The organism is Nocardioides kongjuensis (genome assembly GCF_013409625.1).
GTDB lineage: Bacteria > Actinomycetota > Actinomycetes > Propionibacteriales > Nocardioidaceae > Nocardioides > Nocardioides kongjuensis.
Window position 1 is genome coordinate 3591779 of record NZ_JACCBF010000001.1, and the last position, 56640, is coordinate 3648418.

General features: G+C 72.5%; 51 protein-coding genes (2 of these 51 only partly in view). 20 read left to right on the forward strand and 31 right to left on the reverse strand.

From position 1 onward, the window contains the following. Positions 1–116: the 3' portion of an ATP-binding protein gene (locus BJ958_RS17280; protein WP_179728151.1), read on the forward strand. Its footprint begins 2068 nt before the window's first position; only the last 116 of its 2184 coding nucleotides appear in the window; its start codon lies beyond the left edge, outside the window; its stop codon occupies positions 114–116. A gap of 33 nt (positions 117–149) precedes the next feature. Here the strand turns inward: BJ958_RS17280 and BJ958_RS17285 are convergent, their stop codons facing one another. Both BJ958_RS17285 and BJ958_RS17290 read right to left on the reverse strand, forming a co-directional pair. Next, positions 150–797: a response regulator gene (locus BJ958_RS17285; RefSeq protein ID WP_179728152.1), complete on the reverse strand. Its 648-nt coding sequence runs from the start codon at positions 795–797 to the stop codon at positions 150–152. Between the two features lie 107 nt (positions 798–904). Next, positions 905–3064 (reverse strand): MMPL family transporter, encoded by a 2160-nt coding sequence (locus BJ958_RS17290; protein ID WP_179728153.1) that lies wholly within the window; start codon positions 3062–3064, stop codon positions 905–907. 126 nt (positions 3065–3190) lie between these two features. Between BJ958_RS17290 and BJ958_RS17295 the strand changes: the two genes are divergently transcribed. Beyond that, a complete protein-coding gene (locus tag BJ958_RS17295) occupies positions 3191–3952 on the forward strand; it encodes a WHG domain-containing protein (protein WP_179728154.1) in 762 nt (253 codons plus the stop codon). A 117-nt stretch (positions 3953–4069) separates the two neighbouring features. Here the strand turns inward: BJ958_RS17295 and BJ958_RS17300 are convergent, their stop codons facing one another. Both BJ958_RS17300 and BJ958_RS17305 read right to left on the reverse strand, forming a co-directional pair. Then, positions 4070–4762 carry a Sir2 family NAD-dependent protein deacetylase gene (locus BJ958_RS17300; protein WP_179728155.1) on the reverse strand — a complete coding sequence of 231 codons (693 nt, stop codon included), beginning with the start codon at positions 4760–4762 and terminating at the stop codon, positions 4070–4072. Between the two features lie 34 nt (positions 4763–4796). After that, positions 4797–5459, reverse strand: a complete 663-nt coding sequence (locus BJ958_RS17305; protein ID WP_179728156.1) for a TetR/AcrR family transcriptional regulator — start codon at positions 5457–5459, stop codon at positions 4797–4799. A 59-nt stretch (positions 5460–5518) separates the two neighbouring features. Between BJ958_RS17305 and BJ958_RS17310 the strand changes: the two genes are divergently transcribed. Further along, positions 5519–6823, forward strand: coding sequence for an FAD-dependent oxidoreductase (locus BJ958_RS17310; protein ID WP_179728157.1), 1305 nt, complete (start codon positions 5519–5521; stop codon positions 6821–6823). A gap of 14 nt (positions 6824–6837) precedes the next feature. Here the strand turns inward: BJ958_RS17310 and BJ958_RS17315 are convergent, their stop codons facing one another. From BJ958_RS17315 to BJ958_RS17340, 6 genes are all read right to left on the reverse strand, one after another. After that, entirely contained in the window at positions 6838–7152 is a 315-nt protein-coding gene (locus BJ958_RS17315; RefSeq protein WP_343052717.1) for a cupin domain-containing protein, read from the reverse strand. An 11-nt stretch (positions 7153–7163) separates the two neighbouring features. Next, positions 7164–8018, reverse strand: coding sequence for an ABC transporter permease (locus BJ958_RS17320; RefSeq protein ID WP_179728159.1), 855 nt, complete (start codon positions 8016–8018; stop codon positions 7164–7166). Continuing rightward, complete coding sequence (locus BJ958_RS28660; protein WP_218865826.1) at positions 8018–8845, reverse strand: ABC transporter permease subunit; 828 nt, start codon at positions 8843–8845, stop codon at positions 8018–8020. The genes BJ958_RS17320 and BJ958_RS28660 overlap by 1 nt, the downstream gene beginning before the upstream one ends. A 125-nt stretch (positions 8846–8970) precedes the next feature. Beyond that, positions 8971–10107, reverse strand: coding sequence for an extracellular solute-binding protein (locus BJ958_RS17330; RefSeq protein WP_179728161.1), 1137 nt, complete (start codon positions 10105–10107; stop codon positions 8971–8973). Continuing rightward, complete coding sequence (locus tag BJ958_RS17335) at positions 10104–11225, reverse strand: ABC transporter ATP-binding protein (protein ID WP_343052718.1); 1122 nt, start codon at positions 11223–11225, stop codon at positions 10104–10106. Before BJ958_RS17335 ends, BJ958_RS17330 begins: the two co-directional genes overlap by 4 nt. Continuing rightward, on the reverse strand, positions 11222–12649 hold the full coding sequence (locus tag BJ958_RS17340) for an NAD(P)/FAD-dependent oxidoreductase (protein WP_179728162.1): 1428 nt from the start codon (positions 12647–12649) through the stop codon (positions 11222–11224). Before BJ958_RS17340 ends, BJ958_RS17335 begins: the two co-directional genes overlap by 4 nt. Positions 12650–12698: 49 nt before the next feature. Here BJ958_RS17340 and BJ958_RS17345 point away from each other — a divergent pair, with 49 nt between their 5' ends. Next, positions 12699–13703: a LacI family DNA-binding transcriptional regulator gene (locus BJ958_RS17345; RefSeq protein WP_179728163.1), complete on the forward strand. Its 1005-nt coding sequence runs from the start codon at positions 12699–12701 to the stop codon at positions 13701–13703. Here the strand turns inward: BJ958_RS17345 and BJ958_RS17350 are convergent. Then, entirely contained in the window at positions 13633–14034 is a 402-nt protein-coding gene (locus BJ958_RS17350; RefSeq protein ID WP_179728164.1) for a DUF5994 family protein, read from the reverse strand. The genes BJ958_RS17345 and BJ958_RS17350 overlap by 71 nt on opposite strands. Positions 14035–14136: 102 nt before the next feature. Between BJ958_RS17350 and BJ958_RS17355 the strand changes: the two genes are divergently transcribed. The 5 genes from BJ958_RS17355 to BJ958_RS17375 all read left to right on the forward strand — a co-directional run bounded on the left by BJ958_RS17355 (position 14137) and on the right by BJ958_RS17375 (position 23162). After that, on the forward strand, positions 14137–14841 hold the full coding sequence (locus BJ958_RS17355) for a lipoate--protein ligase family protein (protein WP_179728165.1): 705 nt from the start codon (positions 14137–14139) through the stop codon (positions 14839–14841). Positions 14842–14853: 12 nt separating this feature from the next. Further along, positions 14854–15750 carry a LysR family transcriptional regulator gene (locus BJ958_RS17360; RefSeq protein ID WP_179728166.1) on the forward strand — a complete coding sequence of 299 codons (897 nt, stop codon included), beginning with the start codon at positions 14854–14856 and terminating at the stop codon, positions 15748–15750. Positions 15751–15835: 85 nt separating this feature from the next. Next, positions 15836–18481: a pyruvate dehydrogenase (acetyl-transferring), homodimeric type gene (gene aceE / locus BJ958_RS17365; protein WP_246319063.1), complete on the forward strand. Its 2646-nt coding sequence runs from the start codon at positions 15836–15838 to the stop codon at positions 18479–18481. Positions 18482–18492: 11 nt separating this feature from the next. Further along, on the forward strand, positions 18493–19752 hold the full coding sequence (locus BJ958_RS29120) for a 2-oxo acid dehydrogenase subunit E2 (RefSeq protein WP_179728167.1): 1260 nt from the start codon (positions 18493–18495) through the stop codon (positions 19750–19752). A gap of 20 nt (positions 19753–19772) precedes the next feature. Beyond that, the gene (locus BJ958_RS17375; RefSeq protein ID WP_179728168.1) at positions 19773–23162 is read left to right on the forward strand and encodes a pyruvate carboxylase; all 3390 of its coding nucleotides are present in this window, start codon (positions 19773–19775) and stop codon (positions 23160–23162) included. 14 nt (positions 23163–23176) lie between these two features. Here BJ958_RS17375 and BJ958_RS17380 read toward each other — a convergent pair whose 3' ends face one another. Beyond that, the gene (locus BJ958_RS17380; protein ID WP_179728169.1) at positions 23177–23416 is read right to left on the reverse strand and encodes a hypothetical protein; all 240 of its coding nucleotides are present in this window, start codon (positions 23414–23416) and stop codon (positions 23177–23179) included. 37 nt (positions 23417–23453) lie between these two features. On the opposite strand from BJ958_RS17380, the gene BJ958_RS17385 reads away from it, so the two are divergent. Beyond that, complete coding sequence (locus tag BJ958_RS17385; RefSeq protein WP_179728170.1) at positions 23454–24803, forward strand: flavin monoamine oxidase family protein; 1350 nt, start codon at positions 23454–23456, stop codon at positions 24801–24803. A gap of 62 nt (positions 24804–24865) precedes the next feature. Here BJ958_RS17385 and BJ958_RS17390 read toward each other — a convergent pair whose 3' ends face one another. The 4 genes from BJ958_RS17390 to BJ958_RS17405 all read right to left on the reverse strand — a co-directional run bounded on the left by BJ958_RS17390 (position 24866) and on the right by BJ958_RS17405 (position 29431). Beyond that, positions 24866–26374 (reverse strand): aldehyde dehydrogenase family protein, encoded by a 1509-nt coding sequence (locus BJ958_RS17390; protein WP_179728171.1) that lies wholly within the window; start codon positions 26372–26374, stop codon positions 24866–24868. 91 nt (positions 26375–26465) lie between these two features. Next, positions 26466–27230 (reverse strand): VWA domain-containing protein, encoded by a 765-nt coding sequence (locus BJ958_RS17395; RefSeq protein ID WP_218865828.1) that lies wholly within the window; start codon positions 27228–27230, stop codon positions 26466–26468. A 185-nt stretch (positions 27231–27415) separates the two neighbouring features. Continuing rightward, positions 27416–28312: an AAA family ATPase gene (locus BJ958_RS17400; protein WP_179728172.1), complete on the reverse strand. Its 897-nt coding sequence runs from the start codon at positions 28310–28312 to the stop codon at positions 27416–27418. Between the two features lie 6 nt (positions 28313–28318). Continuing rightward, on the reverse strand, positions 28319–29431 hold the full coding sequence (locus BJ958_RS17405; protein ID WP_179728173.1) for an NDMA-dependent alcohol dehydrogenase: 1113 nt from the start codon (positions 29429–29431) through the stop codon (positions 28319–28321). Between the two features lie 176 nt (positions 29432–29607). Between BJ958_RS17405 and BJ958_RS29125 the strand changes: the two genes are divergently transcribed. Then, positions 29608–31218, forward strand: coding sequence for a helix-turn-helix domain-containing protein (locus BJ958_RS29125; protein ID WP_218865829.1), 1611 nt, complete (start codon positions 29608–29610; stop codon positions 31216–31218). Between the two features lie 54 nt (positions 31219–31272). Here BJ958_RS29125 and BJ958_RS17415 read toward each other — a convergent pair whose 3' ends face one another. From BJ958_RS17415 to BJ958_RS17425, 3 genes are all read right to left on the reverse strand, one after another. After that, a complete protein-coding gene (locus BJ958_RS17415; protein WP_179728174.1) occupies positions 31273–31719 on the reverse strand; it encodes a hypothetical protein in 447 nt (148 codons plus the stop codon). Then, a complete protein-coding gene (locus BJ958_RS17420; RefSeq protein ID WP_179728175.1) occupies positions 31716–33668 on the reverse strand; it encodes a primary-amine oxidase in 1953 nt (650 codons plus the stop codon). Before BJ958_RS17420 ends, BJ958_RS17415 begins: the two co-directional genes overlap by 4 nt. Positions 33669–33780: 112 nt before the next feature. Then, positions 33781–35226: an APC family permease gene (locus BJ958_RS17425; protein WP_179728176.1), complete on the reverse strand. Its 1446-nt coding sequence runs from the start codon at positions 35224–35226 to the stop codon at positions 33781–33783. 358 nt (positions 35227–35584) lie between these two features. Here BJ958_RS17425 and BJ958_RS17430 point away from each other — a divergent pair, with 358 nt between their 5' ends. Continuing rightward, positions 35585–37084: an APC family permease gene (locus tag BJ958_RS17430; protein ID WP_179728177.1), complete on the forward strand. Its 1500-nt coding sequence runs from the start codon at positions 35585–35587 to the stop codon at positions 37082–37084. Beyond that, positions 37077–37727 (forward strand): helix-turn-helix domain-containing protein, encoded by a 651-nt coding sequence (locus BJ958_RS17435; RefSeq protein WP_179728178.1) that lies wholly within the window; start codon positions 37077–37079, stop codon positions 37725–37727. The genes BJ958_RS17430 and BJ958_RS17435 overlap by 8 nt, the downstream gene beginning before the upstream one ends. Here BJ958_RS17435 and mftF read toward each other — a convergent pair. The 7 genes from mftF to mftA are packed head-to-tail and all read right to left on the reverse strand — an operon-like array spanning position 37678 to position 43517. Next, positions 37678–39183 carry a mycofactocin biosynthesis glycosyltransferase MftF gene (gene mftF, locus BJ958_RS17440; protein WP_179728179.1) on the reverse strand — a complete coding sequence of 502 codons (1506 nt, stop codon included), beginning with the start codon at positions 39181–39183 and terminating at the stop codon, positions 37678–37680. The genes BJ958_RS17435 and mftF overlap by 50 nt on opposite strands. Continuing rightward, positions 39180–39908, reverse strand: a complete 729-nt coding sequence (locus tag BJ958_RS17445) for a mycofactocin-coupled SDR family oxidoreductase (RefSeq protein WP_179728180.1) — start codon at positions 39906–39908, stop codon at positions 39180–39182. The genes mftF and BJ958_RS17445 overlap by 4 nt, the downstream gene beginning before the upstream one ends. Next, positions 39905–40597, reverse strand: coding sequence for a mycofactocin biosynthesis peptidyl-dipeptidase MftE (gene mftE, locus BJ958_RS17450; protein ID WP_179728181.1), 693 nt, complete (start codon positions 40595–40597; stop codon positions 39905–39907). The genes BJ958_RS17445 and mftE overlap by 4 nt, the downstream gene beginning before the upstream one ends. 2 nt (positions 40598–40599) lie before the next feature. Beyond that, positions 40600–41859, reverse strand: a complete 1260-nt coding sequence (gene mftD / locus BJ958_RS17455; RefSeq protein ID WP_179728182.1) for a pre-mycofactocin synthase MftD — start codon at positions 41857–41859, stop codon at positions 40600–40602. Next, positions 41859–43124 (reverse strand): mycofactocin radical SAM maturase, encoded by a 1266-nt coding sequence (gene mftC, locus BJ958_RS17460; protein WP_179728183.1) that lies wholly within the window; start codon positions 43122–43124, stop codon positions 41859–41861. The genes mftD and mftC overlap by 1 nt, the downstream gene beginning before the upstream one ends. Then, positions 43121–43420 (reverse strand): mycofactocin biosynthesis chaperone MftB, encoded by a 300-nt coding sequence (gene mftB, locus BJ958_RS17465; RefSeq protein ID WP_179728184.1) that lies wholly within the window; start codon positions 43418–43420, stop codon positions 43121–43123. Before mftB ends, mftC begins: the two co-directional genes overlap by 4 nt. 1 nt (position 43421) lies before the next feature. Continuing rightward, entirely contained in the window at positions 43422–43517 is a 96-nt protein-coding gene (gene mftA / locus BJ958_RS17470) for a mycofactocin precursor MftA (protein ID WP_179728185.1), read from the reverse strand. 120 nt (positions 43518–43637) lie between these two features. Here mftA and mftR point away from each other — a divergent pair, with 120 nt between their 5' ends. Further along, a complete protein-coding gene (gene mftR / locus BJ958_RS17475) occupies positions 43638–44258 on the forward strand; it encodes a mycofactocin system transcriptional regulator (RefSeq protein WP_179728186.1) in 621 nt (206 codons plus the stop codon). On the opposite strand, the gene BJ958_RS17480 is transcribed toward mftR, so the two are convergent. After that, complete coding sequence (locus BJ958_RS17480) at positions 44255–44830, reverse strand: adenylate kinase (RefSeq protein WP_179728187.1); 576 nt, start codon at positions 44828–44830, stop codon at positions 44255–44257. The genes mftR and BJ958_RS17480 overlap by 4 nt on opposite strands. A 230-nt stretch (positions 44831–45060) precedes the next feature. Between BJ958_RS17480 and BJ958_RS17485 the strand changes: the two genes are divergently transcribed. The 5 genes from BJ958_RS17485 (at position 45061) to mftM (ending at position 50975) form a co-directional block, all read left to right on the forward strand. Further along, a complete protein-coding gene (locus BJ958_RS17485; protein ID WP_218865831.1) occupies positions 45061–45654 on the forward strand; it encodes a GPR1/FUN34/YaaH family transporter in 594 nt (197 codons plus the stop codon). 242 nt (positions 45655–45896) lie between these two features. Next, positions 45897–47189, forward strand: coding sequence for an NDMA-dependent methanol dehydrogenase (mdo, locus tag BJ958_RS17490; protein WP_179728189.1), 1293 nt, complete (start codon positions 45897–45899; stop codon positions 47187–47189). A 127-nt stretch (positions 47190–47316) separates the two neighbouring features. Beyond that, the gene (locus BJ958_RS28670) at positions 47317–48516 is read left to right on the forward strand and encodes an AAA family ATPase (RefSeq protein ID WP_179728190.1); all 1200 of its coding nucleotides are present in this window, start codon (positions 47317–47319) and stop codon (positions 48514–48516) included. 18 nt (positions 48517–48534) lie between these two features. After that, complete coding sequence (locus tag BJ958_RS17500) at positions 48535–50070, forward strand: VWA domain-containing protein (protein WP_179728191.1); 1536 nt, start codon at positions 48535–48537, stop codon at positions 50068–50070. Further along, entirely contained in the window at positions 50067–50975 is a 909-nt protein-coding gene (gene mftM, locus BJ958_RS28675; RefSeq protein WP_179728192.1) for a mycofactocin oligosaccharide methyltransferase MftM, read from the forward strand. The genes BJ958_RS17500 and mftM overlap by 4 nt, the downstream gene beginning before the upstream one ends. Before the next feature lie 91 nt (positions 50976–51066). Here mftM and BJ958_RS17510 read toward each other — a convergent pair whose 3' ends face one another. The 4 genes from BJ958_RS17510 to nicT form a co-directional block, all read right to left on the reverse strand. After that, positions 51067–51750: a MadR family response regulator transcription factor gene (locus BJ958_RS17510; RefSeq protein ID WP_179728193.1), complete on the reverse strand. Its 684-nt coding sequence runs from the start codon at positions 51748–51750 to the stop codon at positions 51067–51069. Then, a complete protein-coding gene (locus BJ958_RS17515; RefSeq protein ID WP_343052720.1) occupies positions 51747–53156 on the reverse strand; it encodes a sensor histidine kinase in 1410 nt (469 codons plus the stop codon). Before BJ958_RS17515 ends, BJ958_RS17510 begins: the two co-directional genes overlap by 4 nt. A 17-nt stretch (positions 53157–53173) precedes the next feature. After that, positions 53174–54367, reverse strand: a complete 1194-nt coding sequence (locus BJ958_RS17520; RefSeq protein ID WP_273518839.1) for an iron-containing alcohol dehydrogenase — start codon at positions 54365–54367, stop codon at positions 53174–53176. A 66-nt stretch (positions 54368–54433) separates the two neighbouring features. Then, entirely contained in the window at positions 54434–55567 is a 1134-nt protein-coding gene (gene nicT, locus BJ958_RS17525) for a Nickel transporter NicT (RefSeq protein ID WP_179728194.1), read from the reverse strand. A 152-nt stretch (positions 55568–55719) separates the two neighbouring features. On the opposite strand from nicT, the gene BJ958_RS17530 reads away from it, so the two are divergent. After that, positions 55720–56640 carry the 5' portion of a GAF domain-containing protein gene (locus BJ958_RS17530; protein WP_179728195.1) on the forward strand. 276 nt of this gene lie beyond the right edge of the window, so the window shows 921 of its 1197 coding nt (coding positions 1–921); it begins with the start codon at positions 55720–55722; its stop codon lies beyond the right edge, outside the window.

Consider the following 56640-nt stretch of genomic DNA (forward strand, 5'->3'; position numbering starts at 1 on the left):
CGACCTTGGACCCCGACGCGACGCTGCTGACCGGGCCGCCCGGGGAGCTCGAGGTCGAGGCGCTCAGCCTGGACCCGCCGGGGGGCGGCACGGCGGGTGTCACCCCCGTGGCGTGACCGCGACGCAGGCAGCCCCCGGTGGATCCCGCTTCAGCCGTCCAGGTGCCCGTCGGCCCGTGCCCGGCTGATCAGGCCGTGCACGTTGCCCGTCTCGACCCCACCCTCGCGGTAGGCCTTGGCGGCGCGGGCGAGGTGCTCGCGCACGGTGACCTCGCCGATCCCGAGCTGGCGGGCGACCAGGCGGTAGGGCAGGCCGGCGCTGACCGCACGCAGGATCTCGATCTGCCGCGGCGAGAGTCGGGCGCCGACGTCCTCGTCGGACAGCAGCATCGTCGCCAGCTGGCTCGAGCAGGCCAGGTCGCCCGCCACCGCGTCGCGGATGGACTGGGCGATCGACTCGACCGGGTCCACCTTGAGGATCAGTCCCGCTGCACCCGCGTCGATCGCACGGCGTACCGGCACCGGCCGCTCCTCGGCGGTGAACAGCACCACCACCAGCCCGTGGGCCACCAAGGTCGCCACCGTCTCGTCGGCTGCCGGCTGCCCGGGGATCCGCATGTCGAGCAGGACGACGTCGAGCCCGTCGGGGGCTCGCGCCAGGAGCTCCTCGGCCGATCCCGCGATCGCCACCAGCCGCATGTCGGGTGCGGTCTCGGCGAAGGCTGCGCCGAGCCCCAGCAGCACCACGGGGTGGTTGTCGATCGCACCCACCCTGATCACCCGGCCCCCCGACGTCATGGGCGCGATTATTCGCGGCGGCCCGACCCGGCGTGCCCGAAATCCGCCGTTGTCCGCGTACGAGCCTGTCCGGACTTCCCCGTACAGGCCCGTACGCACGCTCAGGTCTAGACCAGCACCTCGTCGTGCTGGGCAGCCGCACGGGTGGGTGCCTGGCCACCCTCGCGGAAGCCGTGCCGCTCCCACCACCGGGCGAGCGGGCCCGGGGCCCACCAGTTCCAGCGCCCGAGGAGCTTCATCGTCGCCGGCACGAGGAGCGCCCGGACGACCGTCGCGTCGACCAGGATCGCGACCAGCATGCCGAGGCCGAGCATCTTCATGAACACGACGCCGCTGAGGCTGAAGGCGCCGATCACGACGGCGAGCAGGAGCGCGGCGCTGGTGATGATCCGGCCCGTCTTCTGCACGCCGGTCTGCACGGCGAGGTCGTTGTCACCGGTCGCGTCCCACTGCTCGCGCACCCGCGAGAGGAGGAACACCTCGTAGTCCATCGACAGGCCGAACAGGACCGCCAGCATCACGATCGGGTTGGTCAGGTCGAGGAATCCCTGGGGCGTGAAGCCGAGCAGGTCGGCGAGGTGACCGTCGCTGAAGATCCAGGTCACGACGCCGAACGACGCGGTGATCGAGAAGCCGTTCATCAGCACGGCCTTCAGCGGCAGCACGACCGAGCCGAACGCCAGGAACAGCAGCACCAGCATCACGCCGACGACGATCAGGCCCATCAACGGCAGGTGGTCGCCGACCGAGCCCGCCAGGTCGACGGTGTCGGCGGTCAGGCCACCCACGAGGGCCTCGGAGCCGTCGGGCGCGGCCACCGCGCGCAGGTCGCGGACCACCTGCTGGGAGTGGTCCGTCTGGCTGTTGCCCTCCCAGGCGGCCCGCAGGAGCGTGGTGTCGCCCTCGGTGGCCACCGGTCGGACGTCGACGACCCCGTCGACCTCGCCCAGGGCCTTCTCGTAGGCCGCAACGCCGGCCTGGTCGGCACCGCGCACGAGGATGTTGGCGGTCGAGCGCTCGGGGCCGAAGTCGCTGTTGAGCCGCTCGGAGGCCCGGTGGGACGGGGTGTCCGACGGCAGCACGCGATAGTCGACGCTGCCCCACTTCACACCGAGGAAGGGCGAGGCGACCGCGAGCAGGACCACCACGACGGCCGTGGCGACCACGACCGGGCGCCGCATCACGGCGCGGGCCAGCCGGGCCCAGGCACCGTGACCGGTCTCGACGGGGGTGGATCGCTGCAGGAAGGGGATCCGGATCGCGTCGATCCGGGTGCCGAGCAGCGCCAGCACGGCCGGCAGCACGGTGAGCGCGGCGACCATCGCGATGAGAACGGCCGCGATGCCGCCGTAGCCGATCGACTTGAGGAAGGTCTGCGGGAAGACCAGCAGCGAGCTCATCGCTGCCGCGACGGTCAGCGCCGAGAACGCGACCGTGCGACCGGCGGTGGCCATGGTGCGGACGACGGCGCCCCGCGTGTCGTCGGGGTCGCGGGCGATCTCCTCGCGGAACCGCGAGACCACGAAGAGGGCGTAGTCGATCGCCAGGCCGAGCCCCAGCAGGGTGATGATGTTGGGCGCGAAGATCGACACGTCGACCAGGTGGTTGAGCCCGGCGATGGTGGCGCGGGCGCCGAGCACCGCCACCAGGCCGACCAGCAGCGGCATCAGCGCCGCGACGACGCTGCGGAAGATGATCAGCGACAAGACGAGCACGATCGGCATCGACACCAGCTCGGCGCGGAGCAGGTCGGACTTCGTCTCCTCGTTGACGTCGGTGTACACGGCGTAGGGCCCGGCGAGCTCGGTGTGCAGCGAGCTCTTCTCGACGGCGGGACGCATCTCGTCGAAGGAGTCGATGAAGTCGTTCTGGCTCTCACCGGCGAGGGAGACGTAGACCGCGGTGGCGTGTCCGTCCTTGCTGACCATCGCCGGGTCCTGGACGTCATACCAGGTGAGCACGGAGACCACGCTGTCCTGCGGGATCGTGGCGACGGTGCGCTCGACCTCGGCCCGGAACTCCGGGGCGGAGGCCTCCTCGTCGTCGCTGGAGAAGATCACGATGGCGTCGATCGACCGGTTGCCGAAGGTCGAGCGCTCGAGCGCCAGCTCGCGGGCCGACTCGGTGCCGGGGTCGTCGAAGCCGCCCGCCGAGAGCTTGTCCTCCAGCCCGACACCGGCGATCGCGGCGAGGGCGGTCACCCCGAGCCCGACCAGCAGCACCGCGACCGCCCGGCGCACGACCAGGGCACCCCATCGCTCGATCATGTCGACTCCTCCCCGACGGCCCGAGTGAACCTCTGTCAGTTTCGTGAACGCCGTTAACCGTAAACGGTGTAAACTCTGGTCGTCAAGTGTTCACCCCGGCCGACCCGGGCCATCTCGAGGAGTCCTGTGCCGCACCTCCGCGCACCAGCCACCCGCAGGGAACGTCAGCGCGAGGCGACGTACGACGAGATCGTCGAGGTCGCCGCTCGCCTGCTCGACGAGGGCGCGGACCTGTCGCTGCGCGCGGTCGCCGCGAGGATGGGGATGACGGCACCGGCGCTGTACCGCTACGTCGCCAGCTACCAGCAGCTCGTCGACCTGGTGGCCTTCGAGCTCGACAAGGCGGCGACCGCCGAGTGGGCCGAGGCGGCCGACCGGTTCCCGGAGGACGACCCCGCTGCCCGCCTGGCGGTGGCGTGCGCCCGGTTCCGGCAGTGGGCACTGGCGAAGCCGCGGGAGTTCGCCCTCGTGTTCGCCAACCCGGTCGCCGAGGCCGACACCGAGCGTCGCGACCTGCTCACCCTGTCGACGTCGGGCCACTACTTCACCGACCTGCTCTGGCAGATCTGGGAGATCTACCAGTACCCCTACCCGGCCCTCGACGACCTCGACCCGGTCATCCGCGCTTCGGTCCTCGACCCGCTGATCCCGGCCAAGGCCGACCACATCCCACCCGAGCAGCGGGGGCTGCTGTGGGTCTACATGCGCGCCTGGTCGGCGCTCTACGGCGTGGTCACCCTCGAGTCCACCGGCCACTGCGACCCGCGGGTCATCGAGTCCGGGCAGCTCTTCCGTGCGACCGTGCTCGACTGGCTCGGCCCCCTCGGCCTGCACCACGAGCGGGAGCGGATCACGAAGATCCTGGACGAGGAGCTGGCCCGCCCCTGACCGCCGACCCGGCTCAAAGTGGCTGCCGATTTCAGCCGACCCGTCGCAAAGTAACCTCGTGCGAGGCCGCTTCGCGACGGGTCAGCGGGTTTGGGGAGCCACTTTGCGACGGGTCGATCAGGTCCAGAGCACCTCGCGCGCCCACAGCGGCACGAGGTCACCGGCCCGGCCCTGCCGGGACTCGTGGAAGAAGTGGCTGCCCTCGCTGGGCTCGAGGTTGAGCTCGAGGGTGCGGGCACCGTGACGGCGGGCGTGCTGGACGAAGCCGGCAGCCGGGTAGACCGCGCCCGAGGTGCCGATGGACACGAAGATGCTGGCCTCGGAGAGGGCGTCGGCGATCCGGTCCATCTCGTAGGGGACCTCGCCGAACCACACGACGTCGGGGCGCAGCTCGTGGGCGCCGCAGCCGGGGCAGGCCGGCTCGTCGAGCAGGGTGCCGGTCCACGGGGAGGCGACACCGCAGGAGCGGCACAGTGCCTTGAGCAGCTCGCCGTGCATGTGGATCACGTTGCGCGAGCCGGCGCGCTCGTGCAGGTCGTCGATGTTCTGGGTGACGACGAGGAGGCCGGTGCCGAGGGTCTCCTCGAGCTCGGCCAGGGCGCGGTGCGCGGCGTTCGGCTCGACGCTCGCCAGTGCGGCACGTCGCTCGTCGTAGAAGCGCTGCACGGTGGCGCGGTCACGCTCGAAGCCCTCCGGCGTCGCGACGTCCTCGACCCGGTGGCCCTCCCAGAGCCCGTCGGCGTCACGGAAGGTCGGCACCCCGCTCTCGGCGGAGATGCCGGCACCGGTCAGGACGACGATCTGGGGCACGACCGGAGGCTACCTGCCGATCGGGTGACGACCGTCACCCGTCCACGAGTTCCGGGCGAAGGACACTGGCCCCGATCGCCCGGGCGAGCCAGTCGGCGTACCTCCTCGGGGTCCAGCCGCGCTGTCGCACCAGCAGGTCGTACGGCGCCGGGTCGGTCATCGCCCACAGCAGGTCCGCCGCGGCAGGTACGCCGAGCCCACGGCGCAGGCCCCGCAGGTCGTGCAGCTGCCGGGCCATCATCGTCATGCCGAAGAGCCGCTGCTGCCGCACCTGCGCGAGCAGCGCGACGGCGTCCGCGTCGCCCGAGGCGGCGGCGGCCTCGATGGCCAGGGCGATCGGCGCGACCCGTGGCATCGTCTCGGCGAGGTGGACGGCGTAACCGTCGACGACCTCGACCGGGTCGGTCGAGGCACGCAGCCGCTGGATCACCGGCCGCTCTGCCATCGGCACGTCCTCGTCGTCGCCGGCGACGGCCCAGTCGAAGGCGAGCTTGACCAGGACGACCTTGCCGCCGACCGAGGTGAAGACGGTCTTGCGGCTGACCCCGGCAGCCCGAGCGACGTCGTCGATCGTGGTCGCGGCGTACCCGCGAGCGGCGAACAGCTCGGCGGCGGCCGCGACGATCCGCCGCCGGGTGGCGCGCGCCTGCTCGGCGCGCAGGTCGGACGTGTAGGACCTCTTGCCGGTCTCAGTCATTGAAGTTACTCTCGATGTAACGAATACGTCTCGGGTCACCACAATACAGGGGGCAGGCCATGAGGACGACGATCGTGGGCGCCGGCCCGTCGGGCACGACGGCGGCACTCCTGCTGGCCCGAGCCGGTCACGACGTGACGCTGGTCGACCGCGACGCGGGGCCGGGCACGGACGGGACCTGGGACCGGGTCGGCGTGATGCAATTCCTCCTGCCGCAGGGACTGCGCGGTCCGGGGCGGCTGTTCCTCGAGTCCCGCCTGCCCGACGTCCACCAGGCGCTGCTCGACGCCGGGGCGGCCTACGGCGCCGTACCGCGCGGAGCGCCCCCGTTCACGGCCGGCCTGCACCTGCGCCGGTGCACGATGGAGCGGGTGCTGTGGGCGTGCGCCGACCGCGAGCCCGGGATCACGCGCCGCACCGGCCACGCCGACGGCCTGGTCCGTGACGGCGACCGGGTCACCGGTGTCGTCGTCGACGGGGAGCCGGTGAGCGCCGACCTCGTCGTCGACGCCTCCGGCAAGGCCGGTCGCCTCGGCCACGAGCTGCGTCCGGAGGCGCAGGAGACGGCAGCGCCGTTCGCCTACGTCGCCCGGGAGTACCGGCTGCTGCCCGGCGCCGAGCCCGGACCGATCGAGCCCGGCCCCGGTCTCGCGATCCCCCACGACGGCTTCATGGAGATGGTCTTCGTCCAGGACGGCGGCACGTTCCAGACCCTCGTCGTCCGCAGCACCGACGACCACGAGCTCGCGCTGCTGCGCGAGGAGGCAGCCCACACCGCCGCCTCGGCGCTGCTCCCCGGCATCGCCACCTGGACCGCTGCCGAGCGCGCCGAGCCGATCGGGCCGGTGCGTGCCGGCGCCGGTCTCGTCAACCGCTTCCACCGCCAGCCCACCGACGTGACCGGCCTGCTCGCCATCGGCGACGCGCTCCTCGTCACCAACCCGATGGCGGCGCGCGGCCTCAGCCTCGGCATGGCGGCCGCCGGCAAGCTCGCCGACACCGTCGCCACCCTCCCCGCCGAGGAGTGGGCGGGAGCACTGGACGCGTGGGCACGGGCCGAGCTGCTCCCCTGGTACGACGACCACTGCGCCGTCGACGCGACCATGCACGCCCGCTGGCGGCACGAGCCGCTCACCGCGGACGGCCCGATCGGCTGGGACGTCATCGCCGACGCGGCGCACGACCACCCGGACTGGATGCCGGTGATCGGGCCGTACTTCGGGATGTTCGCGCAGCCGAGCGTCCTCGAGCCGGTGCGTGAGCAGATCCGCGCGCAGCTGCGCGACGGGTGGCAGCCGCGGGTGCCCGGCGGCCTGACGCGCGACGAGCTGGCGGGCGTCGTACGCGCCGCGGTGGCGGGCTGAGGGCCCTCCGGCGGCTACGCCAGGTACACCTTGCGCAGGCGGGTGCGGATCGTCCACTCGGTGCGCTCGCCCTCGTGCAGCCGCACGATCGATCCCGGTGCCAGCTCGACCTCGCTCCCGTTCTCGAACCTCACCGTGCCCTCGCCCTCGAGCACCACGAAGACCTCGTCGGCCTCGACGTCGCGGACCACGCCGGGCGTGATCTCCCAGACGCCGAGCTCGACGCCCTTGAAGGTGCCGAGCTCGACCACGCCGACGGTCGGGGTGCCGGACACGACGTCCCCGGCCGGCTCGTGCGGGACCTCCAGCGCGCCGGTGGTCGCCGCCACGACCCGGCTCCTCACGACGCCGCCAGGGTGCTCGCGAGGTCGCCCTCGCCACCGCGCCGGAGCACGATCGCGACCAGGACCAGGGACCCGAGGGTGAGCAGCAGCATCGCCGTCGACACGGCGGCGACCTCGGGCCGCAGCCCGGTGCGCAGCGAGCCGAACAGGTGCACCGGCCACGACGTGGAGCCGGGCAGGGAGACGAAGGACGACACGACCGTGTTGTCCAGGCTCAGCGTGAACGCCATGAGGGCGCCGGCCAGGATGCTCGGCCGCGCCATCGGCAGCGTCACCTGGCGGAACCGGTTCCAGGGCGCGGCGTAGAGGTCGGCGGCCGCCTCCTCGATCGCGGGATCCATGCCGGACATCCGCGCGCGCACCATGAAGGTGACCGTGGCGAGAGCCACCGACGTGTGCACGACGACCAGCCGCACCAGGCCGTTGTTGAAGAGGGTCAGGTGGGCGTCGGTGCCGAGGGTGACGAACCACGGGAGGATCGAGACGGCGTCCACGATCTCCGGCGTGACCAGGGTGATCGCGAGCAGTGCCGTCAGCACCAGGGCCCACCTGCTGCGGGACCGGGCGAGGGCAACGCCGCCGACGGTGCCGAGCGCGGTCGCCACGACCGTGGCGAGGACGCCGGACATCAGCGAGACCTGGACCGAGCCGCGGATGGTCGGGTCGTGCACCGCCTTGCTGTAGGCGCTGAGCCCGAAGCCGTCCCACGACGCGAGCAGCCGGCCCTCGTTGAAGGAGTAGACGACGATCACCAGGATCGGCGCGAAGAGGAACGCGAAGACGGCCAGGCCCAGCAGCCAGAAGAGCGCGTCCACCGGATCGCGGCGGGTACGACGGACAGCGGCGGTCATCAGGCCACTCCTGCCAGGTCGATGCGGCGGTGGAACCTGATCGCGGCCCGCCCGGCGAGGAAGACGAGCACGACCGCGAGCGCGGCGACCAGGATGAAGCCCATCAGGACGAACGCCATGGCCGCGCCGAGCGACCAGTCCTGGGCGCTGGAGAACTGCTGCGCGACCATCTGGCCGACCATGTTGCCGCGGGCACCGCCCAGCACCGACGGCGTGATGTAGTCGCCCATCAGCGGGATGAACACCAGCAGGCAGCCGGCCGCCAGACCGGGCAGCGCGTCGGGCAGCGTCACCGAGAAGAACGTGCGCACCCGCCCGGCGCCGAGGTCGCGGGAGGCCTCGCGCTGCGCGGGATCCGTGCGCTCGAAGGCGACGTACAGCGGCAGGATCATCAGCGGCAGGTAGTTGTAGACGACCCCGAGCTGCACGGCGCTGCGGGTGTAGAGCACGGCGAGTGGGCTGTCGATCAGGTGCAGGTCCTGGAGCAGGTCGGACAGGAAGCCGTGGGGCGCGAGGATGATCCGCCAGCCGATGGTGCGGACCAGGAAGTTGGTCCAGTAGGGCACCAGGACCAGGGCGACCAGCAGGCCACGGATCCGCGGGGACGCCTTGACCGCCATCCAGTAGGCGAACGGCACCGCGACGAGCACGCACAGCGTCGTACCGATGCCGGCGATCTCGAGGGTGTTCCAGAAGGTGCGCACGAAGGTGCCGGTGGTCGCCTCGCCGTAGCGGTCGAGGGAGAGCCGGTCGTTGGCGACCGGGGTGAACAGGCTCGGCTTGTAGCCCAGGCTGTACCAGCCGACCAGGCCGATCGGGATGAACACGAAGAACAGCAGCCATGCCCAGATCGGGAACGACAGCCAGGCCGCGCCACGCCTCGTCCGGGGTCCCCGGGAAGCGGTTCGGCCGGAGGAGCGAAGCGGGGGAGGCGACGAGGTTCCCGGGGTGGTCATGCTCCTGCCACCGCCTTGACCTCGTTGAGGATGTCGACCAGCGTCGACTGCGACTCGGTGACCAGTCCGGGCGTCAACCGCGCCATCACGTCGTCGGGCGGGAAGACCAGACCGGCGTGGCTGAGGTCCCTGCTCTCGGCGAGCTCGCGCTGCCCGCGAAGGCCGGTCGGGTAGCCGATGTACTCGACGTCGCGGTAGGCCACGGCCGGGTCGAGCATGAAGTCGATCCAGGCATGCGCGTTGTCGGGGTGCTGGCAGCCGGCGGCGATCGCCCAGGTGTCCATCCAGAGGTTCGCGGTCGGCGCCGGGTAGACGAACTCCCAGTGCTCGTAGTCGCCCTCCTCGATGCCGAGCCGCGCATCGCCGTTGTAGGCCTGCATCAGCGCGAAGTCGCGCTGCACGATGTTCTGCGACGGGTCCGAGCTGAAGTTGCGGATGCACGGCGCCAGGTCGTTCACGAGGAACTCCCGCGCCGCGGCGAGGATGTCGGGGTCGGTGGTGTTGAGGTCCTGCCCGTTGGCCGCGAGGTGGATCGCGCACACCTCCCAGGGGTCGTCGAGCACCGACGTGGCTCCCCTCGCCTCGGCCTGGGCCGCGGCGATGAAGTCGGCCCACGACGTCATCGGCCGGGTGATCCGGCGGGTGTCGTAGACGTAGCCGGTGGTGCCGATGGTCTTCGCGACGACGTACTCGTCGTGCGGGTCCCAGCTGCGTCCGCGCACGCTGTCCTCGAGGTGCGCGAGGTTCGGGATCTTGTCGTGGTCGAGCTTCGCGAGCATGCCGTTGGCGATCATCTGCTGCACGTAGCTGCCGGTCGGCACGACGATGTCGTAGCCGCTCGTGCCGCGCGCCGTGCCGAGCTTGGCGATCATCTCCTCGTTGGAGGCGAACGCGTCCATCTGCACGGTGACGCCCTCGCGGTCCTGGAACCGCCGTACGTTCGCGGGATCGTCGTAGTCGCCCCACGAGTAGACGTTGAGACGGCTCTCCTTGCGACCGTCGACGGCGGCGGTCGGAGCGTAGGTGCGGTCGCCGCAGCCGGTGAGTGCGCCGAGACCGACGACGCTCGCGCCACCGAGGAGGGCGCGCCGGCTCAGCCGGGGTACGGCCGCCCGCGGTGCCAGGACCCTCACGAGCCGGCTCCTGCAGGGAAGACCAGCACCGCCTCGGGATCCCAGGAGCACCAGACCGTGTCGCCGGCCTGCACGTCCGCGGCGTCGCGCAGGGGCGTGCGAGCGAACAGCTCGGTGCCGTCGGGACCGATGACGACGTACTGGATCTCGCCGCCGAGGAAGGAGGTGCCGGCGAGCCGGCCGGCGACCTTGTCGGCCGGCTGCGCGGGCTCGGCCGCGCTCACCCGCACCGACTCGGCGCGCAGGGCGAGGCGCAGCGAGTCCCCGGCCGTGTAGGGCGCCACCTGGTCGGGCGACACCGCGAACCGGGCGCCGCAGCCCTCCGCCACACCGTCGGGGCCGAGCACCACGTCGGCGAAGTTCTCGGTGCCGACGAAGGACGCGACGAACGCACTGCCGGGCCGCTGGTAGACCTCCTGCGGCGTACCGACCTGCTCGATCCGGCCGGCGTTCATCACGACGATCCGGTCGCTCATCACGAGCGCCTCGGCCTGGTCGTGGGTGACGAAGACGAAGGTGATGCCGACCTCGCGCTGCAGCAGCTTGAGCTCGACCTGCATCCGCTCGCGCAGCTGGCGGTCGAGGGCCGACAGCGGCTCGTCGAGCAGCAGCACGTCGGGCCGGTTGACGATGGCGCGCGCGATCGCGACCCGCTGCTGCTGGCCTCCGGAGAGCTTGCGGGGCTGGCGGTCCGCGAACTCCTCCATCCGGACCAGCCGCAGCGCCTCCTTGACCCGGGAGGCGATCTCGCCGCGCGGCGTACGACGCTGGCGCAGGCCGTAGGCGACGTTCTGCGCGACGCTCATGTGGGGGAAGAGGGCGTAGGCCTGGAAGACCGTGTTGACGGTGCGACGGTGCGGCGGCACCCCGACCACGGAGTCGCCGGCGAGCCGGATGTCGCCGGCGTCGGGCTCCTCGAAGCCACCGATCATCCGCAGCAGCGTGGTCTTGCCGCAGCCGGAGGGGCCGAGCAGGGAGAGGAACTCGCCGCGCGCGATGTCGAGGTCGACGCCGTCGACCGCGCGGTGGTCGCCGAACTCCTTGACCACGCCGTGCAGCGAGATGACGGGAACGGTGGCCGCGGTGGTCTCCGCGGCGGCGATGGTGGATGTCGTCACGAGTCGAACCCCAGTCCGAGTGCGTCGAGGGTGCGCAGCCAGGCGTTGCGGCGTCCGCCGCGGTGATCGGCCCGGTCGAGCGACCAGCGGGTGGCCTGGATGCCGATCGAGGCGATCGGCTCCGGCGGGAACGGCAGCGGCATCCGGCGCACCATGTCCAGGCGGGTGCGCTCGGTGTCGAGGCCGGCGAGGCGGTCGAGCATCACCTCGGCCGCGAACCGGGACGCCCCCACCCCGAGGCCGGTGAAACCGGCGGTGTGGGCGACCCGGCCGTTCATGGCCCGTCCGTGGAAGGCGCAGAACTGCGTCGAGGTGTCGATCGCGCCGGCCCAGCGGTGGCTGAAGCGCAGGCCCTCCAGCTGCGGGAAGGTGGTGAGGAAGTGCCCGGCCAGGCGCCGGTAGGTCTCCGGGCGGCGCTCGTACGACGCCCGGACCTTGCGCCCGTAGTGGTAGATCGCGTCGTACCCGCCCCACAGGATGCGGTTGTCGCGGCTGAGCCGGTAGTAGTGGAACTGGTTGGCCATGTCGCCGATGCCCTGGCGGCCCTCCCAGCCGATCGAGGCGAGCTGCTCGGCGCTGAGCGGCTCGGTCATCAGGGCGTAGTCGTAGACCGGCACCGTGTGCATCCGGTAGCGCGCGAGCAGGCTCGGGAAGACGTTGGTGGCCAGCGCGACGCGGCGGGCGGTGACGATCCCGGCCTCGGTGGTGACCCGGACCGGCCCCTGCCTGCCGTCGCCGTCGATGCCGGTGGCCCGGGTGCCCTCGAAGATCTCGACACCGAGCCCGGCCGCGACGCGGGCCAGCTCCCCGGCCAGCTTGGCCGGGTGGACCAGCGCGACGTCGGGGTCGAAGGCACCGGCGAGGTACGTCGGGCTGGCGACCAGCCGCCTCAGCTCCTCGGCCTCGATGACCTCGGCGCCGCTGGCCCGCAGGTCCTCGACCTGGTGCGGCGCGATCGCCACGTCCAGCTCGCCGGTGCGCTCGTAGTCGCAGTCCATGGCGTAGTGCCCGACGGTCGCCTCGATGGCGTCCAGGTTCGCGATCCCGAGCCGCTCCAGCTCGTCGTACTGCTCGGGCCAGCGGGACCGGCCGTTCTCCTCGCCGTGCGTGATGCTGGCCGCGCAGAACCCGCCGTTGCGCCCGGAGGCCGCCCAGCCGATCCGCGCGGCCTCGACCAGCACGACTCGGCGCCCGGGCTCGCGCTGCTTGGCGACCACCGCCGTCCACAGGCCGGTGTAGCCGCCGCCGACCACGAGCAGGTCGGTGTCGATCGCCCTGCGCAGCGGCGGGTGCGCCGGGCGCTGCGTCAGGTCGTCGATCCAGAAGCAGGCGTCCCGTGCGCCGGCGAGCGCGTGGTCGACGGCGGCGCGAGCGACGGGCGTGCGCGAGAAGACCGTCCCCGGGACGGTGGTGCTGACGGGCATGGGCAGTACCGTGGGTGATTAATCCATTAACCACAAGGGGTTCCCCGAAATGAAGCCGACGATCCTCGACGTCGCCCGTGCCGCGGGGGTGTCGGTCGCGACCGTGTCCAACGCCCTCAACGACACCGGCCGGGCCTCGGCCGCGACCCGGGCCCGCGTGCGCGAGGTGGCCGCGACGATGGGCTACCGCCCCAACGCCGCCGGGCGCACGCTGCGCACCGGCCGCACCGGCGTCCTCGCGCTGGCGGTCACCACCTTCGGCGAGCAGACCTGGAACTACGCCGAGATCGCCTACTACGCCCACATGGTCGCCGCCGCCACGTCGGCCGCCCACGCCCACAGGTACGCGCTCACCGTGCTGCCCGCCAGCCTCGACGCCGACGGCTGGCACGCCGTGGCCGCCGACGGCGTGGTGCTGCTCGACTCCCCGGAGGGCGACCCCGCGGCCCGGGTGCTGCGGGCCCGCGGCATCCCGATCGCCTTCGACGGCCGGCCGCACGAGCTCGGCCCGCTCGACTCCTGGGTCGACAACGACCACGCCGCGACGATGGCCGTGGTGCTCGCCCACCTGCGCGAGCAGGGTGCCCGACGGATCGCCCTGCTGGCCCAGAACACCTCCGACCACTACACGCGCGACTGCCTGGCGGCGTACCGCTCCCAGGTGGACCGGCCCCGGATCGCCCTCACCGAGAGCACCGACCCGGTCGGTCGCGCCGAGGCCGAGCAGCTGCTCCGCGACGGCGCCGACGCCGTCTACAGCCTGCTCGACGACGGCGGGCGCGGCATCGTCGCGGCCGCGGACGCACTCGGCCTCCGGGTGCCCGACGACGTCCTCGTGGTCACGGCGAGCGAGGACCCGACCTACGCGTCGACGTCACCGCCGGTCAGCACCGTCTCGCTGCGGCCGGCCGACACCATCAGCGCCGCCGTCGACGCGCTCGTCGCCACGTTGGCCGGGGGGTCGCCCTCGGTGCGCGACGACCTCACCACCGACCTGGTGGTCCGGCCCTCGTCGCTGCGTCGATCGGTGCCTGTTCGGGCCAGCTCGTCCTGATCCACAGCACCTCGGAGCCGAGCAGCCGCACCAGCACGAGGCCGCGGCCCCGGACGCGGGGCAGGAGGCCGACCTTGATCCGGCCGTGGCGGGTGAAGAGCTCCGTCACGACCTCGTCCCAGTCGTCCGGCGCGTAGGCGAGCCGGTCGACACGCCCCCTCTCCGCCGGGAACTCGTCGACCAGGTGGGCGCCCTCGCGTACCAGGTCACGTCCGTACGGCAGCCAGATGCCGTCGGCCAGGGCGAAGCGCGGGGCGTCGGCGACCTGCAGGCGCAGGTGCCCGAGCGCGTCGGGATGCCGGTGGGGATAGGTGAAGTCGCGGGCACCCATGGCGCCGCCTCTCGTTGCGCCCGCACCGCACCGGGTGTGCCGCGGAGGCGAGTGCCTCCACTCTACGTCGCCGCTCCTGTGGGCCTCGGGCAGAATCCAGGCGTGCAGCTGCGCCACGTCACCGGCTCGATCGCGGACTTCCACGCCCGGGTGATCCCGGACGACCTCGCCGACGCGGAGGTGTGGTCCTTCGAGCCCTCGGCCCCGGCCCTGGTCCTCGGCAGCGCCCAGGACCACACCACCGCCTCCGCGGCGGCGACCGCGGCCGCCGGCATCGACGTCGTACGACGGCGCAGCGGCGGCGGCGCCGTCCACGTCGACCCGGCCCGCTCGGTCTGGATCGACGTGGTCGTCCCGCGGCACCACGAGCGGTGGAGCGACGACGTGCGCGAGTCGGTGTACTGGCTGGGCGAGGCGTGGCAGCGGGCGCTGGCGCGCCTCGGGATCGCCTCCGAGCTCTACCGCGGTGGTCTCGAGCAGACGCCGTGGGGTCGGCTGGTCTGCTTCGCGGCGCTCGGTCCGGGCGAGGTGCTCGTCGAGGGCCGCAAGCTGGTCGGCATCTCGCAGCGGCGCACCAAGGCCGGCGCGCGGTTCCAGTGCATCGCCTACGACCGCTGGGACCCCTACGACGTCCTCGACCTGCTCGACATGACGGCCGAGGACCGGGCGGTCGCGGGCGCCGACCTGGCCGGCCGGGCCACGGGCGTCGGCGACCGACTGGCCGAGCTGCGGGCCGCGATCCTCGAGGAGCTGGTCGAGGGGTCGGGTCCTCCTCGGCGCGGACCCACCCCACCACCCATGCACTGAGAACATGGGTGCATGGAGCTGGACACGATTCGTGCATTCCTTGCCGTGGCCGACGGCAGCACCGTGACCGAGACGGCCGAGCAGGTGCACCGCACGCAGCCGGCCGTGTCGCGGGCACTGGCCCGCCTCGAGCGCGAGGTCGGCACCCCGCTCTTCCAGCGGGTCGGGCGCGGCCTGGTGCTGACGCCGGCGGGGCGCGAGCTGGCCGTGCACGCGCGGGAGACCGTCGAGTCCTACGAGCGCGGGGTGCGCTCGGTGCAGGACATCACCGCTCCGGACGGCGGCTTCGTGCCGGTGGCCTTCCTGCACACGCTCGGCACCTGGCTGGTGCCCGAGCTGATCCGCGAGTTCCGCGCCAGGCGGCCGCAGGTGCGCTTCGACCTGCGCCAGCACGGCGACGAGGGCCTGATCGACGACCTGCTCGGGGGCGCGGTGGACCTCGCCATCACCGGCGACCGGCCGGAGCTCGCACAGCTCGAGAGCCGGCGGCTGTTCCTCGAGCCGCTGCGGCTCGTCGTACCGCCCGACCACCGGCTCGCGCACCGGCGCACCGCACGCCTGCGCGACGTGCGGGACGAGCAGTTCATCGTGCTCAAGCCGGGCTTCAGCCTGCGCAGGGTCACCGAGGACCTCTGCGCCGAGGTCGGCTTCGCGCCGAGGATCGGGTTCGAGGGCGAGGAGGTCGAGACCCTGCGCGGCCTCGTGTCCGCGGGCCTCGGTGTCGCGCTGCTGCCCGAGCCGCGCGGCGGCGCGTCCCCGGCCGCGCCCTCGATCCGGCTCAAGGACGTGCGCGCGTCCCGCGAGATCGGGCTGGCCTGGGTCCGCGACCGCAGCCTGCCGCCGGCGTCCGCCCACTTCCGTGAGCACGTGCTGCGGACGAGTCGGAAGATCAATGTCTCTGACGCATAGATCAACCGAAAACTAGGCATTGGACGCATTCCAGCAGGGGACCTGAGGATGGTGACGGCCATCACCACCGACCCGAGGACCTCTGTTGACCGACATCGATCCTGCCGAGACCCAGGAGTGGCGCGACGCGCTGGCGGCCGTCCTGGAGTTCGAGGGCGAGGCGCGCACGAAGTACCTGCTCGACCAGGTGCTCGAGGAGGCCCAGCGTCTCGGCTCCCGTGTGCCGTTCGTGGCGACCACGCCGTACGTCAACACCGTCCCGGCCGACGCCGAGCCCACCCACCCGGGTGACCGCGCGGTCGAGCACCGGATCCGATCGGCGATCCGCTGGAACGCGCTCGCCATGGTGCTGCGCGCCAACAAGGACTCCACCGAGCTCGGCGGCCACCTCGCCAGCTTCCAGTCCGCCGCGACCCTGTACGACGTCGGCTTCCAGCACTTCTGGCACGCCCCGACCGAGAAGCACGGGGGCGACCTGGTCTACGTCCAGGGCCACCTCTCCCCCGGCATCTACGCGCGCGCCTTCCTCGAGGGCCGGCTCACCGAGGCCCAGCTCGACAGCTTCCGCCAGGAGACGGGCGGCAACGGGCTGTCGTCGTACCCGCACCCGTGGCTGATGCCGGACTTCTGGCAGTTCCCCACCGTCTCGATGGGCCTGGGCCCGCTGATGGCGATCTACCAGGCCCGCTTCCTCAAGTACCTCCACGCGCGCGGCCTCGCCGACACCGCCGGCCGCAAGGTCTGGGCCTTCCTCGGCGACGGCGAGACCGACGAGCCCGAGTCGCTCGGCGCGATCTCGATGGCCGCACGGGAGAAGCTCGACAACCTCGTCTTCGTCGTCAACTGCAACCTGCAGCGCCTCGACGGCCCGGTGCGGGGCAACGGCAAGATCATCCAGGAGCTCGAGGGCGTCTTCCGCGGCGCCGGCTGGAACGTCGTCAAGGTGATCTGGGGCTCCGGCTGGGACGAGCTGCTCGCCAAGGACACCACCGGCGCGCTCAAGCGACGGATGATGGACTGCGTCGACGGCGAGTACCAGACCTTCAAGTCGAAGGACGGCGCCTACGTCCGCGAGCACTTCTTCGGCGTCGACCCCGAGCTCGCCCAGATGGTGGCGGGGTGGAGCGACGACGAGATCTGGCGGCTCACCCGCGGCGGCCACGACCCGCAGAAGGTGTACGCCGCCTACGCGGCAGCGAACGCCCACACCGGCACCCCCACGGTGATCCTGGCCAAGACCGTCAAGGGCTACGGCCTCGGCGCGGCCGGCGAGGCGATGAACATCAGCCACCAGGCCAAGAAGGTCGCCGAGCCCGCGCTGCGGGCCTTCCGCGACCGGTTCTCGATCCCGATCGCCGACGAGCAGCTGCTCGACCTGCCCTACCTCTCCTTCCCGGAGGGCTCGCAGGAGCACGCCTACCTGCACGCACGGCGCAAGGAGCTCGGCGGCTACCTGCCCGAGCGCCGTCGTACGTCGAGCGCGCTCGAGGTCCCGGGCGTGGAGGACCTCGGCCAGACGGCCGGCTCCAACGGCCGCGCGATCTCGACGACCATGGCGTTCGTCCAGATCCTCACCAAGCTGCTGCGCGACAAGGAGATCGGCAAGCGGGTCGTGCCGATCGTGCCCGACGAGGCACGCACGTTCGGCATGGAGGGCCTGTTCCGGCAGGTCGGCATCTTCTCGCAGAGCGGCCAGCTGTACACGCCCGAGGACGCCGACCAGCTGATGTTCTACAAGGAGGACGCCAGCGGCCAGATCCTCCAGGAGGGCATCAACGAGGCCGGCGCGATGTCGTCGTGGATCGCCGCCGCGACGTCGTACTCCAGCAACGACACCCCGATGATCCCGTTCTACATCTACTACTCGATGTTCGGGTTCCAGCGGATCGGCGACCTGGCCTGGGCCGCCGGCGACATGCGCGCCCGCGGCTTCCTGCTCGGCGGCACCGCCGGGCGGACCACGCTCAACGGCGAGGGCCTCCAGCACGAGGACGGCCACAGCCACCTGCAGGCCGCGATGATCCCCAACTGCGTGGCCTACGACCCGACCTACGCCTACGAGCTGGCGGTCATCGTCGCCGACGGCCTGCGCCGGATGTACGCCGAGCAGGAGGACGTCTTCTACTACCTGACGCTGATGAACGAGAACTACGAGCACCCGCCGATGCCCGAGGGCGTCACCGACGGGATCCTGCGGGGCATGTACCTGCTGCAGCCCGGCAAGGGCCGCGGCGCAGCGAAGGTCGACCTGCTCGGCTCGGGCACCATCCTGCGCGAGGTGCTGGCCGCGGCCGAGCTGCTCGCCAAGGACTTCAAGGTCAAGGCCGACGTGTGGAGCGTGCCCAGCTTCACCGAGCTGCGTCGCGACGGCCTGGCCACCGAGCGGTGGAACACCCTGCACCCGCTCGAGGAGCCGCGGACGTCGTACGTCGCGCAGTGCCTCGCCGGCCGGAGCGGGACCGTGGTCGCGGCGACCGACTACATGAAGGCGTACGCCGACCAGATCCGCGGCTTCGTGCCCGGCAGCTACACGGCACTCGGCACCGACGGCTTCGGTCGCTCCGACTACCGGCGCAACCTGCGCCGGCACTTCGAGGTGGACCGGCACTTCATCGCCGTCACCGCCCTGCGCCGCCTGGCCGACGCGGGCGTCGTCACCCCCGACGTCGTCGCCGAGGCGATCGAGAAGTACGGCATCGACCCCGACCGGGCCGACCCGGCCCACGCGTGAGGACAGCAACAGTGGACAACGGCATCGACATTCGCGTTCCCGACATCGGCGACTTCTCCGACGTACCCGTCATCGAGGTGCTCGTCGCGCCCGGCGCCGTCGTGCGCGCCGAGGACCCGCTCATCACCCTCGAGACCGACAAGGCCACCATGGAGGTGCCCTCGCCCGTCGACGGCACCATCGTGTCGGTCTCGGTGAAGGTCGGTGACACCGTCAGCCAGGGCACCGTGATCGCGGTCGCGGAGACGGCGGCCACGGAGACGGCGCCCACCCAGGCGGCCCCGGTCGAGGCTCCCGTCGAGCAGGCGCCCGCTCCGGTCGTCGTACCGGAGACGGTCGAGGTAGGGGAGCCGGCGGCGGCCGGCTCCGACGACGGCGGCCTGCGGGCCACCCCCCTGGTACGACGCCTCGCCCGCGAGCTCGACGTCGACCTCACCACCGTGACCGGCAGCGGCCCCAAGGGCCGGGTCACCAAGCAGGACCTGCTCACGCACTACGACCGCAGCGTGGCACCCGCGGCCGGCGGTTCCCCCGCAGGTGCGGGGATCCCGGTCGTCCCGGAGGTCGACTTCAGCAAGTTCGGCCCGGTCCGCCGGGTCCCCCTGTCGCGGATCAAGAAGATCTCCGGCCCGCACCTGCAGCGGTCTTGGCTCAACGTCCCCCACGTCACGCACAGCGACGAGGCCGACATCACCGAGCTCGATGTCTACCGCCGCGAGCTCGACGAGGCCGCGAAGGCCGACGGCTACCGGGTGACCCTGCTCAGCTTCCTGCTCAAGGCCGCGGCCGCGACGCTGCGGAAGTACCCCGAGGTCAACAGCTCGCTGTCCGGCGACGAGCTGGTGCTCAAGGACTACGTGCACGTCGGCGTCGCCGTCGACACCCCCGACGGCCTGGTCGTCCCTGTCGTGCGCGACGTCGACCGCAAGGGCATCCTCGAGATCAGCCGCGAGCTCGCCGACCTCTCGGCCCGCGCGCGCGACGGCAAGCTGACCGCGACCGACATGCAGGGCGCGACGTTCACGATCAGCAGCCTCGGCGGCATCGGCGGCACCGCGTTCACCCCGATCGTCAACGCGCCCGAGGTCGCCATCCTCGGCGTCGTACGCTCGAAGACGGCACCGGTCTGGGACGGCGAGACCTTCGTCCCCCGGCTGATGCTCCCGCTGTGCCTGTCCTACGACCACCGGGTGATCGACGGTGCGCTGGCCGCAAGGTTCACCGCGCACCTCGCCCACCTGGCCGCCGACGTACGCCGCCTCTCGCTCTAGCCCGACCCTCAGGAGTCCCGATGTTCTCGAAGGTCCTGGTCGCCAACCGTGGCGAGATCGCGATCCGCGCGTTCCGCGCGGCCTACGAGCTGGGGGCCGCGACGGTCGCGGTCTTCCCCCACGAGGACCGGGGCTCCGAGCACCGGCTGAAGGCCGACGAGGCCTACGAGATCGGTGAGCGCGGCCACCCGGTGCGCAGCTACCTCGACCCGGACGCGATCGTCGCCGCAGCGGTGGCGTGCGGTGCGGACGCGATCTACCCGGGCTACGGCTTCCTGTCGGAGAACCCGGCGCTGGCCGAGGCCTGCACGGCGGCCGGGATCACCTTCGTCGGTCCGTCGGCCGAGGTGCTGACCCTGACCGGCAACAAGGCGCGGGCGATCGCTGCGGCCAGGGCGGCCGGTGTGCCGACGCTGTCGTCGGTGGACCCGTCCACGGACGTCGAGGAGCTGCTCGCGGCGGCCGAGGCGATCCCGGCGCCGCTGTTCGTCAAGGCGGTCGCCGGTGGTGGCGGGCGCGGCATGCGCCGGGTCGACGACCGGGCGCAGCTGCGCGAGGCGATCGAGACCTGCATGCGCGAGGCCGAGGGCGCGTTCGGCGACCCGACGGTCTTCATCGAGCAGGCCGTGGTCGACCCGCGGCACATCGAGGTGCAGGTCCTGGCCGACGCCGCCGGCGAGGTGATCCACCTCTTCGAGCGGGACTGCTCGGTGCAGCGGCGGCACCAGAAGGTCGTCGAGATCGCGCCGGCCCCCGGGCTGGACCCGGAGCTGCGCGAGCGGATGTGCGCCGATGCGGTGCGCTTCGCCCGGGAGATCGGCTACTCGTGCGCCGGCACGGTGGAGTTCCTGCTCGACCCGGCCGGGAACTACGTGTTCATCGAGATGAACCCGCGGATCCAGGTCGAGCACACCGTGACCGAGGAGGTCACCGACGTCGACCTGGTCCAGGCACAGCTGCGGATCGCGTCCGGCGAGACCCTCGCCGACCTCGGCCTGTCGCAGGAGACCGTGCGGCTGCGGGGTGCGGCGCTGCAGTGCCGGATCACGACCGAGGACCCGGCCAACGGGTTCCGGCCCGACACGGGCACCATCACGGCGTACCGCTCCCCGGGCGGGGCGGGCGTGCGCATCGACGGCGGCACGACGTTCACCGGCGCCGAGGTCAGCCCGCACTTCGACTCGATGCTGGCCAAGCTGACCTGTCGCGGCCGGACCTTCGAGGACGCCGTCGCTCGGGCGCGGCGGGCGGTGGCCGAGTTCCGGATCCGTGGCGTGGCCACGAACATCCCGTTCCTGCAGGCGTTGCTCGACGACCCGGACTTCGCGGCCGCGTCCACCGGTGCGGTGACGACGAGCTTCATCGAGACGCACCCGCAGCTGCTGACGGCCCGCGCGTCGGGTGATCGCGGCACACGGCTGCTCACCTACCTCGCCGACGTGACGGTCAACCAGCCGCACGGTCCCATCCCCGTCTCCGTCGCGCCGGTGGCCAAGCTGCCGGCGCTGGACCTCGCGGCGGTCGTGCCGGACGGGTCGCGGCAGCGGCTGCTGGCGGTCGGCCCTGCGGCGTTCGCCGAGGAGCTGCGCTCGCGTCCGGGTGTGGCGGTCACCGACACGACCTTCCGCGACGCGCACCAGTCGCTGCTCGCCACCCGCGTGCGGACCCACGACCTGGTCGGGGTGGCCGGGCACGTCGCGCGGATGACGCCGCAGCTGTGGTCGCTGGAGTGCTGGGGCGGGGCGACCTACGACGTCGCGCTGCGCTTCTTGTCCGAGGACCCGTGGGACCGGCTGGCCCGGCTGCGCGAGGCGGTGCCGAACATCTGCCTGCAGATGCTGCTCCGCGGTCGCAACACGGTCGGCTACACGCCGTACCCGACCGCGGTCACCGACGCCTTCGTCGAGGAGGCCGCGGCCACCGGCATCGACGTGTTCCGGATCTTCGACGCGCTCAACGACGTCGAGCAGATGCGGCCCGCGATCGACGCGGTCCGCGCCACCGGCACCTCGGTCGCGGAGGTCGCGCTGTGCTACACCGGCGACCTGTCCTCGCCGGGCGAGGACCTCTACACCCTCGACTACTACCTGCGCCTGGCCGAGAGGATCGTCGACGCCGGCGCGCACGTGCTGGCGATCAAGGACATGGCCGGACTGCTCCGTGCTCCCGCCGCCACGACCCTGGTGACCGCGCTGCGCGAGCGGTTCGACCTGCCGGTGCACCTGCACACCCACGACACCGCGGGCGGCCAGCTCGCCACCCTCACCGCGGCGATCGCCGCCGGGGTGGACGCGGTCGACGCCGCCACCGCCTCGATGGCCGGCACCACCTCCCAGCCGCCGTTGTCCTCGCTGGTCGCGGCCACCGACCACTCCTCGCGACCCACGGGGCTGTCGCTGTCGGCCGTGAACGCGCTGGAGCCCTACTGGGAGGCCGTTCGCCGGCTGTACGCGCCCTTCGAGTCCGGGCTCCCGGCCCCGACCGGTCGCGTGTACCGCCACGAGATCCCCGGCGGCCAGCTCTCCAACCTGCGCCAGCAGGCGATCGCCCTGGGCCTGGGCGAGAAGTTCGAGCAGGTCGAGGACATGTACGCCGCCGCCAACGACATCCTCGGCCGCATCCCCAAGGTCACCCCGTCCTCGAAGGTGATCGGCGACCTGGCCCTCGCGCTCGTCGCCGCTGGGGCCGACCCGGTCGCGTTCGCGGCCGACCCGTCGTCCTACGACATCCCGGCATCGGTCATCGGCTTCCTCCACGGCGAGCTCGGCGACCCGCCCGGGGGCTGGCCCGAGCCGTTCCGCTCCCGCGCCGTCGAGGGCCGCCCCTGGACCCCGCCGGCCGAGGTGCTCTCGGACGAGGACGCGGCCGGCCTGGCCTCACCTGATCGTCGCGGCACCCTGAACCGGCTGCTGTTCCCCGGCCCGACCCGGGAGTACGCCGAGGCCCGCGCCCGCTGGGGCGACCTGTCCGTCGTGCCCACGGCCGAGTTCCTCTACGGCCTCCAGCCCGAGACCGAGCACGCCGTCGACATCGACGAGGGCAAGCGCCTCCTCGTCGAGCTCGAGGCGATCAGCGAGCCCGACGAGCGCGGCTACCGCACCGTCCTGGCCCGCCTCAACGGCCAGATCCGCCCCATCTCCGTGCGCGACCGCTCCGTCTCCGCCGAGGTCGCCGCCGCCGAGAAGGCCGACCCCACCAAGCCCGGCCACGTCGCCGCCCCCTTCCAGGGCGTCGTCACCGTCACCGTCACCGAGGGCGACGAGGTCGCCGCCGGCGACACCGTCGCCACCATCGAGGCGATGAAGATGGAGGCCTCGATCACCGCTCCGGTCGCCGGCGTCGTGCAGCGACTCGCGTTCAGCGGGACCCACGCCGTCGACGGCGGCGATCTGGTCCTCGAGCTGGGCTGACGCAGGTCACGCGGTCAGCCGGCCCGCGCGAGCAGGGTCCGCCGGGCGAGCACGATCCAGCAGCCGATCGCGCCCGTCGACAGCAGCGCCGGCACCCAGTGGTCGAGCAGGGCGGACGCACCGACGGCCGCGCCGAACGCGGTCAGGTTCAGCACCACGTCGTAGACCGGGGCGACGAACGCCCGGTTCAGGACGTGGGCCACGGCGATGACGAGGCCGCAGCAGAAGGAGACCGACAACAGGAGGCTGACCACGTCGACCATTGTCGCGGACAGGTCCTAGCCTCTGCCCATGGACGACATCGACACCATCGTCGTCGGGGCGGGTGTCGCGGGCCTGACCGCGGCCCGGCTGCTGGCCACCACCGGTCAGCGCGTCGTCGTGCTCGAGGCACGCGAGCGGGTCGGTGGCCGCACCCACTCGGAGCGGCACGAGGGCCTGGTGACCGACCGGGGCGCGTCGTGGATCCACGGCATCGACGACAACCCGCTGTTCGCAGCGGCCGAGGCGTTCGGCATGCCGATGACGGAGCTCACCGTCGGCAGCTATCAGCCCGACAGCCGCCCGATCGCCTACTACGGCCCCGACGGCGTGCGGCTGGACCAGGCGCAGGTGGACGCCTTCGCCTGCGACGTGCGCACGTTCGACGAGCGACTCGGCGTGGCCGTCGCGAGGTCGGCCCGCGGGACGTCGTACGAGTCCGTGGTCGAGTCGACCCTCGCGGAGCTGGCGTGGCCGGCTGATCGCACCGAGCGCGTGCGCGAGTTCCTGCGGCACCGCACCGAGGAGCAGTACGGCGTGTGGATCGGCGACCTCGACGCCCACGGGCTCGACGACGACCAGGTCGAGGGTGACGAGGTCGTCTTCCCCGACGGCTTCGACGTGCTCGCGACCCGCCTGGCCGACGGCCTCGACGTGCGCCTCGGGCAGGTGGTGACCCGCGTGCGGTGGAGCACGGACGGAGTCGTCGCTCTCTGCGGCGACCGGGCCGTCCGCGCCGGGCGTGCGATCGTGACGGTGCCGGTCGGCGTGCTGAGGTCCGGCGCCCTCACCATCGAGCCACCGCTGCCCGAGCCCCTGGCCGGCGCCCTCGACCGGCTCGAGATGAACTCCTTCGAGAAGGTGTTCCTGCGCTTCCGCGAGCGGTTCTGGGCGCCCGACGTGTACGCGATCCGGCGCCAGGGCCCGGCGGCGGCCTGGTGGCACTCCTGGTACGACCTCACCCGGCTGCACGGCGTACCGACCCTGCTGACCTTCGCAGCCGGGCCGTGCGCGCAGGCGATCCGGGACTGGAGCGACGAGGCGGTCGCCGAGTCCGTGCTCGCCGCGCTGCGCGAGATCCACCCGGACGCCGAGATCACCCCCACGGCCGTCGAGGTCACGCACTGGCGCGACGACCCCTTCGCCCGCGGCTCCTACGCCTACATGACGGTCGGAGCGACGACCGACGACCACGACGTGCTCGCCACGCCCGTCGGCGGCGTCCTGCACCTGGCCGGCGAGGCGACCTGGACCGAGGACCCGGCGACCGTGACCGCCGCCCTCCGGTCGGGGCACCGGGCTGCCGAGAACGTGCTCGGCCGGCCGGTCCCGGTCGAGACGCTGTGGACGACCGGCCTCCACGGCCACCAGCACCCCTGACGGACCGGCCCGTGGCGTCCCCGGGCCGGCGGTCGACCGGTCCGCCGACCCGGGGAGGCGTGTCACGCGAGCAGCGCGTTGACCGACTTCTGCTCGGTGTAGGCGTCGATGGCCGAGGCACCGAGCTCGCGGCCCCAACCCGACTGCTTGAAGCCGCCGAAGGGCATGGCGGCGTCGAAGGCGTTGTGGCAGTTGATCCACACCGTGCCCGCCTTGATCTGACGGGCCGTGCGGTGGGCCTTGGTCACGTCGCGCGTCCAGACCGAGGCGGCGAGCCCGTACGGCGTGTCGTTCGCTGCTGCCACGACACCCTGCTCGGCGTTGAACGGCGTCGCGACGACGACCGGGCCGAAGATCTCCTCGCGGTAGACGCTGAAGGAGGAGTCGACGTCCACGAGCACGGTGGGCTCGACGTAGTAGCCCTCGTCGCCGTGGCGGCGGCCACCGGTCAGGGCGCGGGCGCCGTCGCGCAGGCCCTGGTCGACGTAGCCGAGGACACGGTCGAGCTGCGTCTGCGAGACGAGGGGGCCGACCTCGCTGGTGGGATCGAGGCCGGGACCGAGCTTGCTGGCTGCGGCGACCTCCGCGACGCCCTGGGTGAACTCGTCGAAGATCTTGTCCTCGACCAGGAGCCGGGTGCCGCTCGTGCAGGTCTGGCCGTGGTTGAACAGGAAGCCCGACGCGGTGCCCGGGATCGCGAGGTCGAGGTTCGCGTCGGCGTACACGACCTGCGGGCTCTTCCCGCCGAGCTCGAGGCTGACCTTCTTCAGGTTCCCCTTGGCGGCGTCGACGATCAGCTTGCCGACCTCGGTCGACCCGGTGAAGGCGATCTTGTCGACGTCGTCGTGGGCGGCCAGGGCGGCACCGGCGTCGCCGTACCCGGTCACGACGTTGAAGACGCCGTCCGGCAGCCCGCACTCGGCCATGATCTCGGCGAGGCGCAGCGCGGTGAGCGGGGTGTCCTCGGCGGGCTTGAGCACGACGGTGTTGCCACACGTGAGGGCGACCGGGATCTTGAAGGCGGCCATCAGGAGCGGGAAGTTCCACGGCACGATGGCGCCGCAGACGCCCACCGGCTCACGCAGCGTGTAGGCGTGCCACTGGGTGCCGGGCGCCCAGGGGACCGACACCGGGATGGTGCGGCCCTCGATCTTGGTGGCCCAGCCGGCGTAGTACTGGAACAGCTCGGCCACCCAGGTGACGTCGACGGCCTGGGCGACGGCAGCGGACTTGCCGTTGTCGAGGGCCTCGAGCTGGGCGAGCTCCTCCGCTTGCTCGTAGATCGCCTCGCCGATCCGGAAGAGCAGGCGCTGACGCTGGGCGGGCGTCCACAGCGACCACTCGCCCTCGAACGCCTTGCGGGCGGCGCGGACGGCGCGGTCGACGTCGACCGCCTCTCCGTACGCCACCTCGGTGAGCACCTGGCCGGTGGCCGGGTCCCGGGTCTCGAACGTCCGGCCCGAGGCGGCGTCCACCCAGGCGCCGCCGATGAACAGGCCCTTGGGGCGGGACAGCCAATCGCGCACCCGGGGCAGCACGGCGGTGTCGGTGGGGACGAGCAGGTCGGTCATGGTTCCTCCGTCAGGAATGGGCGATCGGTGCGGTGCGAGCGTCGTCCGCCCTGCCCGGTGGCGGTGTTCAGCTTCTGGACATTCCCCGGCCTCAGGGCGCCAGCAGTCGGTCCAGCACGGCGGGGAGCTCGGCGAGCGCGTCGAGCGAGGCCATCCGCGCACCGGCGTCGCGGGCGAACCGCCGGGCCTCGTCGTCGTCCGACGCCGGTGCGACGACCAGCAGCTCGTCGAGCCCGCGGGCGGCCGGCAGCGGGTCGACGTCGTCGGTGACCCGGCAGTCGGAGAGCAGCAGGGTGATCCGGCGGCGCGCCCGGGCGCCGGCGAGCTGCTCACGCGCGGCGCGCAGCGCGGCGTCGAGCGAGGTCATCCCGTGGCCACGCAGGCCGAGGACCCGTTCGACGGTACGCCGGGCCGGGCTCGCCGTACCGAGGGCGACGACGGTCTCGGCGCGACGGTCGAAGGCCACCACCGCGAGCTCGCCGCCGGACTCGGCCGACCTCAGGGCACAGGCCGCGGCGGCCATCGCCGCGGTCGCCAGCCGCCGACCGTCCATCGAGCCGGAGCGGTCGACGAGCAGGCACAGCGCGGTCGCCGGGCGCTCCCACACCGACGCGGTCAGCTCGTCGAGGGCCGGCGGGCGACCCTCGCCCCGCGCCACGGCGACCGCCTCCAGGGACGCGTCGAGGTCGAGGTCGCCCCCGCGGTCGGCGCGGGTCGGTCGCAGCCGGCCGGCGCCGATCCGGCCGTGCGGACCGCTGCGCGCCCGCTCCAGCACCAGCCGCGGCACGAGCGCCTGGACCCGCGCCCGCAGGGCGGGGTCGGTGGCCCGGCTCATCAGCGCGAGCAGCGGCAGCACGTCGTCCGGGTCCTCGGCGACGGCCGCCTCGACGGCCGCGACGTCGAGCTCGCCGACCTCCGGCGAGAGCTCCTCGAAGCGCGGGTTGCGGGCCAGCTCGGCACGAGCGTTGGTGCGCTCGGGCCGCCCGCGGCGGGAGGCGGCCGTGGGCGGTGGGGAGGCGCCCGCCCCGACCGGGGGCGGGCTCAGGCTTCCCCCGGGCGGGGCTCCTCCACGGTGTGGTCGTCGCCCGCGGGCCCCGGTCCGAAGTGGGTCGCGTAGAGCTCGCCGATGATGTCCTCGGGCCGCCGGGTGGACGCCTCGTCCACCCGCACCCGCCCGCTCAGCGCGACCAGTGCCGCGTCGAGGCCGACCTGCCAGTCGTCCTCGGCGACGCCGCGGGCCCGGGCCAGCTGGTGGTTGATCCCGGCCAGGTCGATCGTGCCCCGCACCGACGAGCCCACCCGCAGCTCGGGGTGCTCGCGGGTGGACCGCACCAGCGCGACCGCGCGGTCGCGCCAGTCGGCGGACGGGACCGGAGCCCGCTGCGCGAGGATCTGTGCCTCGGCCTCGGCGGACTGGTAGCCCATCGCGATCCGGCAGGTCCGGTCGTAGACGGCCGAGGAGACGCGGGCGGTGCCGACGGCGTCGTACGGGTTCATCGCGGCGACGACCGCGAAGCCCGGCGCGGCACGGACCAGGCCGAGCCGGGGTACGACGATCTCCCGTTCCGACATCACCGTGAGCAGGGTGTTGAGGGTCTCCTCGGGCACGCGGTTGAGCTCCTCGACGTAGAGCAGCCCGCCCTCGCGCATCGCGGTGAGCAGCGGCCCGTCGACGAAGACGTCGGGCTGGTAGCCCCGGCTCAGCACCAGGGCGGGGTCGAAGTGGCCGACCAGTCGGGCAGGGGTCAGCTCGGCGTTGCCCTCGACGAGGGCGAACGAGCGGTCCCGGCCGGCGGCGACCCGGCGCAGCAGCGTGGTCTTGCCGGTGCCGGGTGGCCCCTCGAGGACGACGTGCGCGCCGCTGGCCAACGCCGCCTCGAGGAGCTCGGTCTCCCGGGACCGGTCGACGACCGCCAGCGCCGCGAGCACGGCAGTCATCGGTCCTCAGTGCTCGTGGACGACCACGCCGCGGACGTTCTTGCCGTTGAGCAGGTCGTCGTACCCCTCGTTGACCTGGTCGAGGGTGTAGGTGCGGGTGAGGATCTCGTCGAGCTTGAGGTCGCCGGACTGGTAGAGCCCGAGGATCCGCGGGATGTCGACGGTCGGGTTGCAGTCGCCGAAGAGGCTGCCGCGCAGCTCCTTGCGGAAGAGGGTGAGGATCGAGCCGGGCAGCTGGATGTTGGTCTCCTCCAGCTTGTTGAGGCCGGTGAGCACGACCTTTCCGCCCTTGCCGACCGCGTTGAAGCCGTCGGCGACGATCTCCGAGGTCATCAGGCCGGGCGTGAGGATGGCGGAGTCGGCCATCTGCCCGCGGGTCAGGTTCGTGATCGTCTCCATCGCGAGCTCGGCGGACTCGAAGGCGTGCGTGGCGCCGAGCTCCATCGCCTTCTCGCGCTTGTTGGCGAGCGGGTCGATCGCGATGATGTTCTTGGCGCCGGCCAGCGCTGCGCCCTGGACGGCGTTGATGCCGATGCCGCCGATGCCCATGACCATGACGGTGTCGCCGGCCTTGACCTCGGCGGTGTTGACTGCCGCACCCCAGCCGGTGGGTACGCCGCAGCCGACCAGGACCGCCTTCTCGAGCGGGAGGTCGTCGTCCACCTTCACGCAGGAGTTCTGGTGGATGACGCCGTACTGGCTGAACGTGCCGAGCATGCACATGGCGCCGTACTGCCCCGCAGGCCCGGTGATCGGGAACCGCTCGCCGGGCAGGTAGCCGTCGAGGATCGTGGCGCCCATGTCGCAGATCGACTGCTGTCCGTTGGCGCAGTAGCGACAGGTGCCGCAGTTGGGGATGAAGGAGCACACGACGTGGTCGCCCACCTTCACGCGGGTGACGCCGGGACCGACCTCCTCGATGATCCCGGCGCCCTCGTGGCCGAGCACCATCGGCAGGCGCGCCTCGAGGTCGCCGTGGGCGATGTGGACGTCCGAGTGGCACAGGCCGGCGTGGGTGTAGCGGATCAGGACCTCGCCCTCGCGGGGCTTGTCGAGGGTGAGCTCTTCGATCTCGATCGGCTTGCCGGTCTCGTAGACGACTGCGGCCTTGGTCTTCATGAGGGTTCTCCTGGATGGGGCGCCGGGGCGTCGGCGGCGGGGACGTGACGCCGGACACACTCGCAACGCGGCGGACCCCTGGCTGTTCAGAAACTGGACAACCGCCTGCCAACCCTCTCGCGTTTACTGTGACCGCGGTCACGAGGCCGGTGTGGCGGCAGGTTGAGGAGAGACGCGTGACGACTGGAACCGACGAGCTCCGCGACCCGATCGCGAAGTCGTGGCAGCGCGCCGCGATGGCCGGGCTGACCCCGGGCAGTGCGCTCGACCACCTGACCTACAGCGACGTCGACACGTCCGGTCCCCTGCTCTCCGCGGCGTCCGAGGTGCTCGACGAGCTCAACGACCAGCTGCAGGGAACGATGTTCTCCACCCTCCTCGTGGACCGTGAGGGCCGGATCGCCCAGCGGTGGTGCGGGGACCGGGGCGGCCGGCGAGCCTTCGACAACCTCGGCCTCGACGTCGGTGCGTCGCTCCTCGAGGAGGCGGTGGGCACCAACGCGCTGGGCACCGTGCTGGAGACACGCACGAGCATCACCATCAACGGCGGCGAGCACTTCGCCGTCCCCCTGCGCCGCTTCAGCTGCTATGGCCACCCGATCTTCCACCCGACGACGCGCCGGATCGAGGGCGTCTTGGACATCACGGCGTTGATGGAGGAGGCCAGCCCCCTGCTACCTCCCCTGGTCGCCCGTGCCGTCGCCGACATCGAGCAGCGCCTGCTCGACCGGAGCCGGGTCTCCGACAAGCAGCTCCTCGCGGCCTTCCAAGCGGCCGGCACCCGCCGCCGCGCCGTGGTGGCGATCGGGCAGGACCTGTTCATGTCGAACCAGGCCGCCTCCGACCTGCTCGGCTCGACCGACGTGGCCCTGCTGCGGATGCTCGTCGGCGACCTGCACGACAACGCCGACGTCGACCTGACCCTCGAGTCCGGGCTGGAGGTCCGGGTCGAGGCCAGCCGGATCGGCGGCGCGCGCGGAGGCGCCCTGCTCCACGTCGAGCCGCGCCGCGAGCTGCGCGTCGCACCCCACGCGGTCCGTCCCGACCTCGCCCACGCGCCCGTGCTGGTCTCCGGTCCCCCCGGGTCCGGCCGCTCCACCGAGGCGCGCCGCGCGAGCGAGGTCCAGCCCGTCACGGTCCTCACCGCCGCCTCGGCACTGCTCGACGGGGCCGAGGCGTGGGCCCGGAACTTCGGGGCGCTGGTCCGCGCCGGTCAGGGCACCGTCTGCGTCGACGGCATCGACCTGCTCCCCGACGACCTCGTCGACCTCGTCGCCTCGCACCTCGCGGAGCGGCGCGCGCCGCGCCTGGTGCTGGTGTGCGGCCCGGTCGACGCCTTGTCGGGACGGGCCGCCGCGCTCGCCGGCGAGTGCACCGAGCGCCGGCTGCTGGCGCCCTTGTCGAGCCGGCCCCACGAGCTGCCCGAGCTGGTCCGACGGATGCTCGCCGACCTGGGGGCCGATCCCTCGCTGCACTTCACGCCCGGCGCCCTTCGGGCACTGTCGGCGCAGCCGTGGCCGGGCAACCTGCGCGAGCTGCGCGCCGTGGTCGACCACGTGGTCCGCCACCAGCGCACCGGCGCGGTCGTGCTCGACCAGCTTCCCGAGGCCTACCGTGCCCAGGAGCCGACGAAGAGGCTCGCCCCGATCGAGCACGCCGAGCGAGCCGTGATCGTCGAGGCGCTGCGCGAGCACGACGGCAACAAGGTGAAGGCGGCACAGTCGCTCGGCATCTCGCGCACCACCCTCTACGCGAAGATGCGGGCGCTGCGGATCACGGTCTACTGAGCCCGAGGGCCAGGGATCGTGACGCAGCGCCCGCAGCCGCGGGGGCTCCGGGGGTCAGCGACCGGACGGCACCCCCGCGGCAAGGTGGCGACGGCGACTCGCCAGCCGCGCCACCAGGACCCCCACGGCGAGCACGACCTCGAGCCCGGCGACCAGGCTCGCGACGTGCATCAGGTCCCATCCCTCGCCGTGGAGGTGCGCCGCCACGTGACTCGGCGCCGACGCCGCGTGGGCCGTCCCGCCGTGCACGGCGGGACCTCCCGTCGTCCCCATCACCAGCAGGTGGAGGCCGATCATCGCGGCGGCCGTGGCAGCCGTCCACTCCCACGCCCGGGAGTCCGACGTCCGCCACAGTGCCGGCACGCAGCGCAGGCAGGTCAGCGCGGCAGCGAGCATGAGGAGCGCGGCCAGCGGGGGCATCGAGCCGAGCGCCACGACGTGCAACCCGACCGAGACGACCGCCAGGCCGGCAGCGACCCGGCCGGCGACGAGCGCGCTCACTTCCTGCCCCGGCAGTGCGGCGTGGTCCCGGCCGGTACGTCGAGGGCCGGGTTGCGGTCGAAGAAGCCGACCGGCTTCAGCTTGAAGCCGGTGTAGTCGACCGGCATGACCGGCCAGTCCTCGGGACGGGGGAAGTGCGTGAGCCCGAAGGTGTGCCACAGCACGATGTCCGCACCGTCGATGTCGCGGTCCTGCTCGACGTAGCGCTCCAGGCCGTCGGTGCCGGGCGACTGGTTGACGATCTCGCCGGCCGGCCAGCGGTGGCTGTCGTCGTGCGCGCTGACCCACAGGTGGTGCGTCCCGAACGCGCCGCGCCTGGCGATGACCGAGGACGGGTCGGCGAGCAGGGTCGGCTGCCCCTCGGGGTGCAGGGCGTAGCCGACCGGCTGGCCGAGCCGGTTGCTCCGCTCCGGGTTGGTGACCAGCCAGGTCCGCGACGCGAGGTTGTCGGCCTGCCGCCGGGCCTCCAGCTCGGTGCGCAGGCGGGTGTGCTGCTGCCGGAAGGCGTTGCCGTGCGGGTTGAGGTCGCTGACCGGCACGCGGACCGCGTCGACCTCGTCGACGGCATTGGTGTGGCCGTCCACCGCCATGTCGAGGCGCGCGGAGAAGAGGTGCTGGTGGAAGGGCGCGCCCAGCCCCGGTGCCATCTCGGTGGCGAACCCGTCAGGTCCGGTGTAGGCCGACGTGAACACGATGCCCGTCGCCTTGGCCTCGAGCTCGATGGTGCCGTCGAGGTAGAGGTACCAGTAGAAGCCGTAGTCGTAGTTGCCGATCGTGAGGAAGAACGAGATCACCAGCCGGCGCTGACGGCGGGTCTCGGCCATGCCGTTGAACAGGTCGGTGTGCTTCCACAGCACGCCGTAGTCCTCCTCGTGCAGGCAGATCGCGTTGGTCAGCGTGCGCGGCTCGCCCCTCTCGTCCGCGATCACCGCGTCGATGTAGGTGATCTCGCCCAGGCAGTCGCAGCCCAGCTCGAGCGAGTTCGTGTAGCGGCCGAAGACGTACTCGCCCTGGTCGAAGTAGTTGATCCAGTAGCGCGAGGGCGCCGGGTCGCCGTACGGCACGACCATCTCGGGGATCGAGGCACGGTTGACGATCGGGCGCACTCCGCCGGGCGCCGCCTCGTCCTTCCAGCCGAGCTGGTGCAGGACGAGACCCTCGCGCACGTCGAAGGTGAACCGGAACCGCCAGTTGGCCCACTCGATCAGGTTGTCGGTGACGGTGAAGCTCGGCCCCTCGGGCTGGGTGATCTCGATGGGCTTGAGGTCCGTGCGGGTGGGGGCGCCGTGCGGCTCCGCGTTCCACTCGCCCCGCTCCATGGGCACGTCCATCATCGCGTTGTCGGCGACGGCGAAGACGGTGCGCTCGGTCAGGTCGACGTAGGCGCAGACGCCGTCGATCGGGTGCGCCCACGGCAGGTCGGCCTCGTCGAGCTGCAGGAACGCAAGCACACGGCACATCCGCCGGCCCTCCTCGGCGGGATCACCGAAGTTGCCGGCGGACAGCGGGACCGCGCGGACCATCGCCGGGTCGATCCCGCGGCGCTCCATGGCAGCGATCCACTCCTCGCTCGCCAACAGGATCTGCTCGATGTCCTCGAACTCCTCGTCCAGGATCGGGCCCTGTCCCTCGGCCAGGGCATCGATCTCGCGGGTCGACTCGACGGCGCCGGCGGTCACGTCGACCACCACGCTCGTCGCGGTGCCGGAGGCCCGGTCGACGAGGATGCTCGCCACGCTGCGGCGGAACGGGTCGCCGTCGGCGTGTGCCAGCAGCTCGGCCTTCGGCGCCTCGAGAAGTCCGACGTAGACGAAGCGGGTGTCCGGGCCCAGCAGGCCCGCGGCATCCACGACCTCCCGGTTGGTGCTCACCTCCTCCGCGGTGAGCAGGGACAGCGGGTGCGCGGTCAGTGGCGCCGTGACGGCGGAGCGGGTCGGGGTGGCGGTCATGGGATCTCCTCGTGTCGGATGGGTGATGGAGGGGCGATGGAGGGGCGTTGGAGGGGCGTTGGAGGGGCGTTGGAGGGGCGTTGGAGGGGCGTTGGAGGGGTGGTCGCGCAGGTCAGGGCTGCGCGGAGGCAGGGACCGGGTCCGGGACGGCCTGGCGTCGGATCGCCAGGGACAGCAGGAGGCCGGCGGCGAAGGCGCCGACGAGCAGCGCCTTGAAGCAGGTGGCGACGCTCGCCGAGCCGCCGACCAGGAGGGCCAGGTTGTCGACGGTCATCCAGGCGAAGGCGGCGAGGCCGCAGATGGCGACGGCCGGCGCGACGACGGCCTGCCACGGCGTGGCGAGGCCGGGGTGGCGGCGGAAGTGGGCCACCACGGCGATCGAGGTGAGCAGCATCAGCGCGATCAGGCCGACGACGGAGACGGCCGCGAACCACGTGAACACCTCGAGCACCGGGTCGAGCCGGAAGGCGACGCAGCCGGCGAGGAGGACGGCGCCGACGACAGAGGTCGTGAGGGACGCGACGTGCGGCGAGCCGTGGTCCTCGTGGGCACGGCCGAGGGCGGACGGCAGGACGGCGACCTCCGAGGCGGGGTCGCCGAGGGTGTGGAGGTAGCGCGAGATGACGTTGTGGAAGGCGAGGATCGCGGCGAAGACGCTGGTCACGAGCAGCACCTCGACGACGTCCCCACCGAAGCCGCCGAGCACCGTCGTGGCGGTCTCGCCGAGCATGGTGCCGGGGTCGGCGACTGCCCGGGCCACGGCGCCCTCGTCGCCCCACCAGGAGACCAACGCCCATGCGGAGAGGGCGTAGAAGCCACCGATGAGGAGCAGGGCCGCGTACGTCGCCCGCGGGATGGTGCGGTCGGGGTCACGCGCCTCGTTGCGGAAGATCGCGGTGGCCTCGAAGCCGATGTAGCCGGCGACGGCGAAGATCAGCGCGATGCCCGGCGCTCCGGAGGTGAACGCCGACGGGTCGAAGGTCGTCGTCGCCAGGCCCTCGTCACCGCCACCGCGGGCGATCACGACGACGTTGAGGACCATCACGACCGCGACCTCGGCGACGAGCAGCACCCCGAGGACCCGCCCGGACAGCTCGATGTGGCGGTAGCCCAGCAGCGCGACGACGACCATCACGGCGACGCTCCACATGCCCCAGGGCAGGTCGGGTCCGCCGTGGTCGGTGACCAGCACGTCGATCGCACTGCCGATGAAGCCGTAGACGGCCAGCTGCACGGCGGCGTACGAGACGAGCGCGAGGAAGGCCGAGCCGACCCCGGCCGGGCGGCCGAGCCCCCGGGCGACGTACGTCGAGAAGGCACCGCCGGCGTCGACGTGCCGGGCCATCGCCGTGAACCCGACGGCGAAGAAGAGCAGCACGACCGTGCAGACGACGTACGACGCGGGGAAGGCGGCTCCGTTGCCCGCGGCGATGCCGATCGGGACGGTCCCGGCGACGACGGTCAACGGGGCCGCTGCGGCGACGACCATGAAGACGATCGCACCGACGCCGAGGCTGCCGGAGAGCCGGTGGTGACCGGCGGACGGGGTGGTGGACATCGCTGCTCCTTGCTGGACGGGGACCGGGATCGGTGCCTCCACGCTCGGCGGTCGACGTCTCCGTCCGGTCTCCGCCGGGTGAAGGTCTCCGCACCGCGGACGGGAACGGGGACGGGGTCGTTGCGGGCGTGATGCAGCTCACTGTGCGCTGCTCGCGGGGCCGCGCTGTTCAGAAACTTGACAGCGTCGGGCGAACGGGATGAAGGCGACGACGTGCTTCTCACTCGGCCGCGCGCGGTGGCCGCGGCCCGTTCTCATTCGACCCCGTCGCGGCGGTCGTGGATTCTCATTCGGACCCCACACCGCGTTCACGACGGCGTAGCGACGGGAGGGCCGTCAGGCGCTAGCGTCGGCCTCGATGGACGGTGCGGACACCGGCTCCGGCCGGACTCTCGAGGGCGACCCGGTCGCAGCGCGGCTGCGGTCGTCCTCACCCGTCGGTGGGCTCTCGCGCCGGACCCTCGCCTTCCCCCAGGTCCTCGCCCAGTCGGTCGCGGCGGTCGCGCCGTCGGCCGTGATGGTGACCCTGCCGCTGCTCGCCCACCCGACGGCCGGCAGCCTGACGCCGGTCGTCTTCCTCGCTGTCGCGGCGCTCATGGTCGCGGTCGCCCGCTGCGTGAACGCGTTCGCGACGCGCATGGTCGCGCCCGGCGGGCTGTACAGCTACACCGTCAAGGGCCTCGGGCCGCGCGCCGGCCTCGTTGCCGGCCTGTCGCTGGTGATCGGGTACGCCGGTGCGGCAGCCGCGAGTGTCCTGGGCGCCGCCGAGTTCCTGCTCGCCCTCCTCGACGACCTCGGTCTCGACCCCGACCCCGCAACGGCCCGTCCGCTCGCCTGTCTCGCGGTCGCCGCGGCCGCGGGCGCGGTGATGGTGCGGGGCGTGCGCCTGTCGGCCGGCGCGGTGCTCGTCGTCGAGGCGCTCGCGATCTCGACCGTCGTGGTGGTCCTCACCGTCGCGGGCTGGACCGACCTGCGCATCGACGCCGGCCTGGGCAGCTCCGTCGCCGAGGGCCACTGGGGCCTGGTGCTGCTGCTGGCGATGGTCGCCTTCGTCGGCTTCGAGTCGGCGACGACCCTGAGCAGCGAGACCCGGCGCCCGTTCAGCGCGGTGCCCCGAGCCGTGCGCTGGACGCCCGTCGTCACCGGTCTGCTGTTCGCCGGGGCGGCGCTGCTGGTCACCCGTGACGGGTTCGTGGGCGCCGGAGGCTCCGGGATGGCCTGGGACCTGTCGGGCGGCGGAGGGGCCGTGCCGCGGCTGGTCGAGGGGCTGCTGCACGTGGGCGTGCTCGGCTCCTGGTTCGCGTGCGCGTGCGGCTCGACGACCGCGCTGACCCGGACCTTGTTCACGATGGCCCGTGAAGGGGTCCTGCCCGCGCCGCTGGGACGCACCCACCGCCGCTGGCGCACGCCGGCGCTGACCCTGACCGTGGCCTCGACCCTGGTCGGCGCTGCCGTCGCGGCGACGACGGCCGTCGGCGTGGCAGCCGACGAGCTGTTCGTCTGGCTGCTGGCCCTGTCCGCGCAGGGGTACGTCGTCGCCTACGTCTTCTGCGTCGTCGCAGCCCCCGTCTTCCTCCACCGGATCGGCGAGCTGCCGCGCGCAGGCTGGCTGGTGCCCACCCTCACCGCCACCGCGATGGCCGGCATCGTGGTCGCGGGCACCGCCCTCGACCCCGGCCGGTTCAGCCGTCCGGCGGTGGTCTACCTCGCGCTGCTCGCATCCGGCCTCGTGCTCACCCTGATTCGGCTGCGGGCCCGCGGCGTCCGGCTCGCCGCGCTGGGCCTGTACGACGAGACCACCGAGGCCGACCTGCTGACCAGGCGCCGGACCGCGTGGCGAGGGGGCGAGCATGGTTGACAGCTCCCCGATCAGCGGGCGCCAGCCCAAGGCCATCCAGAACGCGCTGGCCGTGCTGGAGGCGGTCGCCCTCTCCGGCAGCGGCGTGACGGCCAAGCAGATCGCGAGCCGCCTCTCGATGCCGCCCGCGACGGTCTACCGGATCCTCAACCTGCTGGTGGCCGAGGAGTACCTCGTGCGCCTGCCGGAGCTCTCGGGCTTCGCGCTCGGACGGCGGATCGACGTGTTCGTCGACGCGGCCCTCACGCCGACGATCGTCCAGTCCGCACGCGACCTGCTGACCGAGCTGCGGATGACGGTGCGGGTAGGGATCCACCTGTGCTCGTGCCGGTCGGGCGTCGTGCGGATCCTCGACGCCGACCCGGACTTCCCGCCTCCGCTGACCGAGCCCGAGCTCAACGCGCGCCTCCCGCGGACCGCTCTCGGCGACCTGATGGCCGGCGGGCGGGAGCGGGCCACCGCCCACCGGGCCGCCGACGTGGCGCCCGACACGGAGTCGGTCGCGGTCGGGATCTACAACCGCGACGGCGTGCTGCACGCCGCCCTGTGGATGGTCGGCTCCCCCAGCGGGATCGCCGTGGTGCAGGAGCGGCTCACGACGATCGCGCGGCGCGCCGGCGACCTCGACCCGCTGCTGCACTGACCTCACGCCTCCCACCGGCCCGGGTGGTCCCGGGCCGGCGCGGGAGGAGGCAGCGTGGGCTGCGGCGGAGGATCGCGCCCCACCACAGGCCGCTGCCGTAGGCGAGGTCGTCGAGCCGCCGGGCGACGAGGGCGGTGAGCGGGTCGACGCCGGTGCGCTCGCGGAGGAAGACGACCATGTCGACGGCGACCGCCGAGAGCAGGGCTCGGCGGACCTGCCGGCTGAAGGGGGCCGCGAGGGCGGCGAGCGGCCACCAGTGGCGCAGCAGGAGCCCGGCCTCCTGGCGGACCGCCCACGCCGTGCCCTTCGCGGCGAGCCGGGCGGCCACGACGTTGCGTCCCTCCTCGAGCGGGAGGTGGGGCGCGAGGTTGCGGGCGGTCAGCGCGCCCGCGCCCGCAGCGACGGGCAGGGACCACCAGCGCCGCTGCAGGAGCGCCCAGCCGCTGAGCGCCATGGTCGGGGACAGGACGGCGGGGGCCACCTTGCCGCCGTGGCGGGCGGCGAGGTCGGCGCCGCCGGTGCCGTAGAAGAACTTGCGGCCCAGCCAGCTGCGCACGGTGCCGCGGACGTCGTGGTCGGCGCGCACGTCGGGGTCGTAGCGGACGAGGTGGCCGGCGTCGACGAGACGCCAGACGAGGTCGACGTCCTCGGCGACGCGCCAGCCGTCCTCGAAGCCACCGGTGTCGCCGGCGAGGAGCTCGGTCCGGCCGACGAGGCAGGCGGAGGGAAGCCATCCCGTCGCGGCGCCGGGACGGACCACCCCGCCGGTGGAGCCGAGGTCGAGGGAGGAGGCCGCGGCGTCGTACCGCTCGAACCAGCGCGCCCGACGACCCGGTGCGCTGCGCACCTTGCCGACCACCTGCGGGCCGACGAGGGCGACCCGCGGGTCGGCACCGTGGCGGGCGAGGTCGAGCAGGCGAGAGGCGTCGACGGTCACGTCGGAGTCGACGAACGCCACCAGCGGCGACCGGACCAGGCGCAGGCCCGCGTTGCGGGCGCCGGCAGGACCGAGGTTGGTGCTGAGCCGGTGGACCCGCGCGCCGTGGCGGTCGGCGACCTCGGCCACCCGGTGGGGTTGCTCGGAGTCGTCGTCGACCACGATGACGCTCAACGGGACCAGCGCTGCCAGGCACCTGTCGAGCTGCTCGGGCCGGTCGCGCACCGGTACGACGACGGTGAGGTCGGTCAGGGCGACCTCGATCGGGCTGTCGGGATGGTCGAGGACGGGGTTGGCGAGGTTGCCGTCGAGGAGGCGACGCGCGAGTCGGGCGGTGGCCGTGTCCGTGACGACCAGGTCGTCGCCGGCGAGCAGGCTGCGGGCCCGGACGCTCAGCCGGACCGCCCGCACCGGGGAGCCGCCGACCAGGAGGCGGCCCGCCTCGGCGTGCGCCACGTCGGCGCGCAGGCGGATCCGGAAGCCGTCGGGAAGGTCGCTGACGACGCGGGTGGCTGTCATGGCGCGAAACCCCCGTCGGCATGCACGACGGATCCGTTGAGGACGGCGGCCTCGCGACTGCAGCAGAAGGCGACGGTGGCGGCGACCTCATCGGGCTCGAGGACGCGACGCAGGAGCTGGTTCCCCGCGAAGCCGTCGATGTCGTCGAGGCCGTAGAGCGCGGCGGTGGCCTCCAGCATCGGGGTCCGGGTCGAGCCGGGCGAGACGGCGCAGGCGCTCACGCCCGTCCCGGCGAGGTCGGCGGCGAGACCCTTCACGAGGCCGACGACGGCGTGCTTGGCGGCGTTGTAGGCCGCGAGGTGGTGCAGCCCGTGGTGGGCGGCGGCGGACGCGATCGCGACGAACCGGCAGCCGGTCGGGTCGGGGCCGGCCAGCATCGCGGGGACGGTGGCGGCGGCGGTGTTCCACACGCCCTTCACGTCGACGTCCCAGAGCAGGTCGAGGTCGGCCTGCGGGGTCTCCCACAACGGGCGGCCCCCGGCGATGACCGCGGCCCCCGCGACCGCGGCGTCGAGCCGGCCCCAGCGATCGAGTGCGAGGCCGACGGCCGTCGCGAGGGCTGCGCGGTCGCGGACGTCGGCGACGTGCGCCACGACCTGGTCACCCTGCGGGGAGACCGCGAGCTCGTCGACGGCCACGACGCGGTCACCACGACCGGCGAGAGCACGCACGGTCGCGGCGCCGATGCCCCGGGCGGCGCCGGTCACCAGGACCACCCGGCTCATCGTCGTACCGCGTCCACGACGTCGGCGACCATCGAGGCCAGCACCGCCGCTCCCTCCTCGGCGCTCGCTCCCGACGGGTCGCCGAGCACGCCGTTGGGCGAGACCGCCTTGACACCGCCGGCCATCATGAGCGGCAGCAGCTCGGCGAGGGTTCCGGTGTTGCCGGCCTCGGCGCGGTCGAGCCAGACGTTCCACGGGGCGATGTGCAGCATCAGGGAGGTCTCGGTGCGTCCGGCGTGCAGGTCCGCCCCGGGGTTCGACGGCGGTTCGGTCGCGCAGGGCACCCAGTCGACGTCGTGCCCCTCGTCCACCAGCCGGCGCACCGCGCCTCTCAGGGCCACGACGTTGCCCCCGTGGGCGTTGACGAACACCACGCGGGCGGCCCAGGTGCGCATCGAGCGGGCGAGCTCGACGAGGACGTCGTGGAGGACCGTCGTGCCGATCGAGCTGGTGCCGGCGAAGTCCTGGTGCTCCCCGCTCGAGCCGTAGGACAGGGCGGGCGCGATCAGCACCGGCAGGCCGGCCGCTGCCATCACCTCGGCGGCACGAGCGGCGACCGCGGTGGCGATGACGGTGTCGGTGTCGAGCGGCAGGTGCGGTCCGTGCTGCTCGATCGAGCCGACCGGGACCAGCACGGTTGGCCCGGCTGGAAGACCGGGCGAGGTCGCGGGCGCCAGCTCGGGGGCCATGGTCAACGCCCCGCCCGGACGGTCCTGGCAGGCTCGGGCACGCCGAGGGCGCGCTCGAACCCGTCGGGGATCAGCAGGTGCTCGGGCCGCAGCTCGCCGGTGGAGCCGAGCGCCAGCCCACGCAACGCGGAGTCGATGCCGCCGGAGAGGACGTCGAGGACGTTCTCCACGCCCGCCTGGCCGTTCGCCGCCAGCCCCCACAGGTAGGCCCGGCCGATCATGACCGCCTTCGCACCGAGCGCGAGGGCCTTGACGACGTCGGAGCCGCGGCGCACGCCGCCGTCCATCACGACATCGATCTGCTCGCCGACCGCCTCAGCGATCGGGCGGACCATCCGGATCGCGGCCGGGGTGCCGTCGAGGTTGTTGCCGCCGTGGTTGGACACCGAGATCCCGGCGACCCCGGCGTCCACGGCCCGCAGGGCGTCGTCGACACGGCACACGCCCTTGAGCACGAACGGCGTCCCGGAGACCTGCGCCCAGGTCTCACGCATCCACGCGACGTCGTCCCAGGTGGGCGGCGGCGTGGTCATCCACTCGTAGTAGGCACCGAAGAACGTCGGCCCCGTCGTCTCCCCGGGTGCGGCGAGGTTGGGCGCGGTCAGGTCGGGAAGCTTCCCGGTCTGGCGGAACTGCTGGCCGAACTGCCACAGCCAACGCGGCTTGGTCGCGACCTTCGGAGCGAGCCGGACCATCGCCTTGAGGTCCACCTTCTCCGGGATCTCCGGGCTGCCCCAGTCACGGCCCATCGAGAACGACCAGTCCAGGGTGGCGATCAGGCCCCGCACGCCCGCGGCCTGCGCGCGCTGCATGCGCTGCACCATCGTGTCGCGATCGCCGGTCCAGTACATCTGGAAGAACGTGTTCGCGCCGGTGCCCGTGACCTCCTCGACGGACTTGGAGGCGAAGTTCGACAGGCCCATGATCGTGCCCCGCGCGGCGGCCGCGCGGGCGACGGCGACCTCGCCGTCGGGGTGGACCGCTTGTACGCCGGTCGGGGAGATGAGCACCGGCAGCCCGATCTGCTGGCCGAAGACGGTGGTCGCCTGGGACCGCTCGGGCAGCTGGCCCACGACGTGCGGCGCCATGCCGAGCTCGGCGAACGCGGCCTGGTTGTCGGCCACGGACTGGCCGCGCTCGGAGCCGGCCACCAGGGCGCCGTACACCGGCTGCGGGAGACGCTTGCGGGCCCGCTCCTGCGCGACCGCGACCGACTCGAACCAGGGGTTCTGCTTCCAGGGGTTCTCGAACTTCTTGCTCATCAGCAGCAGCCTTCGTGCGTGGGATCGAAACCGGCCAGCGGGCTCTCCGCGCACGCCGACACGGGCGGTCCCGACGGTCGAGCGGTGAGGAGCTTGAGCATGACCGGCTGGTTGCGGGTCGGGGCGGCCTTGGAGTGGTCCTGGCTCGGCGCCGGGACGGTCCGCTCCCCGGCCAGGGCGTGCTCGCCGTACCCCTGCACGCACTCGGGGTCGGGGCCATCCAGCGGGAGGCCGGTGAAGAACTTCGCCGCCATGCAACCACCCCGGCAGGAGTCGAAGAACGCACACGACGAGCAGGCGCCACCGGTCTGCGGCGAGCGGAGCTCGTTGAACAGCGCGGAGTCCTGCCAGACCCGCTGGAAGCCGCCGTCGGCCAGCAGGTTGCCGGCCAGGAAGTTGTCGTGGATCGCGAACGGGCAGGCGTAGACGTCACCGACCGGGTCGATCAGGCACACCACCCGCCCCGCACCGCACAGGTTCAGGCCCGGCAGGGCCCCACTCCCATCGGCCGGGCCGAACGCGGCGAGGTGGAAGAACGAGTCACCGGTCAGCACCTCCTCCCCGTCGGCGGTGTGCGCCATGAGCCAGTCGTAGAGCTCGCGCTGCTGCTCGGGCAGCGGGTGGAGCTCGTCCCACACGTCCGCGCCCCGGCCCGACGGGCGCAGCCGCGTCAGCCGCAGGGTCGCGCCGAAGCGGTCGGCCAGCGCCTTGAACTCGTCGAGCTGGCCGATGTTCTCCCGCGTGCAGACCACCGAGATCTTCGCGTCCTCGAAGCCGGCGTCCTTGAGGTTCGCCAGCGCGCGCAGGGCGGTGTCGTAGGAGCCCGGACCACGCACGTAGTCGTTGACCTCGGCGGTCGCACCGTCCAGCGAGACCTGCACGTCGACGTACCCGTTGCAGGCGGGTGAGGCCAGGAACGCCGCACGCTCGGGGGTGATCCGCACCCCGTTGGTGGAGAACTTCACGCCGACCTGGTGGTTGACGGCGTACTCCAGCAGCTCCCAGAAGTCCGGGCGGATCGTCGGCTCACCGCCGCCGATGTTCACGTAGAACACCTGCATCCGCTGCAGCTCGTCGATCACCGCCTTGCACTGCTCGGTCGACAGCTCCCGCGGGTCACGCCGCCCGCTGCTCGACAGGCAGTGGGCGCACTCCAGGTTGCACGCGTAGGTCAGCTCCCAGGTCAGGCAGATCGGGGCGTCCAGGCCGTACTCGAACTGCTGGACCAGGCTCGCGTTCTGCGGTCGTTCGGGTGCGATGGTCATGCGCTCTTCTCCTCGGCCATCGCGCCGGACGGGCGCGGGCGGATCATGTCGGTCGCGGCCAGGCCGCGCAGGGCCGCCGCGAAGGCAGGGTGCTGGGAGGCCGGGACACCCGCGGCCTCGAGCGCGGTCCGCACGTCCGGCGCCTCCCCCAAGGCCCGGACGACGGCGACCAGCTCGGGTCGCTTGAGGAAGGTCAGCTTCCGGTTGCCGAAGTGGTAGGCCAATGCCCCGAACGGCTCGGGCCGCAACGCCACCGACGGCGAGAGCATCCACGGCTCTCCCAGCAAGGCGTCCATGTCAGTAGACGCCGCACATGCCGTCGATCGAGACCTCCTCGATGAGGTCCTCGGCCGCCAGGTCGATGGACAGGTCCTGCTCGATCTCGGGGTTCATCATCTCTCCTCCAGCTCGTGCCGATGTGGTGGCCGCCACACTAATTGCACCAAGGGCAGAAAGTCCCCCTCCTTTCGGAGGGGATTCGACCTCGCCCCCGGGACGGTAGGTTGACGGCCCATGACCGGAGGCCGCAGCGAGGGCGGGCGCAGCAGCGCGCGCGGGCGCCCCGAGGCCACCTCCCACGCCGCGATCGAGCAGGCGGCCTTCACCCTCTTCGCCGAGCGCGGCTTCGCCCGGACCACGCTCGACGCGATCGCCGAGGCGGTCGGCGTCAGCCGGCGCACCCTGTTCCGCTACTACCAGTCGAAGAACGACATCCCGTGGGGCCAGTTCGACCGGACGCTCGACCACTTCCGCGACCTGCTCTCGGAGCAGGCAGACGACCTCCCGGTCCACGAAGCCGTCCACCGCGCAGTCGTCGAGTTCAACCGCTTCCCGGCCGACGCCCACCCCCCGCACCGCGAGCGGATGCGGTTGATCCTGGCGACGCCCGAGCTCGAGGCGCACTCGGTGCTCCGCTACGCCGAGTGGCGTCAGGTCATCGCCGAGGACGTCGCGCGTCGCACCGGCGCACAGCCGGGGGACCTCGTCCCCCAGGTGGCCGGCCACGTGTCCCTCGCCATCTCGCTCTCCGCCTACGCGGCGTGGCTGGCCGAGCCCGACGCCGAGACCGCCCCCCTGCTCGACATCATCGACGAGGCCATGGCCGGTCTCCGGCGGTATCTCGGCGTCGCCTAGGCCGAGGACTTCGCCACCAGCGCCGCCAGGATGCGCTCGGCCACCTCTGTCACCGGACCGAGACCGTCGACCGTCGCCAGCAGCCCGCGCTCGGCGTACTGCGCCGCGAGTGGTGCGGTCTCGGAGGCGTAGACCTCCAGCCGGCGGCGGATGACCTCGTCGGTGTCGTCGGCCCGGCCCTGGTCGAGAGCGCGGCGCAGGAGGCGGCGGACCAGCTCCTCCGGGTCGGCCTCGAGGAGCACGACCGCGCTGAGTGCCACGCCGTCGCGCTCCAGGATCGCGTCGAGCTCGTCGACCTGCTGCAGCGTGCGCGGGTAGCCGTCGAGGAGGAAGCCGCCGGCACAGTCGGTGTCCGACAGCCGCTGGGCCACCATCGCGTTGGTGACCTCGTCGGGGACGTACTCGCCGGCATCCATGTACCGCTGGGCGGTCCGGCCCAGTTCGGACTGCCGCGCGACGTTCGCGCGGAAGATGTCGCCGGTCGAGATCGCCGGTACGCCGAACCGCTCGGCGATCGCTGCGGCCTGGGTGCCCTTGCCGGCACCGGGCGGGCCCATGAGGAGAAGACGCATGCGCAGGAGGACCTTTCGTCGTCGGTGCGGGTCCGCCCCAGCTCACGGACCCGTCGGCGCGCACGGTAGTGCTCAGGCCGCTGCAGGGACGTTGCACGTGGCGACGCCCTCGCCGTCGGATGAGCCGCCCCCGTCCGACCGGGCAGTCCCAACTGCGGCCTGCTCGCAGGGTGTGGACCCGGCCGCGGCGTCGGCACAGTGACCGGGACCACATCCCCTTGGAGGTACTCGTGTCCACTGAAACCCCCGTCCCCGACGGCAACCCCGGCCTGATCGGAGTCCCGACCTTCCTCGTCGGCTCCGTCGCCCTCGGCCTGGTCCTGGTCGGCTTCGTGCCGGCCAGCGCCGGCTCGGCGTCGATCCCGATCATCGCCACCGCCACCGCGTTCGGCCAGGCGGTCGCGGCGGTCTGGGCCACCCGCCTCAACCAGAACGCCGTGGCGGCCATCTTCGGCATCTTCACCGGCTTCTGGTCCAGCTACGCGGCCCTCGTCCTCGGCCTCACCCACGACTGGTTCGGGATCCTTCCCGCTGACGCGGTGCGGACCCAGGAGCTGTTCCTCGGCTCCTGGCTCGCCGTCATCGTGCTCCTGACGCTGGCCACCTTGCGCCTCCCGCGGGCGTTCACGATCCTGTTCGCCCTGATCGACCTCGCCCTGCTGCTGGTCCTGCTCGGCACGGCCCAGGCAAGCCCCGACCTGACCCGGCTCGGCGGCTACACCGTGTTCGCGTTCGTCAGCGTCGGGGCCTACCTGTTCCTCGACGCCATGTCGCAGGCCACCGGCGGCCGAGCCCTTCCCCTCGGTGCGCCGATCCGCGCCTGACCATCGACCGGCGGCGCCCGCATCGGGGGCTGTGGCGGAGTGCTGCACGGCACTCCACCACAGCCCCCTTTCGGTGGGCTGCGGTCGACCGGCCCCGGCCTCTCCGACCGGGCAGGTCGCGGCCGAACCATCCGTTCAGGAGCCGCTCCTCGCAGCGGATGGTTTGCGTTTCCCGGCCTCCCCGCCGGGGTGTGACCAGCCTTACGTTCCGGTGGTCAGCACGTCCCACCAGGAGGTTCCTCATGCAGGTTGACGAACTGCTCAAGCCGTTCCCGATCAAGGAGTTCCACCCGTTCCCGCGGGCGCTCATGGGTCCGGGTGCACACGAGCTCATCGGCCCCGAGGCCATCAAGCTCGGCTTCACCAGGCCGCTCGTCATGACGTCGGGCCTGCGCGGCACGAACGTCGTCCAGAAGATCGTGGACTCGCTCAAGTACCACGGCCTCGAGGCCGTCGTGTACGACAAGGTCGAGTCCAACCCGAAGGACTACAACGTCATGGACGCGGTGGCCCTGTACCAGCAGAACAAGTGCGACTCGTTCATCTCGATCGGTGGCGGCTCCTCGCACGACGCGTGCAAGGGCGCGCGCATCTCGGTCGCCCACGACGGCCGCAACGTCAACGACTTCGAGGGCTTCAACAAGTCGGAGAACCCGAACAACCCGCCTCACATCGCCGTCTCCACGACGGCCGGCACCGGTTCGGAGACGTCGTGGGCCTACGTCATCACCGACACCACGACGGACCCCGACAACCCGCACAAGTACGTCGCCTTCGACGACGCATCGGTGGCCACCCTCGCCATCGACGACCCCGTCCTCTACTTCGACTGCCCGGTCGACTACACCGCCCAGTGCGGCTTCGACGTGCTGGCGCACGCATCCGAGCCCTACGTGTCGCGGCTCAACTTCGAGCCGTCGCTCGGCAACGCGATCCGCGCCATCAAGCTGACCGCGGAGAACCTGCGCGAGGCGGTCTGGAACGGCCAGGACCTGAAGGGCCGCGAGGGCATGATGTACGCGCAGTACATCGCCGCCCAGGCGTTCAACTCCGGCGGCCTCGGCATCATCCACTCGATCTCGCACGCGGTCTCGGCGTTCTACGACACGCACCACGGGCTCAACAACGCGATCGCGCTCCCCCGTGTCTGGGCGTTCAACATGCCGGCCCAGTACGGCCGGTTCGCCGACATCGCCGAGGCCATGGGCGTCGACACGCACGGGATGACCAAGCCGCAGGCGGCCGACGCCGCACTCGCGGCCGCGATCCGGCTGCTGCGCGACGTGGGCATCCCGGAGAACTTCGTCTCGGTCACCCAGGACACCTACTCCAAGAACCGACTGGGCCAGGGGCCGACGAAGTACTACGAGAACGCCAAGGTGATCACGGGCGACGACGCCGACGTCGACCGCATCACCCACCACGTGCTCGGCGACGCCTGCACCCCGGGCAACGCCAAGGAGTGCACGTTCGAGACCGTGCGCCCCGTCGTGGAGCACTGCATGACCGGCGAGCTCGACGACCTCCTGTCCTGAGCCGCACCGGTGTGGCCGTCCCGACGGCCGCACCGTGAGTCGGTCCGGCTCGGGTGAGCCGGGGCACGCGCCCCGGGTCGGACCGATCCACACCCCCGTCCACCGCTCCGCCGCCCAGGAGGCATCCATGTCCGCCCGATCCCTCGACGCCGTGCGCGATGACGCCGGCTTCGCCGACGTCGCCGACGTCATCGTCCAGTTCGCCGATCACGGCTACCTCGCCGACGAGCGCCTGGCGACCACCGTCTTCCTCCAGGCACACCTGGAGAAGCCGATCCTGCTCGAGGGCCCGGCGGGCGTGGGCAAGACCCAGCTGGCGAAGTCGCTGGCCGAGGTGACGGGACGACGACTGCTGCGCCTGCAGTGCTACGAGGGCCAGGACGAGACGACCGCCCTGTACGAGTGGGACTACGGCAAGCAGCTCCTCTACACCCAGCTCATGCGGGAGAAGGTCGGTGCCCTGGTCGCCGACGCCCCCGACCTCGCCGGCGCGGTGGACACCCTGGCGGGCGAGGAGAGCGTCTTCTTCTCCGAGCGCTTCCTCGCCGCCCGTCCGCTGCTCGAGGCGATCCGCTCCGAGGAGCCGGTGGTCCTGCTCGTCGACGAGGTCGACCGTGCCGACGAGGCGCTCGAGGCCGTCCTGCTCGAGCTGCTCGCCGAGTACCAGGTGTCGGTGCCGGAGCTGGGCACCTTCCGCGCCCGCCACACGCCGTACGTGATCCTCACGTCCAACAACACCCGCGACCTGTCGGCGGCGCTCAAGCGACGCTGCCTCCATCTCTTCCTCGACTACCCCGACGCGGAGCGGGAGCTCGACATCATCCGGTCCAAGAGGACCGGACTCCCCGACGAGCTGGCCCGCCAGCTGGTCGGCATCGTGCGCGGCCTGCGCGAGCTCGACCTGCGCAAGGCACCGAGCATCTCCGAGACGGTCGACTGGGCGCGCACCCTCGCGGTCCTCGGCGCCGAGGAGCTCACCGCCGAGACGTTGTCGGCGACGGCCAACGTCGTCGTGAAGTACGAGCGCGACCTGCGCCGGGCACTCGAGGCGTTGCCACGGATGGTCGACCCGAACGCCGTGGTCCCCGACCACCTGCACGACCACGGACACGGACACGGGCACGGACATGGACATGGGCACGACCACGGGCACGACCACGGGACGGCCACCCCGGACGAGCCCGACGGAGCCGAGGTACGCCGCGCGAAGGACCTCCCGGGACGCCACGACGAGGCGTACTACGGGACCGGCACCATGGGGCCGACCCGCGCCGTCCCTGCCGGCCAGGGCGCCCGCTCGTTCGGCTCGCGCCGCCGGCCCTTCTGACACGGGCGGGTCTGTGCCATGGACGGCGCCCTCCACCGCTTCGTGCGGCTGCTGCGGCTGCACGGCATCCGGATCGGGATCTCCGAGGTGGTCGACGCGTCGCGCGCGGCGGCTGCCCCGGGCGTCCTCGAGGACCGCGAGCTGCTCCGCAGCGCGCTGTGCGTGACGTTGGTCAAGGACCAGCGGGACGAGGCCGCGTTCGACCGGGTCTTCGACCGCTTCTTCCGGCTGCGTGCTGTGCTCGACACCTCCGAGGAGCACGGACACTCCCACGCCCACGACGACCTCGAGGACGACGGCGAGCTCGACGAGTTCGTCCTCTCCGAGGAGCCCGGCCGTACCCCCAACCAGGGGCACAGCCACGGCAAGCCCCAGGACATCCGCGACTTCTTCGACCCCGAGGACCTCGCGCAGCAGTACAACCTGCACCAGGAGGCGAACAAGCTCGACCTCGCCGCGATGACCGACGAGATCGTGCTGTCCAACGACGGCGCCGCATCCGCCGCGAACGCGGCCCGCGTCCAGCTCGACACCTCGCGGCTGCACAACCCGGGACGCCCGGGGAGGATCGCCGACCGGACGGGGACCCGACTCGACTCCGAGCTGACGGTCGCCGAGGAGATGGCGCTGCTGGCCTGGCTCGACGAGGGCGACGACGACGCGGTGGAGGGCAGCACCGTCGGCGCGGACGAGCTGAGAGCACTGCGCAGCGCGCTGTCCGGTCTCCTCGACGGTCTCCCCCAGGCGCTCCAGCGCCACCTCGAGGAGATGCTCGCCACCGAGGCCGCGATCGAGTCTCGCGAGGCACGGGCCCGGGAGATCGACCGGATCGGGGAGAGTGAGCGGGCCGCGCTCGAGGAATCGCTGCGCAGGCTGGTCCGCAGCCTGCACGGAGCGCCCCGATCGCGGCGCCGGGAGGCTGCCCGCGGCAGCATCGACGGCTCACGCACGATGCGCCGCAACCTCCGCAGCGACGGCGTGCCGTTCCGCCCGGTCACGGTCGCGAAGGTGACCGACCGGCCGCGGCTCCTCGTGCTGGCGGACGTCTCCCTCTCCGTGCGAGCCGCTGCTCGCTTCACCCTGCAGCTGGTCCACGGCCTGCAGGGCATGGCCTCCCACGTGCGGACCTTCGCCTTCGTCTCCGACCTGGTCGAGGTGACCGACCTGTTCGCCGAGCACCCGATGGAGGATGCCCTGTCGCTCACCCTGTCCGGGTTGCCCGCCGGCGGGGTCCTGGACGTGGACACCGACTCCGACTACGGGTCGGCCTTCCAGCAGTTCCTCGACGACTTCGGGGGTGGCGTCAACCGGCGGACCACCGTGGTCGTGCTGGGCGACGGGCGCGGCAACGGCAACGACCCGGCGCTCGGGGTGTTCGAGGAGATCACCCGACGGGCCCGCGAGACCATCTGGATCACTCCGGAGCCGCGGTACTCGTGGACGCTCGGCAGCTGCGACCTCCCGGCGTACGCCGCCCACTGCGACCGGGTCCACGTCGTGCGGGACCTGTCCGGACTGGACCTGGTCACCTCCCACCTCAGCGAGGTCCGATGACCATCACTGCCACCGCCCCCATCGACCCGCTCGGCTGCCGGCGCCCGGGGGTCTACTCGGACGCGCTCGTCGAGGTCTGCCGCAACGCGGTGGTTCCGCAGGGCGCGACCCGGACCTCCTCCTTCACCCTGTGGCGCGAGCGCAACCGCATCCACCTGGTCCACGACCTGCCCGACCACCTCGTCGACAACGACCTCGCCGGCCTCCTCGCCCGCGAGCTCTTCGCGCCGGGCTGGCTGGAGGGGAGCGAGCTTTTCGAGCGGCTGATGACCGGCGTCGTGGTCAGCACCTCGCCGGACCCGCTGACCGCGTGGACGCTCTTCTACCGAAACACCCTCGCCCGTCTCGTCGGCACCGCGGCGTCGACCGGTGCCGAGCCCCAGCGCGATCGCACCTTCGTCGAGGGTTCGCTCGCCGGCTACGCACCCGTCTACCGCCACGCCCACGAGCTGATCGAGCCGGGCTCGATGCTCGAGCTGGGCAGCTGCTTCGGCTTCTTCAGCCTCCTCGGCGCCCGTCGTCTCGACGTCACCGCGAGCGATGTCAGCGCCAACACCGTGCGCCTGCTCGCCCGTGTCGCCCCGCGGCTCGGGCTGCGGCTCGACACCGTCGTCTGCGACGCGGCCCGCGTGCCGCGACCCGACGCCTCCTTCGACACCGTCGTCGCACTCCACCTGCTGGAGCACATGCCGCCCGAGCACGGGCGCGCGGTCCTCCACGAGATGCAGCGGGTGGCCCGGCGCCGGGTCGTCGTCGCGGTCCCCTACGAGGACGAGCCCACCGCGGCCTACGGCCACGTGCGGACCTTCACCCCCGCCGAGCTCGCCGACCTGGGGCGGCGCAGCGGCTGGCAGTGGCAGACGCACGACCACCACGGCGGGTGGCTGGTCCTCGACCGTTCCTAGGGCGAACGCGAGCGGCGCCCGGCGCAGCGTCGCCGCGCGTATTGTCCAGCAGTCTCCTGGGCATCCCGCCGGCCGCCGCCCGCGCGAGGCCTCAGATCAGGCCGTCCTTGCTCGCGACGTAGACCGCTTCGGCACGGCGGCTGACCTGCAGCTTGCGCATGATGTTGCTGACGTGGAACTTCGCGGTCGTGTCGGAGATGAACAGCTGCCGTCCGATGTCCCGGTTGGACATCCCCCGCGCGAGCAGCCGCAGGACGTCCTGCTCGCGATCGGTCAGCCGACGGTTCTCGGCGGCCGTCTCGGCGTTGATCCCCCGGACCATCGCGGCCGCACTGCGCGAGTCGAAGGCGCTGTCCCCGCGGTGGACGGCGCGGATCGCGCGAACCAGCTCGGAGGTGTCGACCTCCTTGACGACGTAGCCGCGGGCACCTTGGTGGATGGCCTCGAGGACGAGCTGGTCGTCGATGACCGTGGTGAGGACGAGCAGCGCCAGCTCGGGGTGCGCCTGGTGCAGGCGGGTGCACAGCTCGATGCCCTCGTTGTCGCTCGACGGGGAGAGCCGCAGGTCGAGCAGCACCACGTCGGGCCGGGCCGCGGCGACGACGGCCACCGCCTGGGCCGGCGTCGCCGCCTCGCCCACGACGCTCAGGTCCGCCTCCCGCTCCAGCACCGAGCGCAGGCCCTGGCGGACGATCGCGTGGTCGTCGACGAGGACGACACCGATGGTGTCCGGACGCTCGGCGGCCCGGGAGGACTCGATGGTTGTCGCACTCATGTGTTCGTCTCCTCGAAGGCAGGGACGGCGCCCTGGACGGCGCCGGACAACGGAACCCGGGACTCGATCGCGACGCCACCGGCACGGGAGCGCCTGATCGACAGGCTCCCTCCCAGCCCCTCCGCACGCAGGGCCATGCCGACGAGGCCGCGGTGGCGTCCGTCCGCGGCACCCCGGCGAGCGAGTCGCATGGTGCGTCGCATGGCCGCCGGGTCACCGTCGCCGTCGTCGCTGATCCGCAGCACGACGGAGTCCTCGAGGTAGCGCAGGCGCACCAGTGCCCGTGCGGCGTTGGCGTGCATGGCGACGTTGAAGAGCGCCTCGCCGGCGGTCCTCGCCAGGGCGTGCTCGGCCGCCGTACCGAGGGGCACGGGGCTGCCCTCGAGCCGCAGACGCACGCTGAGGTGGGGCCGGTGCTGGGCAGCGACCTCGGCCAGGAGCTCGGGCAGGCTGGCCACGTCCTCGGCGACCCGCTCGTGGTGCAGGGCGTAGATGACCGACCGCAGCTGCTCGGTCGCCTTCGCCATCAGGTCCCGCGCGCGGTCCAGCTCCGGGACGACCGGGCCACGTGGTCCCGCTCCGCAGCCGAACTCGCCGCGCAGCACCTCGACGACCAAGCCCGCACTCAGCACGGTCTGGGCCACGCTGTCGTGGAGCTCGAGGGCGATGCGGCGGCGCTCCCTCTCCAGCAGCTCCCTCTGGTCGGCCACCCTCAGCCGCTGCTCGGCCGCGCGGAGCTCCTCCGTGCGCAACGACAGCGTGCGCGACTGCTCGGAGACCTCGTCGAACAGCTGTTGGGCCCGGCGCTGCTGGGCCAGACCCGTCCGGTACAGGTCGCCGGTGTGCAGCGAGACGGCCGCCAGGTTCGCCAGGATGTGGAGGACCGACAGGTCCGGCGGCTCCAGCGGGAGGTCGCGGCGGGGCGCGGCAGCCAGGCCGCCCAGGACGCTGCCGTTGATGAGCATCGGGACCACCACCCTCGTGGGGCTGTCGACGGCGCGAGGAGGAAGCTCGCCGTTGCCGATCTCTGCGATGGCGCGGCGTGCCTCTCCCGGCAGGTCGTCGAGAGCGTCGCTGACCTGGCCGGCGGCATCCACTGCGAGGAAGCGCGGCCGGGTCGACGCAAGCGCGTGCGAGCCCAGCGCGAGCACGGTCCACCGTGCATCGAGGTGGACCGCGGCCACCCGGACGATCTTCTCCAGCAGGGCCCGTGGTCCTTCGACCGGATGGACCAGGGCCCGCGAGATCGAGTCCATCGCCGTCACCGTGCGCTGGAGACGCTCGTTCGAGCGCTGGTACGCCGAGTAGTAGGTCTGCTTGCCCGACCGGACCCCGGTCAGTGCGGCCAGGTCCGGCGGCTGGGGCAGGTCGGCCGGGTCGGCACCCACCCGGTCCGTCCCCTGCACCGCCTGCGCCCGGGCACTCACAACGACTCGCGGAAGATGCCTGCGATGTCGTCCTGGTCGGCCGGGCGCGGGTTGGTCGCGAGACACGCATCCCGCGTCGCCGTCACGGACATGCGGTCCACGTCGGCGTCGGTGACGCCCAGCGCGCCGAGACACCGGGGAGCGCCGACCGACTCCGCCAGGTCCTGCACGTACTCGGCCAGGAGCTCCGCCGCTTCACGGTCGGGCATGCCCTGCACCGCGAGGCCCATCGCATCGGCGAGCATGGCGAACCGCTCCGGCACGACCTCGGCGTTGAACCGGATGACGTGCGGCAGCAGCACGCCGTTGACGACGCCGTGGGGCAGGTCGAAGAGCCCACCGACCTGGTGGCTCATCGCGTGCGTCGCGCCGAGGATGCTGTTGGAGAAGGCGAGACCCGCCTCGAGGCTGGCCTGGGCCATCCACAGCCGCGCGCATTCGTCGCCCGGCGCCTCGACGTTGCGGCGCAGGGCCTTGCCGACCAGGCGCGCCGCCGACAGTGCATGTCCGTCGGCGAGGGGGTTGTGGCCCAGCGAGACGAAGGACTCCACGGCATGGGTGAGCGCGTCGAGACCCGTCGCAGCGGCGAGGTCGTGCGGCATGGTGCTGAGCAGTCGCGGATCGGTGACGGAGATGTCCGGCACCAGCGACCTGCCCATGATCGTCGTCTTCACCGCGTTGACGGTGTCGGTGACGATGCAGAACTGCGAGACGTCGGACCCGGTGCCGGCGGTCGTGGGGATCATCAGCAGCGGCGGGATGGGTCGCGTCACCAGGTCGACACCCGCGTAGTCGAGGATCGATCCCCCGTTGCCGCTGAGGATCGCGACGCCCTTGGCGGCGTCCAGGACCGACCCGCCCCCGATGCCCACGATGACGTCGGCGCCCTGCTCGACGTAGGCCTCGTGGGCCGCGGCGATCTCGTGGTCCTTCGGGTTCGGGCTGACGTGCGCCCACACCTGGGGGTCGAGGCCGACGTCGCACAGGTGACCGAGGAGCTCGATCACCCAACCGGCCTCGATGATGCCGGGGTCGGTGACCACGAACGGCCGTCGCGCGCCGAGACGGCCGGCGCAGAATCCCGCCTCGGCCAGCGACCCGAGCCCGAACACCATCTCCGGCACGTGGAACTTGAGCAGTCGGCGGTCGTCGCGGGCGGCGGCAGTCGGCGGTGCGGGCAGCGTGAGCACTCGAAGGACCTCCTGAGTCCCGCCATTCGCTCGGTTCCGAGTGACGGTCGCCACACCGTAGTTGCATCAAGGTTGCAATGTGGTTGCACGCGTCACCGGCCGGCCGACGGCGGCCGGACCCTCCAGCCGCCTCCCCCACCGCTCCTCGACGCGGCCGAGCCTCCACACCGCCGTCGAGACGCCCCAGGCGACCACGAAGAGCAGCACGATCGCGTAGCCGACGTACTCGAGGTCCACCCGGGTGAAGACCAGCCAGGGCCCGCCGACCCGCTCGCCGAGCATCGCGCCCAGCGTCGCACCACCGATGGTCATCGCGACGGCCACGGAGAGAGCCGTCACGACGAGGTTGTAGTAGGTCTTGCGCACGGGTCGCGAGAGCGCCCAGCCGTAGGCGATGTTCATGAAGGCGCCGTCGAGGGTGTCCAGCAAGGACATGCCGGCCGCGAACAGCACCGGAAGGGTGATCACGGCCCACCACGGCAGGCTCGCAGCGGCCGCGCCGCCGGCGATCACGAGCAGGCCGATCTCGGTGACGGTGTCGAAGCCGAGCCCGAACAAGAACCCGATCGGGTACATGTGCCACGGCTTGCGGACCGCACGGTTGACCCGGCCGAGGAGGCGGTTGAGGACTCCCCTCGCCTGCAGCTGCCGCTCGAGCTCGGCCTCGTCGAAGTGGCCCCGGCGCATCGACGCGACGACCTTGACGATGCCGACCAGGGCCACGAGGTTGACCAGCCCGACCGCGAGCAGGAAGACCCCGCTCACGCTCGGGCCCCACACGCCCGCCACCCGCAGGAGCGTGGAGTCCTCGTCCTCCACGCCGCGGGCGAGCGCGCGGACGCCGAGCGTGATCCCCATGACCATGACGAACACCACCGAGCTGTGCCCGAGGCTGAACCAGAAGCCGACGCTCACCGGCCGCTGGCCCTCGCCGATCAGCTTGCGCGTGGTGTTGTCGATCGCGGCGATGTGGTCGGCGTCGAACGCGTGACGCATGCCCAGCGTGTACGCCGTGAGCCCCAGCCCGACGCCGAGGACGCCGCCGCCGACGTCGTAGTGACGTGGAGCCACCACGAGCACCAGCAGGCCCCAGCCGAGCAGGTGGAGGAAGAGCACGAAGCCGAGCGTCCTGACGAGGTTGCGCCTCTCCTCACGGCCCAGACGCGGACCGGTCGGCGCAGCGAGCGTGACGGTGGTCATGACTCCGCACCTTCGGCGTTGTTGCGAACTCGTCGCAACAGCGCGGGCACGGAACCGTCCGTTCGGAGAGGCGGCTCGACCCGACCAGCCAGCCGCCGCCGGGCCGTGCGGGTGCAACCATCGTGCAACGTGACTGGTGTCACAGTGGCGGGATGGAGGCCGGCATGCGGGCAGAGGTGGCTGCGTCCTGGCACCGGTCCGCGGCAGCAGGCGTGCCCGCCGACGAGGCCACGGCGCCGATCACGCTCGGCGACGGGGACCTGCGCTCGGTCCGGGCCCAGCACCCGCTCGCCCGGGTCTTTCCCCTGCTCGACGACGTCCTCGGCCAGGCGGCGCGGGACTGCGACGCGACGATGGCCGTGGCCGACGAGGCCGGCCAGCTGCTCTGGGTCTGCGGATCGGGCGCCGCCCTGCGCAGGGCCGAGTCGATCGGCTTCGTCGAGGGCAGCAACTGGGACGAGCGCCTGGCAGGCACCAACGCCCCCGGCCTGGCCCTCCGCCTCGACCAGCCCAGCAGCGTGGTTCGCGGTGAGCACTTCCGCCATGCGGTGCGCGGGTGGAGCTGCGCAGCCGCCCCCATCCACGACCCGGCGAGCTCCCGCCTCCTCGGGGTCCTCGACGTCACCGGCGGCGACGAGATCGTCGTCCCCCAGACCATGGCGCTCGTGCGCGCCACGGTCCGTCTCGCCGAGGCCGAGCTGGCTCGCGACCGCCTCGTCGCCCGCGACCCCGCCGAGCACCCGGGCCGCCCGGCGGTCCGGATCGAGGCACTCGGTCGCAACGACGCGCTGCTGAGCGTCGACGACGACCGCGGGCACACCGGGCGGATGCGGCTGTCCCCCCGCCACAGCGAGCTGGTGCTGCTGCTCGCCAGCGCCCCGCGCGGGCTGTCCGGCGACGAGCTGAGTGTGCTGGTCTACGAGGACGAGGGCGGCTCCTCGACCCTGCGCGCAGAGCTGAACCGGCTGCGCCACCTCCTCGGCGAGACCTTCTTCGGCTCCCGGCCCTACCGCCTGCTGTCGGAGGTGAGCGGCGACTGGCTCGCGGTCGAGGCCCTGCTCGCGTCCGGGGAC

What these genes read in the sequence shown, in the direction of transcription:
- BJ958_RS17350 (WP_179728164.1), bottom strand. Translation starts at nt 14,034, where the DNA reads ATGGGTGCCCGCGACTTCACCTATCCCCACCGGCATCCCGACGCGCTC.
- mftB (WP_179728184.1), bottom strand. Translation starts at nt 43,420, where the DNA reads ATGGACGCCTTGCTGGGAGAGCCGTGGATGCTCTCGCCGTCGGTGGCG.
- BJ958_RS17310 (WP_179728157.1), top strand. Translation starts at nt 5,519, where the DNA reads ATGAGGACGACGATCGTGGGCGCCGGCCCGTCGGGCACGACGGCGGCA.
- mftM (WP_179728192.1), top strand. Translation starts at nt 50,067, where the DNA reads ATGACCATCACTGCCACCGCCCCCATCGACCCGCTCGGCTGCCGGCGC.
- BJ958_RS17435 (WP_179728178.1), top strand. Translation starts at nt 37,077, where the DNA reads ATGGTTGACAGCTCCCCGATCAGCGGGCGCCAGCCCAAGGCCATCCAG.
- BJ958_RS17500 (WP_179728191.1), top strand. Translation starts at nt 48,535, where the DNA reads ATGGACGGCGCCCTCCACCGCTTCGTGCGGCTGCTGCGGCTGCACGGC.
- BJ958_RS17345 (WP_179728163.1), top strand. Translation starts at nt 12,699, where the DNA reads ATGAAGCCGACGATCCTCGACGTCGCCCGTGCCGCGGGGGTGTCGGTC.
- BJ958_RS17400 (WP_179728172.1), bottom strand. Translation starts at nt 28,312, where the DNA reads ATGACTGCCGTGCTCGCGGCGCTGGCGGTCGTCGACCGGTCCCGGGAG.
- mftF (WP_179728179.1), bottom strand. Translation starts at nt 39,183, where the DNA reads ATGACAGCCACCCGCGTCGTCAGCGACCTTCCCGACGGCTTCCGGATC.
- BJ958_RS17305 (WP_179728156.1), bottom strand. Translation starts at nt 5,459, where the DNA reads ATGACTGAGACCGGCAAGAGGTCCTACACGTCCGACCTGCGCGCCGAG.
- BJ958_RS17425 (WP_179728176.1), bottom strand. Translation starts at nt 35,226, where the DNA reads ATGTCCACCACCCCGTCCGCCGGTCACCACCGGCTCTCCGGCAGCCTC.
- BJ958_RS17390 (WP_179728171.1), bottom strand. Translation starts at nt 26,374, where the DNA reads ATGACCGACCTGCTCGTCCCCACCGACACCGCCGTGCTGCCCCGGGTG.
- BJ958_RS17430 (WP_179728177.1), top strand. Translation starts at nt 35,585, where the DNA reads ATGGACGGTGCGGACACCGGCTCCGGCCGGACTCTCGAGGGCGACCCG.
- BJ958_RS17385 (WP_179728170.1), top strand. Translation starts at nt 23,454, where the DNA reads ATGGACGACATCGACACCATCGTCGTCGGGGCGGGTGTCGCGGGCCTG.
- BJ958_RS17445 (WP_179728180.1), bottom strand. Translation starts at nt 39,908, where the DNA reads ATGAGCCGGGTGGTCCTGGTGACCGGCGCCGCCCGGGGCATCGGCGCC.
- BJ958_RS17320 (WP_179728159.1), bottom strand. Translation starts at nt 8,018, where the DNA reads ATGACCGCCGCTGTCCGTCGTACCCGCCGCGATCCGGTGGACGCGCTC.
- BJ958_RS17420 (WP_179728175.1), bottom strand. Translation starts at nt 33,668, where the DNA reads ATGACCGCCACCCCGACCCGCTCCGCCGTCACGGCGCCACTGACCGCG.
- nicT (WP_179728194.1), bottom strand. Translation starts at nt 55,567, where the DNA reads ATGACCACCGTCACGCTCGCTGCGCCGACCGGTCCGCGTCTGGGCCGT.
- mftD (WP_179728182.1), bottom strand. Translation starts at nt 41,859, where the DNA reads ATGAGCAAGAAGTTCGAGAACCCCTGGAAGCAGAACCCCTGGTTCGAG.
- BJ958_RS17360 (WP_179728166.1), top strand. Translation starts at nt 14,854, where the DNA reads ATGGAGCTGGACACGATTCGTGCATTCCTTGCCGTGGCCGACGGCAGC.
- mftE (WP_179728181.1), bottom strand. Translation starts at nt 40,597, where the DNA reads ATGGCCCCCGAGCTGGCGCCCGCGACCTCGCCCGGTCTTCCAGCCGGG.
- BJ958_RS17375 (WP_179728168.1), top strand. Translation starts at nt 19,773, where the DNA reads ATGTTCTCGAAGGTCCTGGTCGCCAACCGTGGCGAGATCGCGATCCGC.
- BJ958_RS17510 (WP_179728193.1), bottom strand. Translation starts at nt 51,750, where the DNA reads ATGAGTGCGACAACCATCGAGTCCTCCCGGGCCGCCGAGCGTCCGGAC.
- mdo (WP_179728189.1), top strand. Translation starts at nt 45,897, where the DNA reads ATGCAGGTTGACGAACTGCTCAAGCCGTTCCCGATCAAGGAGTTCCAC.
- mftC (WP_179728183.1), bottom strand. Translation starts at nt 43,124, where the DNA reads ATGACCATCGCACCCGAACGACCGCAGAACGCGAGCCTGGTCCAGCAG.
- BJ958_RS17290 (WP_179728153.1), bottom strand. Translation starts at nt 3,064, where the DNA reads ATGATCGAGCGATGGGGTGCCCTGGTCGTGCGCCGGGCGGTCGCGGTG.
- BJ958_RS17285 (WP_179728152.1), bottom strand. Translation starts at nt 797, where the DNA reads ATGACGTCGGGGGGCCGGGTGATCAGGGTGGGTGCGATCGACAACCAC.
- BJ958_RS28670 (WP_179728190.1), top strand. Translation starts at nt 47,317, where the DNA reads ATGTCCGCCCGATCCCTCGACGCCGTGCGCGATGACGCCGGCTTCGCC.
- BJ958_RS17340 (WP_179728162.1), bottom strand. Translation starts at nt 12,649, where the DNA reads ATGCCCGTCAGCACCACCGTCCCGGGGACGGTCTTCTCGCGCACGCCC.
- BJ958_RS17480 (WP_179728187.1), bottom strand. Translation starts at nt 44,830, where the DNA reads ATGCGTCTTCTCCTCATGGGCCCGCCCGGTGCCGGCAAGGGCACCCAG.
- BJ958_RS17405 (WP_179728173.1), bottom strand. Translation starts at nt 29,431, where the DNA reads ATGAAGACCAAGGCCGCAGTCGTCTACGAGACCGGCAAGCCGATCGAG.
- mftR (WP_179728186.1), top strand. Translation starts at nt 43,638, where the DNA reads ATGACCGGAGGCCGCAGCGAGGGCGGGCGCAGCAGCGCGCGCGGGCGC.
- mftA (WP_179728185.1), bottom strand. Translation starts at nt 43,517, where the DNA reads ATGAACCCCGAGATCGAGCAGGACCTGTCCATCGACCTGGCGGCCGAG.